At 72.2% G+C, this 57,671-nt stretch carries 48 protein-coding genes (2 of these 48 cut by a window edge); 27 read left to right on the top strand and 21 right to left on the bottom strand.

Features of this window, described 5'->3' with window-relative positions; genetic code table 11:
• Positions 1-184, top strand: the 3' portion of a protein-coding gene (locus ATL40_RS08225; protein WP_098469120.1) for a pyridoxine/pyridoxamine 5'-phosphate oxidase. The gene continues 461 nt to the left of window position 1, outside the view; only the last 184 of its 645 coding nucleotides appear in the window; the start codon falls outside the window, past its left edge; the stop codon is at positions 182-184.
• A 305-nt stretch (positions 185-489) separates the two neighbouring features.
• A complete protein-coding gene (locus ATL40_RS08220) occupies positions 490-1,596 on the top strand; it encodes an acyltransferase (RefSeq protein ID WP_098469119.1) in 1,107 nt (368 codons plus the stop codon).
• Between the two features lie 254 nt (positions 1,597-1,850).
• Here the strand turns inward: ATL40_RS08220 and ATL40_RS08215 are convergent, their stop codons facing one another.
• The 10 genes from ATL40_RS08215 to ATL40_RS08170 form a co-directional block, all read right to left on the bottom strand.
• Positions 1,851-2,471, bottom strand: coding sequence for a GyrI-like domain-containing protein (locus ATL40_RS08215; RefSeq protein WP_098469118.1), 621 nt, complete (start codon positions 2,469-2,471; stop codon positions 1,851-1,853).
• A gap of 17 nt (positions 2,472-2,488) precedes the next feature.
• On the bottom strand, positions 2,489-4,204 hold the full coding sequence (locus ATL40_RS08210; RefSeq protein WP_098469117.1) for a SulP family inorganic anion transporter: 1,716 nt from the start codon (positions 4,202-4,204) through the stop codon (positions 2,489-2,491).
• Positions 4,201-4,569: an ArsR/SmtB family transcription factor gene (locus tag ATL40_RS08205; protein WP_098469116.1), complete on the bottom strand. Its 369-nt coding sequence runs from the start codon at positions 4,567-4,569 to the stop codon at positions 4,201-4,203. The genes ATL40_RS08210 and ATL40_RS08205 overlap by 4 nt, the downstream gene beginning before the upstream one ends.
• 65 nt (positions 4,570-4,634) lie before the next feature.
• Positions 4,635-6,335: a choline/carnitine O-acyltransferase gene (locus ATL40_RS08200; protein WP_169925912.1), complete on the bottom strand. Its 1,701-nt coding sequence runs from the start codon at positions 6,333-6,335 to the stop codon at positions 4,635-4,637.
• Between the two features lie 52 nt (positions 6,336-6,387).
• Positions 6,388-7,041, bottom strand: coding sequence for a Pr6Pr family membrane protein (locus tag ATL40_RS08195; protein WP_098469114.1), 654 nt, complete (start codon positions 7,039-7,041; stop codon positions 6,388-6,390).
• Between the two features lie 138 nt (positions 7,042-7,179).
• Positions 7,180-7,500, bottom strand: coding sequence for a DMT family transporter (locus ATL40_RS08190; RefSeq protein ID WP_098469113.1), 321 nt, complete (start codon positions 7,498-7,500; stop codon positions 7,180-7,182).
• A complete protein-coding gene (locus ATL40_RS08185; protein ID WP_098469112.1) occupies positions 7,500-8,009 on the bottom strand; it encodes a DMT family transporter in 510 nt (169 codons plus the stop codon). Before ATL40_RS08185 ends, ATL40_RS08190 begins: the two co-directional genes overlap by 1 nt.
• A 293-nt stretch (positions 8,010-8,302) precedes the next feature.
• Positions 8,303-9,127: an SDR family NAD(P)-dependent oxidoreductase gene (locus ATL40_RS08180; protein ID WP_098469111.1), complete on the bottom strand. Its 825-nt coding sequence runs from the start codon at positions 9,125-9,127 to the stop codon at positions 8,303-8,305.
• Entirely contained in the window at positions 9,124-9,849 is a 726-nt protein-coding gene (locus ATL40_RS08175) for an acetoacetate decarboxylase family protein (RefSeq protein WP_098469110.1), read from the bottom strand. The genes ATL40_RS08180 and ATL40_RS08175 overlap by 4 nt, the downstream gene beginning before the upstream one ends.
• Positions 9,850-9,882: 33 nt before the next feature.
• The gene (locus ATL40_RS08170) at positions 9,883-10,884 is read right to left on the bottom strand and encodes a Gfo/Idh/MocA family protein (RefSeq protein WP_098469109.1); all 1,002 of its coding nucleotides are present in this window, start codon (positions 10,882-10,884) and stop codon (positions 9,883-9,885) included.
• A 45-nt stretch (positions 10,885-10,929) separates the two neighbouring features.
• Here ATL40_RS08170 and ATL40_RS08165 point away from each other — a divergent pair, with 45 nt between their 5' ends.
• The 4 genes from ATL40_RS08165 to ATL40_RS08150 all read left to right on the top strand — a co-directional run bounded on the left by ATL40_RS08165 (position 10,930) and on the right by ATL40_RS08150 (position 14,087).
• Positions 10,930-11,385, top strand: a complete 456-nt coding sequence (locus ATL40_RS08165; RefSeq protein ID WP_098469108.1) for a hypothetical protein — start codon at positions 10,930-10,932, stop codon at positions 11,383-11,385.
• A gap of 28 nt (positions 11,386-11,413) precedes the next feature.
• Positions 11,414-12,013, top strand: coding sequence for a histidine phosphatase family protein (locus ATL40_RS08160; RefSeq protein ID WP_169925911.1), 600 nt, complete (start codon positions 11,414-11,416; stop codon positions 12,011-12,013).
• Between the two features lie 87 nt (positions 12,014-12,100).
• The gene (locus ATL40_RS08155; protein WP_211283085.1) at positions 12,101-13,186 is read left to right on the top strand and encodes a zinc-binding dehydrogenase; all 1,086 of its coding nucleotides are present in this window, start codon (positions 12,101-12,103) and stop codon (positions 13,184-13,186) included.
• 208 nt (positions 13,187-13,394) lie between these two features.
• A complete protein-coding gene (locus ATL40_RS08150) occupies positions 13,395-14,087 on the top strand; it encodes a hypothetical protein (protein WP_098469106.1) in 693 nt (230 codons plus the stop codon).
• 15 nt (positions 14,088-14,102) lie between these two features.
• Here the strand turns inward: ATL40_RS08150 and ATL40_RS08145 are convergent, their stop codons facing one another.
• The 5 genes from ATL40_RS08145 to ATL40_RS08125 all read right to left on the bottom strand — a co-directional run bounded on the left by ATL40_RS08145 (position 14,103) and on the right by ATL40_RS08125 (position 19,151).
• Positions 14,103-15,143 (bottom strand): NAD(P)-dependent alcohol dehydrogenase, encoded by a 1,041-nt coding sequence (locus ATL40_RS08145; protein ID WP_098469105.1) that lies wholly within the window; start codon positions 15,141-15,143, stop codon positions 14,103-14,105.
• A 142-nt stretch (positions 15,144-15,285) separates the two neighbouring features.
• Positions 15,286-16,104 (bottom strand): siderophore-interacting protein, encoded by an 819-nt coding sequence (locus tag ATL40_RS08140; RefSeq protein ID WP_098469104.1) that lies wholly within the window; start codon positions 16,102-16,104, stop codon positions 15,286-15,288.
• A gap of 50 nt (positions 16,105-16,154) precedes the next feature.
• The gene (locus ATL40_RS08135; protein WP_098469103.1) at positions 16,155-17,165 is read right to left on the bottom strand and encodes an NADP-dependent oxidoreductase; all 1,011 of its coding nucleotides are present in this window, start codon (positions 17,163-17,165) and stop codon (positions 16,155-16,157) included.
• 49 nt (positions 17,166-17,214) lie between these two features.
• Positions 17,215-17,889 (bottom strand): CE1759 family FMN reductase, encoded by a 675-nt coding sequence (locus ATL40_RS08130; protein WP_098469102.1) that lies wholly within the window; start codon positions 17,887-17,889, stop codon positions 17,215-17,217.
• Between the two features lie 80 nt (positions 17,890-17,969).
• Positions 17,970-19,151: a CE1758 family FMN-dependent luciferase-like monooxygenase gene (locus ATL40_RS08125; protein WP_098470372.1), complete on the bottom strand. Its 1,182-nt coding sequence runs from the start codon at positions 19,149-19,151 to the stop codon at positions 17,970-17,972.
• A gap of 190 nt (positions 19,152-19,341) precedes the next feature.
• On the opposite strand from ATL40_RS08125, the gene ATL40_RS08120 reads away from it, so the two are divergent.
• From ATL40_RS08120 to ATL40_RS08080, 9 genes are all read left to right on the top strand, one after another.
• Positions 19,342-21,471 carry a glycoside hydrolase family 10-like protein gene (locus tag ATL40_RS08120; protein WP_143556903.1) on the top strand — a complete coding sequence of 710 codons (2,130 nt, stop codon included), beginning with the start codon at positions 19,342-19,344 and terminating at the stop codon, positions 21,469-21,471.
• A 54-nt stretch (positions 21,472-21,525) separates the two neighbouring features.
• A complete protein-coding gene (locus tag ATL40_RS08115) occupies positions 21,526-22,800 on the top strand; it encodes a sugar ABC transporter substrate-binding protein (RefSeq protein WP_098469100.1) in 1,275 nt (424 codons plus the stop codon).
• A gap of 116 nt (positions 22,801-22,916) precedes the next feature.
• On the top strand, positions 22,917-23,801 hold the full coding sequence (locus ATL40_RS08110) for a carbohydrate ABC transporter permease (RefSeq protein WP_245866899.1): 885 nt from the start codon (positions 22,917-22,919) through the stop codon (positions 23,799-23,801).
• Positions 23,802-23,815: 14 nt separating this feature from the next.
• Positions 23,816-24,631 (top strand): carbohydrate ABC transporter permease, encoded by an 816-nt coding sequence (locus ATL40_RS08105; RefSeq protein WP_098469099.1) that lies wholly within the window; start codon positions 23,816-23,818, stop codon positions 24,629-24,631.
• A gap of 1 nt (position 24,632) precedes the next feature.
• Entirely contained in the window at positions 24,633-26,096 is a 1,464-nt protein-coding gene (locus ATL40_RS08100) for a glycoside hydrolase family 3 protein (RefSeq protein WP_098469098.1), read from the top strand.
• Positions 26,093-27,376 (top strand): anhydro-N-acetylmuramic acid kinase, encoded by a 1,284-nt coding sequence (locus ATL40_RS08095; protein WP_098469097.1) that lies wholly within the window; start codon positions 26,093-26,095, stop codon positions 27,374-27,376. The genes ATL40_RS08100 and ATL40_RS08095 overlap by 4 nt, the downstream gene beginning before the upstream one ends.
• Positions 27,377-27,384: 8 nt before the next feature.
• A complete protein-coding gene (locus ATL40_RS08090) occupies positions 27,385-28,245 on the top strand; it encodes a MurR/RpiR family transcriptional regulator (protein ID WP_098469096.1) in 861 nt (286 codons plus the stop codon).
• An 83-nt stretch (positions 28,246-28,328) separates the two neighbouring features.
• Entirely contained in the window at positions 28,329-29,306 is a 978-nt protein-coding gene (locus ATL40_RS08085) for an N-acetylmuramic acid 6-phosphate etherase (RefSeq protein ID WP_245866895.1), read from the top strand.
• Positions 29,303-30,340, top strand: a complete 1,038-nt coding sequence (locus tag ATL40_RS08080; protein WP_098469095.1) for a BadF/BadG/BcrA/BcrD ATPase family protein — start codon at positions 29,303-29,305, stop codon at positions 30,338-30,340. Before ATL40_RS08085 ends, ATL40_RS08080 begins: the two co-directional genes overlap by 4 nt.
• On the opposite strand, the gene putP is transcribed toward ATL40_RS08080, so the two are convergent.
• Positions 30,330-31,829: a sodium/proline symporter PutP gene (putP, locus tag ATL40_RS08075; RefSeq protein ID WP_098469094.1), complete on the bottom strand. Its 1,500-nt coding sequence runs from the start codon at positions 31,827-31,829 to the stop codon at positions 30,330-30,332. The two genes, ATL40_RS08080 and putP, sit on opposite strands and share 11 nt — an antisense overlap.
• A 154-nt stretch (positions 31,830-31,983) precedes the next feature.
• Positions 31,984-35,340: an alpha/beta hydrolase gene (locus ATL40_RS15415; protein WP_245866893.1), complete on the bottom strand. Its 3,357-nt coding sequence runs from the start codon at positions 35,338-35,340 to the stop codon at positions 31,984-31,986.
• 245 nt (positions 35,341-35,585) lie between these two features.
• Between ATL40_RS15415 and ATL40_RS08065 the strand changes: the two genes are divergently transcribed.
• The 5 genes from ATL40_RS08065 (at position 35,586) to ATL40_RS08045 (ending at position 43,105) form a co-directional block, all read left to right on the top strand.
• Complete coding sequence (locus ATL40_RS08065; RefSeq protein WP_169925909.1) at positions 35,586-37,046, top strand: YihY/virulence factor BrkB family protein; 1,461 nt, start codon at positions 35,586-35,588, stop codon at positions 37,044-37,046.
• 118 nt (positions 37,047-37,164) lie between these two features.
• On the top strand, positions 37,165-38,727 hold the full coding sequence (locus ATL40_RS08060; RefSeq protein WP_098470368.1) for a Re/Si-specific NAD(P)(+) transhydrogenase subunit alpha: 1,563 nt from the start codon (positions 37,165-37,167) through the stop codon (positions 38,725-38,727).
• A gap of 1 nt (position 38,728) precedes the next feature.
• Positions 38,729-40,144 (top strand): Re/Si-specific NAD(P)(+) transhydrogenase subunit beta, encoded by a 1,416-nt coding sequence (gene pntB, locus ATL40_RS08055; protein ID WP_098469092.1) that lies wholly within the window; start codon positions 38,729-38,731, stop codon positions 40,142-40,144.
• Positions 40,145-40,195: 51 nt separating this feature from the next.
• Positions 40,196-40,972 (top strand): HAD-IIB family hydrolase, encoded by a 777-nt coding sequence (locus ATL40_RS08050; protein WP_098470367.1) that lies wholly within the window; start codon positions 40,196-40,198, stop codon positions 40,970-40,972.
• Positions 40,973-41,017: 45 nt separating this feature from the next.
• Complete coding sequence (locus tag ATL40_RS08045) at positions 41,018-43,105, top strand: hypothetical protein (protein WP_098469091.1); 2,088 nt, start codon at positions 41,018-41,020, stop codon at positions 43,103-43,105.
• Positions 43,106-43,115: 10 nt separating this feature from the next.
• On the opposite strand, the gene ATL40_RS08040 is transcribed toward ATL40_RS08045, so the two are convergent.
• Together ATL40_RS08040 and ATL40_RS08035 are read right to left on the bottom strand one after the other, a co-directional pair.
• A complete protein-coding gene (locus tag ATL40_RS08040) occupies positions 43,116-44,177 on the bottom strand; it encodes a hemolysin family protein (RefSeq protein ID WP_098469090.1) in 1,062 nt (353 codons plus the stop codon).
• Entirely contained in the window at positions 44,174-45,619 is a 1,446-nt protein-coding gene (locus ATL40_RS08035; protein WP_245866891.1) for a hemolysin family protein, read from the bottom strand. Before ATL40_RS08035 ends, ATL40_RS08040 begins: the two co-directional genes overlap by 4 nt.
• Before the next feature lie 177 nt (positions 45,620-45,796).
• Here ATL40_RS08035 and ATL40_RS08030 point away from each other — a divergent pair, with 177 nt between their 5' ends.
• Positions 45,797-47,470 carry a metallophosphoesterase gene (locus ATL40_RS08030; RefSeq protein WP_098469089.1) on the top strand — a complete coding sequence of 558 codons (1,674 nt, stop codon included), beginning with the start codon at positions 45,797-45,799 and terminating at the stop codon, positions 47,468-47,470.
• A 240-nt stretch (positions 47,471-47,710) separates the two neighbouring features.
• Here ATL40_RS08030 and ATL40_RS08025 read toward each other — a convergent pair whose 3' ends face one another.
• Positions 47,711-48,154, bottom strand: a complete 444-nt coding sequence (locus ATL40_RS08025; RefSeq protein WP_098469088.1) for a Dps family protein — start codon at positions 48,152-48,154, stop codon at positions 47,711-47,713.
• Between the two features lie 117 nt (positions 48,155-48,271).
• Here ATL40_RS08025 and ATL40_RS08020 point away from each other — a divergent pair, with 117 nt between their 5' ends.
• The 6 genes from ATL40_RS08020 (at position 48,272) to ATL40_RS07990 (ending at position 57,310) form a co-directional block, all read left to right on the top strand.
• Entirely contained in the window at positions 48,272-48,721 is a 450-nt protein-coding gene (locus ATL40_RS08020) for a MarR family winged helix-turn-helix transcriptional regulator (protein WP_098469087.1), read from the top strand.
• A gap of 198 nt (positions 48,722-48,919) precedes the next feature.
• Positions 48,920-51,850, top strand: coding sequence for a leucine--tRNA ligase (gene leuS, locus ATL40_RS08015; RefSeq protein WP_098469086.1), 2,931 nt, complete (start codon positions 48,920-48,922; stop codon positions 51,848-51,850).
• Between the two features lie 4 nt (positions 51,851-51,854).
• Positions 51,855-52,757, top strand: a complete 903-nt coding sequence (locus tag ATL40_RS08010; RefSeq protein ID WP_098469085.1) for an AlbA family DNA-binding domain-containing protein — start codon at positions 51,855-51,857, stop codon at positions 52,755-52,757.
• A gap of 120 nt (positions 52,758-52,877) precedes the next feature.
• Positions 52,878-53,834, top strand: a complete 957-nt coding sequence (locus ATL40_RS15410; RefSeq protein WP_143556902.1) for a helix-hairpin-helix domain-containing protein — start codon at positions 52,878-52,880, stop codon at positions 53,832-53,834.
• On the top strand, positions 53,831-56,551 hold the full coding sequence (locus ATL40_RS07995) for a ComEC/Rec2 family competence protein (RefSeq protein ID WP_143556901.1): 2,721 nt from the start codon (positions 53,831-53,833) through the stop codon (positions 56,549-56,551). The genes ATL40_RS15410 and ATL40_RS07995 overlap by 4 nt, the downstream gene beginning before the upstream one ends.
• A gap of 84 nt (positions 56,552-56,635) precedes the next feature.
• Positions 56,636-57,310: a VOC family protein gene (locus ATL40_RS07990; protein WP_098469081.1), complete on the top strand. Its 675-nt coding sequence runs from the start codon at positions 56,636-56,638 to the stop codon at positions 57,308-57,310.
• A gap of 6 nt (positions 57,311-57,316) precedes the next feature.
• On the opposite strand, the gene ATL40_RS07985 is transcribed toward ATL40_RS07990, so the two are convergent.
• Positions 57,317-57,671: the 3' end of a linear amide C-N hydrolase gene (locus tag ATL40_RS07985; RefSeq protein WP_098469080.1), read on the bottom strand. 689 nt of this gene lie beyond the right edge of the window; the window shows 355 of its 1,044 coding nt (coding positions 690-1,044); its start codon lies beyond the right edge, outside the window; its stop codon occupies positions 57,317-57,319.

Below are 57,671 nucleotides of genomic sequence, written 5' to 3'. Positions count from 1 at the left end.
GGCGCTCGCCGACGCCACGGACAGGTTCGCCGGCGGCCCGGTGCCCGCGCCGGCCACCTGGGGCGGTTACCGCATCACGGTCAGCGAGATCGAGTTCTGGCAGGGCCGCACCGACCGCCTGCACGACCGCGTGCGCTACCGCCGCGCAGGGGCGGGCTGGGAGCGAGAGCGGCTCGCGCCGTAGGGCGTGGCACCCGCTTGTGCCTGGGAGCGGGAGCGGGAGCGGCTCGCGCCGGCGTCCGTTCCCTCGCTACGGGCGGTGCGCCCCTCGCTACGGGCGGTCACGTGGTGCCGGAGGCCCGCGACGTCGTCGAAGCGTACGTACTTGACCTGCAGCGATGCGCTGGAGCGTTTCACCACGCCGCAGATCGACCGCCCGTAGCGAGGGGCGCACCGCCCTCAGCGAGGCCACTACGCCGAGCCGCGCCGACGCGAATGGGTATTGCGGCGAATCCCCACAGGGCCGCACTGCCGACCTAGCCTGACGGGATGGCCTCATCCCTCCCCACCGCGCCCAGCAGACCCGCCCGGGCCGGCCGCGACCGGTACTGGGACGCGGTGCGCGGGGTGTGCATCCTCGCGGTGATCTGGATCCACACCCGCAACGGCATTGCCTACGACGGCGGAGCTCACGACTGGGCGTTCGACTACTGGCTGGTGGTGCGTCAGGCGATGAACTTCGCCGTCGCCGTGTTCATCTTCCTCGCCGCCTACTTCGTCACCCCCACCAAGGTCGGCCCCGGGTGGCTGCGCACCCGCGCGGCGCGCCTCGGGATCCCGTTCCTGCTGTGGTCCGTGGGCTACACGCTGCTGATCGCCTGGGTTGAGAGCGCCTCGAACGACAGCGGAGGAGAAGCCGACGCCAGCGCCTGGAACCTCCGCCTCCTCCTGCGGGACGTCGTTCTCGGCTCCTCCGTGGCGCACCTGTACTTCATCGTGGTGCTGCTGCAGCTCGTGGTGCTCACCCCGCTGGTGCTGCGGCTCCTGGAGACCCGGTGGCGCTGGGCCCTGTGGCTGATCACCCCCGCCTATCTGGCCTCCGTGTACGCGAGGGCCCTGACCGAGGGGGCGGCGCCGTCGTTCGCGAACACCTGGTTCGCTGGCTGGTTCGCGTTCTACCTCGCCGGGCTGTGGGTGCGGCGCCACGGCGCCCCGCGCCTGGGGGTCGGCGGCGCGGTGGCGGCCGTGGCCGTGACGTTCGCGGCGAGCGTGGGGGAGGCGTACCTGCTGCTGCAACTGGGTGTGGAGCCCGGCTTCGCCGCCGACCAGCTCACCGTCTCCTCGGTGGCGTACTCCTTCGCCGTCATCGCCCTGCTGCTCGCGATCCATCGCCGCCGCGAGCAACGCGCGGGGGAGCGCTGGCTGGGTCTGGACCGCCTGGGCCGGGACTCCTACGGGATCTACTACGTGCACATGGTCTGGATCGTGCTCGCGTGGCAGGTGATCGGCCTCCCGATCGCCGACGGCGAGTTCCCCTTCCTCCCCGGCCTGCAGATCGCGGAACTCGCCGTGGTGGTGGCGCTCAGCCTGCTGACCATCGCGGCCGTGCGGCGCCTGCTCGGCGCGCGTGCGGCCAGCCGCCTCCTCGGCTTCTGACCACGGCACGCGAGGGATCCAGCACGGATCTAGCATGGACGCAGACCGGGCTCACCCGCCGCGCCTTCGCTGGCGGCGGATAGCCTTCGCGCACGGCGGCTGCGCGAAGGGCCGCGGTGAACCGCGAGCCTGTGACCTGCGGCGATGCATGGCGACGCTGCCGCGGGTGCTCAGAGAACCGCCGACAGCGAAAGCGATCCGCCCGCAGCGAAGCGGCGTGGCTCGGCGGCGCCGGGCACGGCCACCCTCCGCCGTCAGGCCGGCGCCACCGGCTGGCGCAGGATCGTGCGCAACTTCTCCGGCGCGGTGCGGCGCGGATCGCCGAGGTAGATCTCGTGGTGCTTTCCCGCGAAGCGCAGCCCGTGCGCCGGCATGAAGGAGTGGTGCATCTCCTGCAGGAGCGGCCCCTCGTCGTCGTAGGGCCCGAGGTGCAGCGTCTGCACGCACCTGCCCTCGGTGAGCGTCTCGATCCGCACCGCGCCAAGCCGCGCCGGCGGGTTCTTCGACCCGACGACGGCGATCGCCGCCTCCACGAGGTCGGCACCCACCCACGCGGGCAGCATGAGCATGAGCGTCCAGTCCCACTGCGACTTGTCGCGCGCGGTGGTGAAGGAGTCCATGTCCTGCGCCCACCACAGGCCCTCCAGCGGCGGCACCACGTAGTCGCGCTCGAGTTGGGTCTTGGAGGCGAACTTCGTCTTGTACGCCACCGGGTAGAGGGCCTCCAGCGCCTGGACGTAGGCGGGGGAGGTGCCGGGGGTGCCGTGACCGTCGATCATCAGGTAGGCGAACTCGGGCACGTCGATCACCTCGAAGCGTCCGCGAGTGGCGCGGAAACCGGGGAGGGTCTTCTTCAGGTCAACCTTCTCGGCCATGGCACCAGTTCACCAGGTCAACCGGCGGTGCGCTCGGATCGCGCCACGTGCGAGCGCGCATGGGCGATCGCGGCGTCGAGGTCGTCGAAGAGGTGGTTGGTGTGGCGCAGCGCGGCGAGCACGCCGACCTCCCGCAGCAGCGAGTCGTGCACGGGCTGCACGCCCTTGATGAGCACCGTGATCCCGCGCCGTTCCAGTGCCTGCACGATGTCGCTGAGGATATGGGCCCCGGTGGCGTCCAGGTGCTCCAGGGTGGACAGCCGCAGGATGACCACCTCCACGCCCTCCACGCGGGTGACCTCCTCGAACACCCGGTCGGCGGAGGCGAACATCAGGGGCCCGGCGAAGGCGATGATCGCGATCCGGTCGTCACCGGCCTCCCGGGGCGGGGAGACCTCCTGCCGGTGCACCATCGCGGTGCGCGAGAGGCTGCGGATCGCGGCGATGCCGGCGATCACGATCCCGATCCCGACGGCGACGATGAGGTCGAAGGAGACCGTCACCAGGGCGGTGATCACGAAGGTGATCGCATCCCCCCGGGTGGAGCGCAGGATCGAGCGGACGGTGGCACGGTGCACCATGTTCCAGGCCGTCACCATGAGCACACCGGCGAGCCCGGCGAGCGGGATCAGCCCCACCGGCCGGGCGAGGGCCAGCACGATCAGCAGCAGCACGACGGCGTGGGTCACCGCCGCGATCCGGGTGCGGCCACCGGAGCGCACGTTGACCGCGGTGCGGGCGATGGCGCCGGTGGCGGGCATCCCGCCGAACAGGCCCGATCCCACCGAGGCCAGTCCCTGCCCGAGCAGTTCCCGGTCGGGGTTGTACGGGCCGGTGTCGGCGAGCGAGGCGGCCACCCGGGCCGAGAGCAGTGACTCGATCGCGGCGAGGGCCGCCACGGTCGCCGCCGCCGGGGCGAGGTCCAGCAGCAGGTCGGGGCTGAAGGGCGGGATCGTCGGGGCGGGGAGCGTGCTGGGCAGCGCCCCGATCACCTCCAACGGGGTGGGCACGAGCGCCGTCAGCACCGTGACGCACACGACCCCGAGCAGGGACCCGGGCAGCGCCGGATGGATCCGGGGCGCGAGCACCATGCACGCCACCACCACTGCCACGGCGCCGATGGCCCACAGCAGGTAGCGAGGGTCGGCGCCGAGCAGCGACTGCACGGCCGCCACCAGCGCGTTGGAACTGAGCTCCGCGGTGTCGTCGGCTCCTGTGAGGGAGGGGATCTGCTGCAGGAAGATGATGGCCGCGATCCCGAGGGTGAAACCCTCGATGACCGGCCACGGGATGAAACTCACCGCGCGACCCAGCCGCAGGATGCCGGCGAGCAGCACCAACACGCCCGCCATCACGCTTACCAGGGCCACCGCCCCGGCACCGTGGGTGGCCACGATCGGGACCAGCACCACCACCATGGCGCCGGTGGGGCCGGAGACCTGCACGTGGGAGCCGCCGAAGACCGCGGCGATGAGCCCCGCCACGATCGCCGTGATCAGGCCGGCGGCGGGGGAGAGCCCCGAGCTGACGCCGAACCCGAGCGCCAGGGGGAGGGCGACGATGCCGACCGTGACGCCCGCCACCAGGTCGCGGCGCCAGGTGCGGCGGGCACCGGCGTAGTCGGCGGCGCTGGGCAGCAGGTCCACCAGGTGGCGTGCGGTCGCGCGCAGTGCGCCACCTGCCCGGCGCCGACCGCGCGCCGGGGTGGGGGAGGAGACCTGCGGGGCGGTCATGCCCGGTCCCCGGTGAGCGGCGGAAGGTCCCGGACACCGCTGAGGTGCGCGGCGTCGTCGTCCAGCAGGTGCAGGAGCAGGCGCCGGGCAACAGCCAGCATCTCCGCGGTCTCGGGGTGGGTGAGGCGGTAGAAGACGTGGCTGCCGCGGCGCTCGGAGAGCACCAACTGGTAGCGCCGCAGCACTGCGAGGTGCTGGGAGAGGTGCGAGGGCTCCAGGGCGGTCTCGCTCAGCAGGTCGGCCACGCTGACCTCCGAGGCTGCGGAGAGCAACTCCAGGATCCGGATGCGCAGCGGGTGGGACAGGCCCTTGAACAGGTTGGCCTTGAGTTCGTAGATCGGACGATCCGCGTGACTGAATGGCATGATGAATCCATCATATCGCGGCGGAGTGGTGCGCTACGCGACCCGTGCTCTACGCGCCCCGTGTTCTACGCGCGCAGGGCTGCGGCGATCGCCGCCGTGCCCTCCTGGATCGCCTCGGCGAAGCGCGCCACCTGCTGGGCCTCGCCGTCGCGGTGGATCAGGCAGAACTCCACCTGCCTCCCGCCGTCCGCGTGCGGGGTGTAGTTCACCCCGATGCCGCCCGGGCTCGTGGGTGCGAAGACGAACCGCACGATGGGGTCCTCGCGTCCTAGCGAGGTCGTGGACAGGAAGTCGGTGGTCAGCGCCGCGTAACTCGGGTCGCTGAACAGCGCGGGGGTCAGGCCGAGCTCGTCGGCCGCCCAGCGCAACCCGAGCAGGTGACGTTCGAAGGACTGTCCCCGCTTGCACGCGATCACCCGCTGCTTGTGCGCCTCCAGCGTCGCCGTCAGCAGGTGCTCGGGGGCCTCCTGCTCCAGCAGACCCCGCGCGAGCGCGACCGCCTCGGTGGTCACCGGGCGCAGGCACTCGGTGCGGCCCGCGAGGTACTCGCGCATGTCGACCGCCTCGTAGGCGCTGCGCACCCGCCCGTAGGTGGCGAGTTGGGCGTAGGTCAGCGTGGCCTGGGCCACGGCGTCGCCGCTGATCCGGGCGTCCGCAGGGATCGGATTCGGCGCACGCAGCACCTGCACGCGCATGGTCGCCGCCTCGGCGCGATAGGCCTGCACCTGCGCCGCCAACCGCTCGCGCTGCTCCGGCGGGGTCACCCACTCCAGCAGGTCGGCGCCCACGGCTCCTGCGGTGCGCACCCCGCGCTCGTCGTCCCCGCCCACGGTCTGCATCTGCGCCACCAGCGCGTGCAGCGTGCCGCCGTCGACCAGGCTGTGCTCCACGTGCACGCTCACGTGGTCATCGGCGAGTCCCACCTGGTAGGTCAGCGGCTTGTACGCCCACGCCTGGTCGAGCTCGAAGGCGACACTGCGCAGCGCCTGCGCGGGCTCCGCGGCCTCCGGTCGCAGGTTGACCAGGAACAGGGCGTCCCGCAATCGGCGATAGGTCGCCGCGTTCCGGGCGTCCTGGAGCAGTGCGCTCAGGTGTTGCGACGCGGCCTCGCTGCCGAGGTAGCTCAGGTGCGTGAAGGTGCCCGACTGCACCGGCGCCTCCTGCATCGCGCGAACCAGGCTGCGCTCGACCGCAGCCGCCGGGAACGGGTGACCTGCGCCGTCGGCGATCGGGATCATCACCAGGTGCCCGCGCCACAGCACCCCGACCTCCCGGTCGGCCACACCCGGGCGGCCGGCCTGCGTCTCGTCCCGCCCGGGGCGGGGGTGGCGCAGACCTCCGGCGAGCACCGCCCGCTGTCGGGGGTCGACGGCGTCGCCACGGCCCGTCACCTCACCCGCCAGTTCGCCCCGCAGGTGGGCGAGGTGCACCGCCGCGATCCGCCGGATGATCGCGGCGGCGCGCGCCACGCCCGCACCCGGGGCGGACAGTGCGAGGTGGAAGGCCACATTGCTGCTCAGCGGCAGCGACTCCCGCGTGGCGAGATAGCCCTCCAGCCAGCCGACCGAGAGCCAGCTCTCGCCGCGGGAGGTCTCACTCGCGGCGCGCCGCTCCAACGCGGCCTGGCAGGCGGGGCCGTCGGTGGCGGCGAACTCCGCCACCACCGCCTCGGTGTGCCGGACCTGCGCCTCGGTCACCAGGGGCCGCACGGCGGCCAGGTAGCGGTCCAGGCTCTGCCGCAGCGGCGGCACGGGCAGCGGCGTCATACCGACCATCGTGCCGCAGCCCGGCCCGCGGTGGGCCGAGCGGAATGGCAGCTCAGGGGGCGTGGTGGATGAGGCGCACCGCGATCAGGCGGTCGAGCCACCACAGCAGCAGCGCGAGCGCGTAGGCGCCGGCGGCGAGGCCGAGGACCGCCAGCGCCACTGCCGCCCAGCCTCCCGCCGAGGGGTCGAACATGGGCACGGGGTAGCGCGCCCACACGTGCGGGAGGGCGATGGAGCGCACCGTGATGACCACGCCGTACCCGATCAGGTACGTGGGCCACAGCAGCGCCCGGCGCAGCGAGCACGCGCCGTGCGGCCGCAGGAACAGCCAGTCCAGGAGCATCATCGCCGGCACCACGTAGTGGATGAGGAACGCGGACTGATTCGCGATCGCGGCCGCAGGGTCGGGATCGGTCAGACCAGGGAGGGGGTTGACGGCGTCGTCGTAGGTCCAGTGCGAGATCAGCCCCACGAACACGATCGTCACCGTGACCAGGCCCCGCAGGGTCGGGGCGGGGGCGTCCGGGGTGCGGCGCCGCACCATCCAGTACAGGCAGCACGCGAGGTAGCCGGCGACCAGGAGGTTGGATTGCGGGGAGAGGAACGGCGTGCCCCATCCGTCGGTGAGGAGTCCGAGCACGCACAGCAGGAGCGTCGCGGAGCGCCACCCGAGCGCGACGCCGAGACCCGCCCCGGTCCCTGGCATGGGACCCAGGATAGCGATCGAGGTAACGCGGCGGGAGGGGGTCGGAGGGGGAGGCGTCGGTCATCGCGGGTGGCGCGTCCGGCGCGGAATGGGGTCACGCGCCCCAGGTGGCTCCGGACGACATGGCGGGTGAGGCGCTCAGTGCGAGACGCCGGTCTCCACGAACACCACGCCGCCGATCACCAGGGCGATCCCGATCGTCATCAGCAGCGTGAGCGGCTCCTTGAAGATGAACTTCGACAGGATGGCGGTCAGCGCGATGCCCGTCGCCGACCACACCCCGTAGGCGACCCCGAGCGGGATCCCCGCGGCGAGCGCGAGGGAGAGCATGGTGAAGGAGACCAGGTAGCCGGAGCCCACCAGGATGTACCAGGCGCGCGTGCCGTGCACCGCGGCGCGCAGCGCCATCGTCGCCGCGACCTCGAACACGATCGCGCCGGCCACGAACAGCCACCCCATCAGCGCACCCGCCCCTCGTCGTCGGTCATCGCGGGCTCGGTCACCGCGGGCTCGCTCACCACGGGCAGTTCCCCGGTGCTCGTCCCGGCGTGGCGACCCGCCGCACCGGCGGGGATCTCCCCGGGCAGCGCGCTCGCTCCCGGCTCCTCGGACACGCCCGCGCCCGCCGCCGCGGCCTCCCGGTCCCGGGCGCGCTGCGATCCGAGCTCGATGAGCAAGACGCCGCCGATGATGAGCACGAGACCGATCACCATCGTGCCGGTGAGTGCCTCGCCGAACACGAGGTGGCTGAGGATCGCGGTCAGTGCCACACCGAGGGAGGCCCACACGCCGTAGGCGACCCCGAGCGCGAGCCCGGCTCGCATCGCGAGGGTCAGCAGGGTGAAGGCTCCGATGTACCCGACCACCACGAGCACGTACCAGAGCGGCTGGTCCAGGGCGGCGCGCAGCGCCAGGGTCGCGGAGACCTCCGAGACCACGGCGCCGATCAGCGCGAGCCAGCGGTTCATCGTCCGCTCCCTCTGACGGGCGCTGGGTGCGCGGGGGAGGGCGTGGCGGCATGCGCGCGGGCCGCGGATCTGCTGGTGGGGGACGTCAGCACGCCAGCCAGTGTGTCACGACGCCGCCGAGACCTCATGGTGAGCCAGCGGGCGGCAGCCACCTCGCTGGGGACGGACAATCCGCGGGGCCTGACCGCGCGACCGTGGCTCGAGGGTGCTTGACCTGCACCGATGCCCCATGGCGGGATCGGGGTGTGCGGATTCTCCGTCCTGGGCGAGGTCCGAGCCTCGCTGTTCGCCGTTCAGGGCCGCTCGGACTCCCCGAGCGCCTCGCGGCGATAAGCGCCGCGCACCTCGGGGTCCCCGCCCAGGCCGATGCCGTCCGTCCCCAGGAAGTCATCGATCCGATCGGCCAGCCCCTGCGGCAGGGCGTCCAGGAACCACGGCCCCCAGCGCAGGATGCCCGGCACGTACTGGATGCCCCGCCGGTGCCGGATCGCGCGCATCACCCCGGCGCTGACCTCGCTCGGCGTGACCTGCCGGAAGAAACGCTGCGCCGGGAGTGAGGCTCCGAGCGCGGTGTCGGCGAGGTAGGGCAGCACGGCCGCCACGTGCACCCCGGTGCCGCGCAGTTCCCGCCGCAGCGCGCGGCTGAAGGAGAGCACCGCACCCTTGGACCCGGAGTAGACCGCCAGCCCCGCGATCGGCTTGGTGGCGGTGGCCGAGGCGATCTGCACGATCGTGCCCCGACCGCGCGCCACCATCCCCGGCAGCACGGCGCGGGTGCAGGTCAGGACGCCGCCGAGGTTCACCGCGAGGATCGCCTCGGCCTCCGCGGCCTCCTGCTGCAGGAACGGCCCGGTGGGCATGATCCCGGCGTTGTTCACCCACACCGCGATCGGCCCGTGCTCACTCTCCACCCGCTCCACGAAGGCCGCCACCGCGGCGGCGTCGGTCACATCGAGCGCATAGCCGTGTGCGCCGATCTCGGCGGCGGTGGCCTCGGCGGCCGCGGCGTCGCGGTCGCTGACGATCACGGTGTAGCCGGCGGCGGTCAGGTCGCGGGCGACCTGCGCCCCGATGCCGCGGGCCGAGCCGGTGACGACGGCGATCCGTCCGATGTTCATGCATCCTCCTGGGTGATGTGAGGGCTGACGTGGCGCGCGACGTTGCGGCCGAAGGTGATGGCAGCCTCATCCAGCATGAGGCTGAACGCGGGCCGGCGCCCGTCGAGGAAGGCGAGCGGCCCCGCGAACCGCCACCGGGTGCGCAGCGGCCGCAGGCGCGCGGTGACCCGGTTGGTGGCGGCGACCCGCACGCCGTCGAGCACCTGGATGGTGGGCAGCGGGAGGGTCCACGTGCCGGGCAGCCGCCGCCGGGCGGGGCGGGCGGCCAGGGAGGCCAGGCGCACGCCGTCGCGCCACACCCGCACCCGCATGCTGCCCGAGGGCGCCGCCTCCCGGGTGATGTCCGCCAGCTCCTTCGGGATCGACCAGAGGTGACGACCGCCGTCGCGCGCCGGGGTGGTGGTCACCCAGATCTGCGGGATCGTGATCCGCAGCCGCGCGCCGCGGCGCACGGGCAGGGCCACGAGCAGCTCTTCGTAGGCGAGCACCCCGCCGGGGGCGTAGTGCGCCACCACGGCCCCGACGACGGCGAAGCGCCCCAGGCGAAGCAGTCGCCATCCCGGGGGTACCTCGCGCACCTGGGGTGGCAGGTCCGCGACCGGCACCAGCCAGGTGGACAGTCGCAGGTCCCCGCCGAGGAACCACGGCTCGGGCGGGATGCCCCCGCGCGGGTCGGGGCCTGGGTCATGTGCCGCGCTGATGCCGGGGGTCGGGGTGCCCATCGTCGTCGGTGCTCGTTTGACTCAGAGCCAAGCTCAGAGTTCGGTGCCCGCCGCCCGCGCCTGCTCGTGCCAGTCCTCCAGCAGCGCGGTGATCACGCGGGACTCCCGCCACGGCATCTCCGGGGCCTCCAGGCGCCCGGCCGCCAGCGCCAGGGAGACGGCCTCGGCCTCGGCGCCCATCGGGTTCACGCTGGGCACCTCCAGGGTGCGCACCCCGGTGCCGGTGCGGATCTCCGCGTGGGTGGTGCTGGTGGCGCGGCCGCCCCAGCCGTCCGGCAGCAGGATCGAGCCGTCCGTGCCGGTGATCTCCACCGCGGTGCTGCGCTCGGCCACGATGGCGGTGCGCACCCGCGCGGTGTAGTCGCCGAGGGTCAGGGTCGCATCGGCCGTGGCGTCCACCCCGAGGGTGAGCTGGGCGCTCACGTCGCTCACGCGGGCGGTGCCGAGCGGTGCCCCGCCCGCCGCCGCCACGCCGACCGCGAAGGAAACCGGGTAGCAGCCGACGTCCCAGATCGCGCCGCCGGCCACCGCGGGATCGAAGAGCCGGCCGGTGCGCGAGGGCGCGGGGAACCCGAACGAGCCGGTGAAGCCGGTGACCTGGCCGATCTCCCCGCCGCCGATCACGTCCCGCAGCGCGCGGAACATCGGGGTGAAGCGGTACTTGTACGCCTCGACGAACGGGCGTGCCTCCTCCGCGGCCACCGCGAGCACCGACTCGGTGCCACCGGCGGTCACGGCCATGGGCTTCTCGCACAGCACCGCCTTCCCGGCGCGCAGCGCGCGGGTGGCCACGTCCGTGTGGGTGGTGTGGACGGTCGCCACGTACACGGCGTCCACGTCCGCGCGGTCGAGGACCTCCTCGTAGGTGCCGGCGTGCGGCGCACCGTACTCCGCGGCGAAGGCCGCCGCGCGAGCCCGGTCGGAGGAGCCGACGGCGTGCAGCACCCCGTGCGTGCCCGATTCCAGTCCCACCATGAAGTCGCGGGCGATCATGCCCGGTCCGAGGATGGCCCACCGTGTCGCGTCGCTACTCATGCCCCCATCGTGCCGTGTCGCGGCGGTTCTGCCACACTCGGGCGCATGAGGACACCCCCCGCACCCCTCGCTCGTCTCACCGCCCCGCTCGCCGTGGTCTCGGTCCTCCTGCTCGCGGGCTGCTCCGGTTCCACGGAGAGCAACGTGGGCACCGAGTCCGCTGAGAGCACCGAATCCGCTGAGAGCACCGAGTCCGCTGAGAACGCCGAGTCCGGGACTAGCGTGATCGCCCCGGTCGTCATGGCCGCCACCGATCTGCCGGGGCAGACGGTGGATCTCGTGCCGGGCCAGGTCCTGGACATCACCACCGGGGATGACCCGGTGGACACCTATGACGGCCAGGTGGCCGAACCCTCGGTCGCCGAGTTCACCCCGGGACGTCTGGACGGCAACGCCGCCTTCAACCCCGGCGTCACCGCGCTGGAGGTGGGCCGCACCGACGTCACGCTGACCGGGGGCGCCGAGGACATCACGTTCACGGTCCAGGTGGTGGCGGACTGAGCCCAGCGGCGCTCGTAGGCTGGCAGACGTGCCTGTGATCCTCGTGCGCCACGCGCGCACCCCGCACAACCTCGAGGGGCGGCTGCAGGGCCGCCTGGACACCCCACTCGGGCCCGACGGCGTGGCGCAGGCCGCGCGCGTGGCCGGCGCCCTGGTCTCGCGCTACCAGCCCGATGCGGTGCTCACCTCCCCGCTGCAGCGCGCCCGGGACACGGCGACGGCGATCGCTCGTGCGGCCGAGGTCCCGCTGCGCGTGGACGATGCCCTCACGCAGCGCGACTACGGGCCGTGGCAGGGCCTCACGTGGGAGGAGGTCCGCGAGCGCTGGCCCGAGCAGTACGCGGTGCGCCGGGCCGGTGGTGACCCCGACGTCCCCGGCTGGGAGAGCAGCGCGGACCTCGGTGCCCGGGTGGCCCCGGCGCTGCGCGACGCGGCGAGCGCGGGGGAGCGGGTGGTCGTGGTGAGCCACGGCGGCGCGCTCATGTACGGACTGCTGGCCCTGCTCGGGCTCGGCACCCAGCGCGTGCTGGGCAACCTGCCGCACGGGGCGTGGAACGAGGTGACGCAGGCCGCCGACGGCGGGTGGCGGCTGACCGGGTACGGCCTGGGCCGCGAGGTGGGCCGCTGAGGGCTGAGGTGGCGCGAGGTGTGCGTCGCCGGGCGGTCTACCGTGGTCGGGTACACCGATCGGTGTGATCCGGGCAGGAGGACGACCATGACATCCACGCCCACGGCACCCACCCCCGAGCCGGTTCCCGCCACGATGCGCGCCGTGCTCCTGACCCGCCACGGCGGCCCCGAGGTGCTCGAGCACGCCGAGGTCCCCACCCCGCGGCCGGCGGCGGGTGAGGTGCTGGTGCGGGTGAGCGCTGCGGCGCTGAACAACACCGACGTGTGGACCCGGCAGGGCGCCTACGGCACCGCGCAGGACCCCGAGGCGCTCGCGGGATGGCTCGGCGAGATGGACCTGCCGCGCATCCAGGGCGGCGATGTGGCCGGTGTGGTGGTCGCCGTCGGCGAGGGCGTGGACGCAGGCATGGTGGGCCGCCGCGTGGTGCTGGACCCCGCCACCTACCACCCCGACCGGGTCGAGTCCCCGCCGATCGCGATCATGGGAAGCGAGAGCGACGGCGGGTACGCCCAGTACGTGCGGGTGCCCGCCGAGCGCGCCCACGACGTCACCGGTTCCCCGCTCACCGACGACCAGCTCGCGGCCCTGCCGATCGCCTACGGCACGGCTCTGGGCATGCTGGAGCGCGGGCGGCAGCGCGAGGGCGAGACCGTGCTGGTCTCCGGCGCCTCCGGCGGTGTGGGGCTGGCGTTGGTGCAGCTCGCTCGGGCGCGCGGCGCCCGCGTGATCGCCCTGGCGAGCCCGGGCAAGGCCGAGGCGGTGTGCGCGGCCGGGGCCCACGCCGTCGTGCCCCGCTCCGACTCCCTCGACATCGCCGAGGCGGTGGCGGCCCGCGCGCCCGACGGGATCGACGTGGTGCTGGACGTGGTGGCCGGGGACCTGCTCTCGGGTGGCCTGCCGATGCTGGCGCCCGGCGCCCGCTGGGTGGTGGCCGGGGCGCTCGGCGGGTACGCGATCAGCCTGGACGTGCGCCGGCTCTACCTGACCAACGCGAGCATCGTCGGCTCCACGATGCATACCCGGGAGCACTTCGCGCTGCTGATGGAGATGGCGCGCCGCGGGCAGGTCGCCCCGGTCATCGCCGGCACCTACCCGCTCGCCGAGGCCGCGCGGGCGCAGGCCGACCTTGAGCGGCGCGCGCACGTCGGCAAGCTCGTGCTGCACCCCTGAGGTCTGCAGAACCGCCTCGGGGTGCCTGCGGAACCGCCTCGGGGTGCCTGCAGAACTACCTCGAGGTGCCTGCAGAACCACCTCGGGGTGCCTGCAGAACTACCTCGCGGATGAGGGGCGCACCTAGGGGCATCCCCCGAGGGGTGGACACGCGAATCCCACCCGCAGGCGGATGTCACGCGGGCACGGCCCGGGCAGGCTGGATGCCATGACCACGCTGACCGACCCGCCCGCGCCGGTGCGCGATGAGGTGCTCGCCCTGACCGTGCTGCTGCGCCGCAAGGGGCTCATTGCCGGGGACCGCGCACTGCTCGCGATCGCGAGCCCCTCGCTGCGATCGGACGTGGCGCGGGCGTGCTGGCAGATCGGCGTGACCGTGATCGCGATCGACCCCCGCCTCGACCCCGAGGCGGCTGCCGCCGCGCGCCTCGCCCTGCACCCGGACGTGGTGCTGGGCGACGCGGCCGGACTGCGCACCACCCGCACCCTCGCCGGCCCGCGCCGCCGCCTCCTGGTGGGCCTGCCCTCGCCGGTGGCGCTGCGGCTGCTCGCCGCCGGCGTGCGCCGCTGGGCGCGACGGCGCGGCGCCCCTGCCGAACCTGCGGCACCCGAGGCCGATCTCGCCCCGGGCCCGGACCTGGAGGCGGCCGCGATCATCGCCTGCCCGGACCCGCTCGAGGCCGGCAAGGAGCCCGGAGGGTTCGTGGGCGTCTGGTACTCCGGGGCCGACCTGGTGCGTGCCGTGCACGAGATGCGTCACCTGGTGCGCTGGCGGCAGGACACCTCCGGCGCCTGGGACGTGGTCGTGGGGCGGGTGCCCCGGGCCGGCACCGCCCAGCTCGCGGCGGAACTGCTCCAGCCCGGGGCCTCCCGCCTGACCCCGGGCTGGAACACGCCGTGACGCGGGGGACTGCGCCTACGGGATGACGACCGCCCGGCCGCGCAGCTCGCCGTCGTGCAGTTTGCGGTAGGCCTCGGCGCCGTCGTCAAGGCTGAAGTGCTCCGTCTCCACGGCCAGGTCGCCGGAGCGGGCCAGGTCCAGCACCTCCATCAGTTCCGGGCGCGAGCCCCAGTAGGGCGCGCGGATCCGGGAGCCGAACGGCTGCCCGAGCAGGCCGACCGTGCGGGTCGGGGCGCCCGCACCCACCACCACGAAATCGGTGCACGGCCCCGCGATCTCGCTCGCCATCGCCATGACGGCGTCGTTCGCGACGAAGTCGAAGATCGCGGTCACCGGGCCGCCCGCCACCTCGCGGATCTTCTCGGCCACCCCCGCGCCGGAGACGAAGGCGTGGTGGGCGCCGTTCTCCACCGCGAACGCGGCCTTCTCCTCGGTCACGTCGATGCCGATGATCGTGGCGCCGGTAAGGGCCTTGAGCACCTGGATCGCCATGTGCCCGAGCCCGCCGACGCCCACGACGACCGCGGTGCTGCCCGGGACCAGCAGATCGAGGGAGCCCTTGATCGCGTGGTACGGCGTGAGCCCGGCATCGGTGAGCGCCACGCTCGCGGCCGGGTCGAGGTCGCCGAGCGGCACCAGCAGGCGGGGATCGCTGACGATCATGTACTCCGCCATCGCGCCGTCGTGGCCCAGCCCGGGCGGGGTCAGGCCCAGGCCGGCGGCGTGCTGGCAGTAGTTCTCCATGCCCTGGGCGCAGGAGTGGCACCGACCGCAGCCGCGCGGTCCGTAGACCGCGACCGCCTCACCGATCTCCACCCCGGTGGTGCCCTCGCCCAGGGCGTCCACGATCCCGACGCCCTCGTGACCCAGGGTCATCGGGAGCGGGTAACCGAATGCCGCGTACTCCTCGGCCGACAGTCCCATGACGAAACTGTCGGAGTGGCAGGCGCCGGCCGCGGTGACCTTCAGTCGTACCTCCCCCGGGCCGGGTTGCGGGATGGGGATCTCCTGCACCTGCGGGGGCTGACCGACCTCGACGTAGCGCAGTGCCTTCATGGTTGACTCACAATCCGGTGCTCGAGCACCGAGCCTCGCTGCGCGATGTCCGACCACCTCATCGGGTCACCCCATCCTCGCATCGACGCTTCTCGATCAACCGGCGCGGGCGCCTGGTGAGACGGGGCGTCCCGGTGGCTGATCAGTCCTCGTCGTCGTCCAACGGCGCGTGGTGGTCCAGGTTCGCGGTGCCCTGCTTCCAGTAGCCGTCCACGTCCACCTGGGCGCGGTCCAGGCCCACGTGTCGCAGCAGGTAGCGGCGCAGGTTCTTCAGCTGGGTGGCCTCCCCGGCCACGAACACGAAGGTGTCGGCGTCCAGGCGGGTCTCGGTGATCGCGTCGGCCAGCGTCTCCTGCTCGCTGCGGTAGACCCAGCGGACCCAGGCGGCATCGCAGGCGGGGAGCGCCTGGCGGGCGGAGGCATCGGCGACCTCGAGGACCACCTCGGCCTGTGCGCCGTCGGGCAGCTCCTCCAACCAGCGGGAGATCGCCGGCAGGGCGGTCTCGTCGCCGCCGAGCACGTACCGCGGGTAGGTGGCGGGGAAGTGGATCGAGCCGCGCGGCCCGATCGAGGCGAGCCGGTCACCCACGCGCGCCGCCCGCGCCCAGCGCCCCGCGGGGCCGTGCTCGTGCAGCACGAACTCGATCACCACGCTGCCCGGCGCCGCCGCGCGCACCGTGTAGTCGCGCAGGATCGGCGGCTCGCCCGCGGGCCGGACCGGGCGATCGTCCTCCACCCGCGGCGCGCGCAGCTCGCCCGCCGCGTCGGGGAAGGCGAGCTTGATGTGGTCGGCCGGCGCCATCGCCGGGGCCGGCACGTCGGCGTCGCCCTCGTCGAGGGTGAAGGTGATGCGCCGCATCACGGGGGAGAGGTCGACGACGTCGCTCACCGTGAGGCCGCGCGCGTGCAGCGGGTGCAGCTCGCGGGTGACGGGGGCGTGCGGTGCGGCAAGGATCGACATGACACCAGCGTAGGTGAGCCTTACCTCACCGCGCCACCCCCCGTCTCGCGTCAGATGCGCACGAGCATCTTGCCGGTGTTCTGCCCGCGCATCATGCCGAGGAAGGCCTCCACGGTGTTCTCGATGCCGTCCACGACCGTCTCGTCGTAGGCGATCCGGCCCTCGGCGAACCACGGGGTCACCCGCTCGCGGAACTCCCCGGCCAGGTGCAGGTAGTGGCCCAGGGTGAAGCCCTCCAGGCGCAACCCGCGGGTGATGAGGTTGGTCAGGTTGCGCGGTCCGGCGGGTGCCTCGGTGGCGTTGTAGGCGGAGATCGCCCCGCACAGCGCGGCGCGGCCGCCGTCGTTGAACGCCGCGAGGGCCGCCTCGAGGTGGTCCCCACCCACGTTGTCGAAGAAGACGTCGATGCCCTCGGGGGCCGCCGCGGCGAGCTGCCCGGCCACGTCGCCGTCCTTGTAGTCGAACGCGGCGTCGTAGCCGTACTTCTGCGTCAGCAGCGCCACCTTCTCGGGGCTGCCCGCCGAGCCGATGACCCGCCCGGCGCCGAGCAGCTTCGCGAGCTGGCCGGTGGCGGTGCCCACGGCACCCGCGGCTCCGGAGACGAACACCGTCTCGCCCTCGCGCAGCTGCGCGATCGCGGTGAGCCCCACGTAGGCGGTCATCCCGGTCATCCCGAGGATGTGCAGGTGCAGCGAGCTGGGCACCCCGGGCACCTCCGGCAGGGCGCTGAAGGTGGCGGCGGGCGCCTGGATCGTGTCGCTCCAGCCGTGCTGGTGCAGCACCAGCGTGCCCTCGGCCAGCGTGCCGTCCGCGGAGGCGATCACGCGCCCGACGGCGCCGCCGGTGATGCGCTCACCCAGCGCGTACGGGGCCACGTAGGAGCGGGAGTCGTTCATCCGGCCGCGCATGTAGGGATCCACGGAGACGAACTCGTTGCGCACCCGGACCTCGCCGGGGGCGAGCTCGGCGAGCTCGGTCGTGGTGGTGGTGAAGTTCTCGGGGGAGGGCCACCCGGTGGGGCGGGAGGCGAGCAGGATCTGCGTGCTGGTTGCGGTACTCATCGCTCCTCACGCTACGCCCGCGCCCCCGCGGTCCCCGTGCGAGCGGGTGTCAGTTCGCTCTGGGCGTGTAGCGGCCGCCGGTGGCCAGCCGCATCAGGTCGGTGTCCACGCTCACCTCGCCGGTGTCACCCGCGGAGCCGAACTCGTGCTGGTAGGCGCCCCAGGTCTCCTCCCGCACGGCGCGGGCGAACCCGGAGCGCATGAGCAGCACCAGTTCGCGGGCCGCGCGCTCGATGCGACCCTCCAGCGCGCCGTCGCCCCAGTCCTCGCTCGCCGCGAACAGGCTCGTGGGCACCGGCAGCGCCCGCAGGTAGGCGAACATCGAGCGCATCTCCCCGTCCACCACCAGGGCGTGCCGCGCGGTGCCGGCCGTGGCGGCCAGCAGCACCGGCTTGCCGATGAGCAGATCGGTGTCCAGCACCTGGAAGAAGGAGGTGAACAGGCCGCTGGGTCCGGCGGCGTACACGGGGCCGGCCGCGATCACGCCGTCGGCCTGGGCGAGCAGGTCCACCGCGCGCGTGAACTGTTCACCCAGGTGCCGCGAGGCCAGCGCCCCGGGCAGTTCCGGCAGGAGCTGACGCAGGTCGACGACGTCGATCCGCACCTCCTCCCCGACCTCACCCGCGGCGCGGGTCACCCGGGCGGCGGCCCGGTCGGCGAGCATCCGGGTGGCCGAGGGGTCGGAGGTGCCGGCGTTCACGACGACGAGGCGATGGGCGGTCACGGTGCTCTCCTTGCGGCGGGTGTTGCTGGGCGGCTGGCGGGTGGCGGCTGTCGGGCGGCTGGGTGGGTGGCAGGCGGGCGCTACAGGGTCGGGTAGGTGGCCACGAACTCGGAGTCCTCGTACGGGGACCCGCCGGTCACGTTGTCGCCGCGGTTGGCGAGCGGACGCACCTGGCGGCCCACGCCGTCGGGGAACTGTGTCGCGACCCGCGCGGCGTGCGTGGGGGCGTCCGGGGTCCCCGGGGCGCGGCGCGCCTGCGTCTCGGCCCTCAGGGTGGGCAGCACCTCACTGCCGAGCATCTCCAGCTGCTCCATCACCAGGGACTCCGGCAGCCCGGCGTGGTCCATGAGGAAGAGCTGACGCTGGTAGTCCCCGGCGTACTCCCGGAACCCCAGGGTCTTGTCGATGACCTCGGCCGGGCTGCCCACGCTGAGTGGCGTCTGGGTGCTGAAGGACTCCAGGGTCGGGCCGTTGCCGTAGACCGGGGCGGCGTTGAAGTAGGGGCGGAACCGCTCGCGCGCCTCCTGGGAGGTCCGGCCCAGGAAGAGCTGCCCGCCCAGGCCCACGATCGCCTCACCGGCCGTGCCGTGCCCGTAGTGCTCGAAGCGCTGCCGGTAGAAGTCGACCATGCGCTTGGTGTGCTCCGGCGGCCAGAAGATGTGGTTGGCGAAGAACCCGTTGCCGTAGTACGCGGCCTGTTCGGCGATCTCCGGCGTGCGGATGGAACCGTGCCACACGAAGGGGGCCACGCCGTCCAGCGGGCGGGGGGTGGCGGTGAAGCCCTGCAGCGGGGTGCGGAAGTGGCCCTCGAAGTCCACCACGTCCTCGCGCCAGAGCCGGTGCAGCAGGTTGTAGTTCTCCAGCGCCAGGGGGAGGCCCTGGCGGATGTCCTGCCCGAACCAGGGGTAGACGGGGGCGGTGTTGCCGCGCCCGAGCATGAGGTCCATCCGGCCGCCCACCAGGTGCTGCAGCATCGCGTACTCCTCGGCGATGCGCACCGGGTCGTTCGTGGTGATCAGCGTGGTGGAGGTGGTCAGCACCAGGCGCTCGGTCAGCGCGCCGATGTGGGCGAGCAGGGTGGTGGGGGCGGAGGAGAAGAACGGCGGGTTGTGGTGCTCGCCGATCGCGAAGACGTCCAGGCCCACCTCCTCGGCCTTGCGCGCGATCCGCACGATCGAGGCGATCCGCTCGGCCTCGCTGGGCGTGGTGCCGCTGACGGGGTCGCGGGTGATGTCGCTGACGGACATGATGCCGAACTGCACGATGGCCTCCGGGGTCTCGCGGGATGGTGCATTCACTTGCATGTAACCACGGGCCACCCGAGGATGTTCCCGCGTATCTGAGTAGAAGTTTCATTGACAGGGGCCCTGCTGAACGTTACTTTCATGACCGTGCTCCATGGCGGCGCACGGGTCCGGCGAAGTCGGCGGACCATCGTAGATGGGATGAGACGTGCAGAGGTCGTATGTCTTCAGCGGCGTGGCGGTGGTGCTCGCGGCGCTCATGGGTACCGCGGCGGTCGGCGAGCCGCACCAGGTCCTTCACCCGTTCGTCACGCTGAGCGACGGGAGTCTCGGGTACGACACCACCCGCGAGGTCCCGCTGTACCCGGGATCAGCGCAGAGCGTGCAACTCGCCGCTCACCCCGCCGAGCAGGAGCGCGCATTCGCGAGTGCCTGGGTGGCGACGGTCTCCAACCTCAACTTCCCCCGCGTCGACTCCGCCGAGCAGTATGCGCAGGAGTACGACCGCGTGCTGGGGGACTTCGTGGACTGGAACATGAACGCGGTGATCTTCCAGGTACGGCCCCAGGCCGATGCCTTCTACCGCTCGGCGATCAACCCGTGGTCGACCTTCCTCACCGGCCGTCAGGGGCAGGACCCAGGATTCGACCCGCTCGACCTGATGGTGGCGCGCACGCACGAGGAGGGGATGGAGTTCCACGCGTGGCTCAACCCCTACCGCGTGACCGTCTCGCGCGACTCCGACCCTGCCGTGCTGACCGGCCTCGGATTGAGCGCCGAGGAGGTGCACGCGCTCAGCGTCACCGACTACATCGCCGCGCTCGTGGAGGCCGACCTCCTGGCACCCACGGGGTATGCAGCACTCCATCCCGAGGAGGTGCTGCGCTTCGACGGCAAGCTCTTCCTGGATCCCGGCCTTCCGGCGGTGCGTCAGCACGTGGCCGACACCGTCGCAGAACTCGTCTCCGGCTATGACATCGACGCGATCCACTTCGATGACTACTTCTACCCGTACCGCATCACGGTGGACGGCGAGACCGTGCTCTTCGGGGAGGCTGGGGAGGACCGGGCGACCTTCGAGGCACACGGCATCACCGCGGGGTACCCCGACACCGCGGCCGGCGTCGAGCAGTGGCGCCGTGACAACGTCTCTGCGCTCATCACCCAGGTGGGTGAGGTGATCCGCGAGCACAACGCCTCCCGCGGCAGCGCGGTCCAACTCGGGGTCAGCCCGTTCGGGATCTGGGAACACCAGGAACTGCACCCCGCGGGTTCCCACACACCCGTGAGCTCCTCACAGACCTACTCCGGCAGCGTGTTCGCCGACACCCGCCGCTGGGTCGAGGAGGAACTGGTCGACTACCTGGTACCGCAGATCTACTGGAGCTTCGACCAGGCAGCGGCTCCCTACGGAGAGCTCGCGCAGTGGTGGAGCACCCAGGCCGAGCACAGTCGCGTCCAGATCTACACCGGCCACGCCCTGTACAAGCACGTGACGAACGGTGGCTGGGAGACGGCGTGGCTGAACCCGCACGAGGTCGCCAACCAGATGCGGTTCAATGCCCTTCTCCCGGGGATCCACGGCAGCGTGCTGTTCAGTTACAACGATATGATCCCCAGCGATACCGCCGCGCTGCCCGGCGCACAGGTCGCGCGGCACGAGGCGAAGAACGCGGCGATCACCCACCTGCGCAGCGAGGCGTTCGCGGATCCGCACCTGGTGCCGGAGAAGAGCTGGCTGGGTGACGGCGCGCCCCAGGCGCCGCTGGAGGTCACCCTCTCCGAGGGACGTCTGGACTGGGACGCGGCCGATCCGGCCGCCACCCGGTGGTACGCGGTGCGTGCGCAGCACGCCGAGACCGGGACCGGCGAGTGGTCCGAACTCGTGGATGTGGTGTGGGGCGGCGGTGCCGGCGCGTTGGGATGGGACCTTCCCGCGGACAGCGCGCAGTCCACCCGCTGGAGTGTCTCGGCCGTGAACGCCGCAGGTCAGGAGAGTCAGGCCGTGGTCGCCGTCGAGGGTCACGTCCCCACCCCGACCCCTACCCCGACCGCAGAGCCCTCAGCCACGGGCTCGCCGTCGCCCACCGGTTCACCCACCACCTCGCCCACCTCGACTGCGACGTCCACCCCGACGCACACGCCCGCCCCGACCCCGGGGGAGGTCGGTTCCTCCCTTGCTCCAGAGCCTCCCGCCCCCTCCTCGCCGCCGAACGCGACTCCCGCCACCGGGGCGCTGGCCGCCACCGGCATCGCGGGGTACTCGGTGCCGGCGGCACTGGGCCTGCTGTGCATCGGCGGCGGCCTGCTGGTGCGCCGCCATCTCGCGCGCCGCTGACCGCCTCGCCGGCGAACTCTCTTCCGTCCCACCCCGTCCATCTCTAGGAGAACCATGCCTCGCTATGCCCTGCCCGCAACCCTGCTCGCGGCCGCCGCACTCGTCCTGTCCGGCTGCTCGGCCGCGCCACAGGAGGACTCCACGCCGGAGTCGATGACCGTCTGGATCATGAAGGGCACCAATCCGGACACCCAGAGCTACTACGACCGCGTGGGTGCGGCGTTCGAGGAGGAGACCGGCGTCCCGGTCGTCTTCGAGGAGGTGCAGTGGGCTGACGCCCACGACCGCTTCGTGACGGCGATCGCCGGTGGCACCACCCCGGATGTCGCGGAGACGGGCACCACGTGGACCGCGGAGTTCGCGGCGTCGGGGGCGCTGGCTCCCATCGATGAGATGGTGGCCGCGGCCGGGCTGGAGGGCGACCTCGTGCAGGGCCTGGTGGACTCGGGCACCTACGAGGGCGAGCTGTACGGCATGCCCTGGTACGCCGGGGTGCGCGCCGTGCTCTACCGCGCCGACGTCTTCGATGACCTGGGGCTGCAGGAACCGACGACGTGGGCCGAACTCGTGGACGCCGCCGAGGTCATCGCCGCCGAGCGGCCCGAGCTCATCCCGTTCCCCGTGCCCGGCGACGCCGAGCAACTGGTGTACCCGTTCGTCTGGGGCGCCGGTGGGCAGGTCGCCACCCAGACCGATGGCGCCTGGGTCAGCGGCCTGGACTCCGAGCAGTCCCAGGAGGGCATCGACTTCCTCACCTCGCTGGCCCTCGAGCACGACTTCTCCACCGCCGGGGCCACCACCTGGAAGGAGACCGACCTGCTGGACGCCTTCGCCAGTGGGGATGTCGCCATGGCCATCATGGGATCCTGGACCCCGAGCGCCATCCTCGAGAAGAACCCCGACCTCGAGGGCAAGATCGGCGCGATGCCGATCCCCGGTCGTGACGGGGGTATCGCACCCGCGGTGCTCGGCGGCTCGCACCTGAGCATCTTCGACACGGCGCAGGACCGCGACCTGGCCTTCGAACTGGTCAGGATGATGACCACGGGCGACTTCGCCGCCGAGTGGGTCGAGGGCACCGGATACTTCCCCGGGGAGCAGACGCTGATGGAGTCCGCCGTGGCCTCCGGAGACCCGCTGGTCACCCCGTTCGCCGTCCAGATGGTCGAGGGCGGCGCCGCGCTCCCGGTCACCCCCGCATTCGCCGCCGTGCAGGCGAAGAAGTCGGTGCCGACCATGATGCAGTCGATCCTGTCGGGGAAGTCCACCGTCTCCCAGGCCAGCCAGGCGGCGGCCTCGGAGATGACCGAGCTCCTCAACGGCGAGTAGGTCCGCGGGTGTTGAACCAGATGACCACTCGAGTGGGCAGGTCGAGGTCCCCGCGCCCAGCGGGGACCCCGGCCCGCGGGGCGTCCCGGGTGCGACGACCCCGAGGTGCACGTGCGATGACCGCGACGCGTCCCTGGCTGCTGCTGACCCCGGCACTGCTCGTCTTCGCGGGCCTGCTGCTGTGGCCCCTGCTGCGCGTGGTCCTGTTCTCGCTGCAGGACTACGGGCTGCGGGAGATCCGCACGGGGGAGAGCAACTACATCGGGGTGGCCAACTACCTGGAGGTGCTCCAGGATCCGCAACTGTGGCGGGTGGCCCTGGTCAACACCCTCGGGTTCGCCGTCGTCGTCGTCATCGCCACCGTCGTGCTGGGCACCCTCGTTGCCATCCTCATGTCGCGACTGAGCCCCACCTGGCGGGTCGTGGTGGGTACGGCCGTGATGGTGGCGTGGGCCATGCCGGCGGTCACCGGGACCTACGTGTGGGTGTGGATCTTCGACGCCGACGGCGGCGTGGTCAACCAGACGCTCATGGCGCTGGGCCTGATGGAGACGCCGGTCAACTGGTTCACCGGGCGGCTCACCTTCTACCTCATCGCCGGGCTGAACGTGGTGCACCACAGTTTCCCGTTCGTGGCGGTCACGGTGCTTGCGGGGCTGCTGGGGGTGCCCCAGGAGATGCTCGAAGCGGGTTCGCTGGACGGCGCCGGTCCGGTGCGCCGGTTCTTCTCGCTCGTCGTTCCCTCGATCCGGCAGGTCTTCGTGGTGGTGATCATCCTCTCGACGATCTGGGACTTCAAGGTGTTCGCGCAGGTCTACCTCATGCCCGGGGGCGCGGGCTCCAACCGCGAGGTGCTCAACCTCGGGGTGTGGTCCTACGTGGAGAGCTTCGGGCAGAACCGGTACGGATTCGGTGCGGCGATCGCCGTGCTGCTGACGGCCGTGCTCATGGCGATCACGGTCGTCTACATCCGCACACTCATGAAGGAGGATCAGCTGTGAGGACTGCCACGGGCATGCCCGCCCGGATACTCACGGGCATCGCCGCTGCCGCGGTGGTGGCCTTCTCGCTCTTCCCGGTGCTCTGGATGGTGCTGAGCGCCTTCGACGCCGGAGCGGGCCAGTCCCGCCGGCACCCGCTGGACATCACCTGGACGTGGTCGCACTTCTCCGGGGTCTTCACCGAGGGCGGCCTCGGGCTGTTCCTGCGCAACTCCGCCGTCATCGCGTTGGTGACGGTGGTCTGCTCGGGTGTGGTCGCGCTCCTGGCCGCGGTGGCCGTGGCCCGCTTCCGGTTCCGGCTGCGCACCACGGTCCTGCTCATGGTCCTTGCCGTGCAGATGGTCCCCCTGGAAGCACTGGTGATCCCGCTGTTCGTCCAGGTGCGGGACCTGGGCCTGCTGGGACAACTCGCCGGACTCGCCCTGGTGTACGTCGCGTTCTCGCTGCCGTTCGGCATCTGGATGTTGCGGGGATTCGTGGCGGCCATCCCGGTGGAACTGGAGGAGGCGGCGTTCATCGACGGTGCGAGTTGGGGCCGGATGTTCCGCTCGGTGCTTCTTCCCCTCACGGCACCCGGTCTGGCGGCCACCAGTGTGTTCGCCTTCATCACGGCATGGAACGAGTTCATCTTCGCCATGACACTGTTGGGCGGGAACACGCACAGCTACACCGTGGCCATCGGCCTGAAGCAGTTCTTCGGGGAGTACTCCAACGACTGGGGATCGGTGATGGCCGCCTCGACCGTGATGACGATCCCCGTGGTGATCTTCTTCGTCATCGTGCAGTCCCGTATCTCCGGCGGCCTCGTGGCCGGGGCGGTGAAGGGCTGAGATGGCCGACCTCACCTACCTGCGACGCGCCGCGACCGCCGTCCTGTGGCCGGGCTTCCTGGGCACCACCGTTCCGCCGTGGCTCGCGCGGGCGCTGGACGACGGACTGCCCGGGGTGGTCCTGTTCGGGCAGAACATCGACCCGCACGACCCGGAACGGGTGCGCGAGCTGACCCGGTCCCTGCACGCGTGGGGTCCCCACGTCATGGTCGCCTCGGACGAGGAGGGCGGGACGGTCACCCGCCTGGACCAGCGACTCGGCTCGCCCCTGCCCAGTCACGCCCAGCTCGGTCGCATCGACGACACCGCCCGGACCCGCGAGGTCGGCGTGGCGTTGGGGACACGGTGCACCGAGGTGGGGATCGACGTCGTGCTGGGGCCTGTGGCCGACGTCAACACGGACCCGCGCAACCCGGTGATCGGCGTTCGATCCTTCGGTGGGGACCCGGCCCTGGTGGCTCGTCATGTGACGGCGATGGTGCAGGGTCTGCACGCGGCGGGAGCACGGGCCTGCGCCAAGCACTTCCCCGGGCACGGCGACACCGTGGTGGACTCCCACGTCGGCTCCCCGGTCTTCCGCGGCAGCCTGCAGGACCTGCAGACGGTTCACCTCCCTCCGTTCCGCGCCGCCATCGCCGCCGGCGTCGATGCCCTCATGACCGCTCACCTCACAGTGCCTCCCCTGGGAGCGGGGCCGGCCACGCTCTCCGCGCGCGTGGCCGAACTGGCGCGCGAGGAGGGGTTCACCGGGGTCATCGTCACCGACGCACTCGATATGGCGGCCATCAGCGCCACCGTGGGCCCGGGGGAAGGGGCGGTGGCCGCCCTGCGCGCCGGAGCGGACCTGCTCTGCGTGGGCAACCCCGCGAACCCTGGGCGCGTGGCGGGCAGCGACGAAGAGGACTTCCTGCGCATGCGCGAGGCGATCACCGATGCGGTGCTCGCCGGGCGGCTGCCGCTGTCCCGGCTCCAGGAGGCCGGGGCACGCGTGGCCGCACTCGGTCACCGCTGCGGCGGCATCAGGGGGCGTGCCGGTCGGCACGACCGGGACTTCCGCCCGCTGGTGCGCGAGGTGCTCGCGCGCACGGCACAGGACGTGCAGCCGGTGGGAGGGGGGCCGGTCCGCGCCGTGCTGGACCTTCGGCCCCGGCCCACCATGGCCGTCGAGCATCGCCCCCCGCACCTGCTGGACGCGCTCGCGCGCGCCGGCCTGGAGCGGGTTGCGTTGATCCGATCGGCGGCGGACCTGCCGCGCGAGGGCGGGATCGTGCTGTGTGACGACCTCCACGAGGGTGGCGAGCAACGCGATGCCCTGAGGGGGGTCCTCGCGCACGCCCCCGGCAGCCTGGTGGTCAACCTCGGGCTCCCGGCCGTGCTTCCCGAGGGTGTCCTCGCGATCACCACCCTGGGTGACTCCCGGGTGACAGCCGACGTGGTAGCCGAACTCGTGGCCGGGTCGCGATGAGGATCGTCTCACTGCAGTCGGGGACCTCGGCGGACGGCATCGACGTCGCCCTGGTCGATATCCGGCCCCACCGCAGCGCGGACCGCACGGTGCTGCAGTTGCGTCCCCTCCTCCAGGAGACGATCGAGATGCCGGCGCGCCTCCGGGAGCAGGTGATCACGCTGGCTCACGGGCGCGCCACGACCGCAGCGGAGATGTGCGAGGTCGACACCCTGCTCGGACAGGCGTTCGGTGACGCCGCTGCCGTTCTTGGTCCGCGCTCGAGCCGGGAGCGTGTGGACCTGGTGGTCTCCCACGGCCAGACCGTGCACCACTGGGTGCAGGGCGGTGCCACCCGGGGATCCCTGCAACTCGGCGCCGCACCCTGGATCGCCGAGGCCTTCGGTGCTCCCGTGCTGTCCCAGTTGCGGCTGAGCGACATCGCCGCACGCGGGGCGGGTGCGCCGCTGATGGCCGTGCTGGACCGACTCCTGCTCGGCGATGTCGCACGAGCCCAGGGGCGGGCACAGGCAACGCTGAATCTCGGGGGCATCGCCAATCTGCAGGTCGTGGCACCGGATGGTGGCGTGCTCGCGTGGGACACCGGCCCCGGGTGCGCCCTCATCGACCATGTGGTGGTCGCGGCATCGTGTGGCCTGCAGCGCTACGACCGGGACGGGCGATACGCGGCGAGCGGCAGGATCGACGACGCGTTGCTGGCCAGGCTCCGCGCGCACCCCTACCTGGCGAGCGGGCAGCGCGGCACCACCGGTCGGGAGACGTTCGGTCCCCACTGGTTGGAGGAGTGTCTCGCCGGTTCCGGTGCGCCGAGACCCGCCACCCGGGACCTCGTCGCGACCCTGACCTCGCTCACGGTGAGCACCGTCGCCGAGGCGCTGAGGGGGCTGCCCGAGAGTCCAGCACGCCTGATCGTCTCCGGTGGTGGCGCACGCAACCCGACTCTCATGGCCTGGCTGCGGGCCGCGTGCAGGGAGCAGGGGATCCCGGTGGAGTCGAGCGACCGGTGGGGGATCGCGGCCGAGTTCAAGGAATCGGTGATGTTCGCCCTCATCGGGTACCTCAGCTGGTGCGGGGTCCCCATCCGGCTGCCCGGGTCCCCCCATCAGGGGCGGGTGTTGGGACAGTTCTCACCCGGCCCCGTCGCTCTCGTCCTGCCGCCGGTGCTGGGGCGGGTCGACGCCGTACGGGTGTCCCCCGCACGCCGCCGGGGCACGCGGCGGCGATACGATGCCGACGACGACGCACCGGTGCCGCACCCGGCGCTGCGACCACGAGAGTGAGGGTCCACATGCAGCAGGACGCACTGGAACTCGTCCGTCTCTCCCGGGACCGGTTGAGCGCTCAGGAGGGAAAGGTCGCAGCCGTCGTCCTGGAACGTCCCGAGGCCCTCCTGGATGCCACGGCGGGCGACCTCGCGATCCTGTGCGAGGTCTCGCCGGCCACGGTCGCGCGATTCTGCCAGTCGGTGGGGTTCTCGGGTTACCGAGAGTTCCGCATCGCCATGGCGGCCACCGTCAGCCGCGGTCAGGCCGAGCTGGAACGGTTCGAACTCGACACCGACGAGATCGATCCGGCAGACGGCATCGAGGACGTGATCGCCAAGGTGCGGTTCCACGAGGTCAGCGCGATCGAGCAGACCCTGCGATCACTGGATCGCGACAGCCTCGAGCGCGCGGTGGCCTCGGTGGTCGCGGCGCGCCGGATCGAGATCGTCGGATTCGGCGCCAGCGGACTCACCGCTCAGGACCTGCACCAGAAACTGCGCCGCATCGGCCACTCGTGCGCCTACAGCCCCGACGTTCATCTCGCCCTGCCCTCCGCCGCGGTCCTCGCCCCCGGCGACTGTGTCCTCGCCGTCTCGCACTCCGGGCGGACGGGTGAGGTGCTGAGCGTGCTCGATGTGGCGCTGGAAGCAGGCGCTACGGCCATCGCGGTGACGAACGACCCGGATTCCCCGCTCGCCCACCGTGCGGACATCGTGCTCACCACCCGCGCCACCGAGAGGCGCTTCCGCTCGGGCGCGATGGCCAGCCGCAGCGCCCAGCATGCCGTGCTGGACGTGTTGTTCATCCGCACGGCTCAGGAGACCTTCGGGGAGTCGAGCGAACTCCTGCGCCGGACCTACGAGGCCGTGGCTCGCCGCCAGTGAACGCAACTTTCATGGACACCGTGCCGCCTGAGTGATACTTTCAGTCTGTTCGCGCGTGCGGACACGACGAGAGGCAAGGTCACGTGAACGTTCAGGCCGGAATCGAGGCCACCGACGAGGCGCAGCGGTGCGAACTCGCCGCGCTGCGCTCGCCCACCGAGGAGCGCAACCCGCGCACGATGGCGATCGATCTGATGTCCGCATCCGAGATCGTGGAGACGATTGCGACCGAGGATCACCGGGTAGCCGTCGCGGTGCATGCCGCGGCCGGCCGGATCGCGGCCCTGGTCGACGCCGCCGTGCAGGCCATCACCGGGGGCGGGAAGGTGCACTACCTCGGAGCCGGCACCTCCGGGCGCATCGGGGTGCTCGACGCGGTCGAACTGCTTCCGACCTACGGGGTGGGCACGGAGTGGTTCCGCGCACACCTCGCGGGTGGCGCTGCCGCCATGCTGGAGGCGGTGGAGGGCGCCGAGGACGACCCCGCGCTCGGCGCCGCTGACCTCGCAGGACTGCAGCGCCAGGACCTGGTGGTGGGCCTCGCGGCCTCCGGGCGGACCCCGTACGTGCGCGGTGCGCTGGAGTTCGCGCGCCGCATCGGTGCGACCACCGCCCTGGTCACGGCCAACCCCGAGGCTGAACTCCTCGCTCTGGCCGACATCGGTGTGGTCCTGGACACCGGCCCGGAGGTGATCACCGGGTCGACCCGCATGAAGGCGGCATCCGCACAGAAGATGGCGCTCAATATGTTCTCGACTGCCGCGATGGTGCGCCTCGGCAAGACCTACTCCAATCTCATGGTGGACGTCCGCCCGACGAACGAGAAGTTGCGCGCTCGCGCCTTGCGTCTGCTCGCCCAGGCCTGCGGAGCCAGCCCCCGGGAGTGCGCTCCCGCGCTGCAGGAGGCGCAGGGGGACCTGCCGCTCGCCCTCCTGCGGACGCTGCGGGACCATGCCGGCATCGAGCCCCAGGACCTCGCCGCGGATCGTGAGCTGCTGCGTGCGCACGGCGGCGTCGTCCGTCGGGCGCTGCGTGCCACGGGTGCGGAGCTGCGGCGATGAGGTCAATGGACCGCAGGTCGTGGCACCGTCTCGCGATCGACGTCGGTGGGTCGGGGAGCCGGGCGCGATGGCAGCGGTGGGGGTCCTCCTGCTCGCCCCGGCTCCAGGGGCCAGGGATGTCGATCTCGCAGGCGGGACTCGGTCTCGCGGGTGTCGTCTCGCGGGTCCTGGCCCTGGCGCTCGAGGCCGCAGGCCCCGTCGCCGGTGAGGACCTGCGTGAGGGGCCGACGCTCGTGGTGATCGGCGCAACCGGGATCGTCGGTCTGGGAGGCGACCTCGGCTCCGTGGCCGAACGGGTGCGGGCGGACCTCCCACGCAGCGAGGTCCTGATCGTCTCCGACGCCGTGACGGCCGCCGTCGGCGCCCTGGACGGACATCCCGGTGCGATGGTCGCGGCCGGGACCGGTTCGGTCGGCCTCGGCACCGACATGGCCACGTCCTGGCGGGTGGTCGACGGTTGGGGGCACCTGCTCGGTGACCTCGGCGGCGGGGCCTGGATCGGCCGCCAGGCGATGCGCGCCGTCGTGGAGGCTGTGGACGGCCGCCGCATGGACCCGGTGCGCCTGCGCGAGGCGCTCACGGCCGAGCTGGGGGAGGTGGATTCCTGGGCGGCGCAGCTCTACACCAGTGACGAACGCGCCGGGATCCTCGCGCGCGCCGCCCGCCCCGTGGCCCAGCTCGCGCTCGAGGGTGACGACCTCAGTGCGGCGATCTGTCGAGAGGCCGGCAGGGAACTGGCTCGCACGCTGTGTGCGGCGGCGTTCCCGGGAGCCTCGCGCCGCGTGACCTGGACGGGCGGTGTCGTCTCCGAGGGCGGCGTGACCGCGCAGGCGCTTCGCGCGGAAGTCCTGCGCCGATTGCCGGGCGCGGAGGTCACGCGGGCCGTGGGCGACCCGCTCGACGGGGCGTTCTGCCTCGCCGAGCGGATCGGCCCCCGAGCCCTGCAGTCACTTCAGGAGCGGCGACTGGGTGCGTGGTTCCCCATGCCCACTGCCGCCCCCGAGCCGCGGGGGCTCGACTCGGTCAGCCTGTGACCTCCTCGACCATCTCGTCGAACTCCTGCTCCACGCCCGGGTTCTCCGGTGCGGTCATCCGGCTGACCACCACGGCCACCAGCAGGTTGAGCAGGAACCCGGGCACGATCTCGTACATCGCGCCGGTCAGCGCGGGCACGTTGCCCCACACGCCCACCACGATCGCACCGGTCACCAGACCGGCCATCGCGCCCTCGGCGGTCAGCTTCTTCCAGTACAGCGACAGCAACACGATCGGTCCGAACGCGGCACCGAAGCCGGCCCACGCGAACGCCACCAGGTCCAGCACCGCGGCGTTCTGGTCCAGGGCGAGCAGGGCGGCCACGACCGCCACCGCGAGCACACCCACGCGGCCCAGGATCAGCTGGGCGCGGTCGGAGGAGCGCTTGCCGACCATGTTGTACAGGTCCTCCACGAGCGCGGAGGAGCACACCACGAGCTGGGAGGACATCGTCGACATGATCGCCGCCAGCACCGCGGCCAGGACCAGGCCGGCCACGAACGGGTGGAAGAACACCTGGCTCAGCACCAGGAACACCGTCTCCGGATCGGCCAGGCTGGCGTCCGGGTTCTGCGCGAAGTAGCCGATGCCGATCAATGCGGTGGCGATCGCGCCGGCGGCGGTCAGCGCCATCCAGCTGATGGCGATCCGCTTGCCCACCTTGGCCTCCGCCGGGGTGCGCAGCGCCATGAAGCGCACGATGATGTGCGGCTGACCGAAGTAGCCCAGGCCCCACGCGGCGGTGGAGATCAGACCGATCGTCCACAGCAGGGCGCCGTCCTCGCTGATCCCCGCGAACAGGTTGAACGCCTCCGGGTTCACCGCGGTGATGGCGTTCGCCGTCTCGGTGATGCCGCCCATCTGGACCACGGCCACGATCGGCACCGCGATCAGCGCCGCGAACATCAACAGGCCCTGCGCCACATCGGTCAGGGTGGCGCCGAGGAACCCGCCGAAGAGGGTGTAGGCGAGCGTGATGACCGCCACCAGCCCCATCCCGGCCAGGTAGTTCCACCCGAAGGAACTGACGAAGAACTTCCCGGCCGCCACCATCCCGGAGGAGACGTAGAAGGTGAAGAACGCGAGGATCACGATCGCGGCGGAGATCCGCAGCGGCCGCACATTCCCCTTGATGCGCTTGGCGAAGAAGCTCGGGATCGTGATGGCGTTGTCGGAGATCTCGGAGTAGGCCCGCAACCTGGGCGCCACGTACGTCCAGTTGAGCCACGCGCCGATGATCAGGCCGATGGCGATCCATGCCTCGATCAGGCCGGCGGCGTAGATGGCGCCCGGGAGGCCGAGCAGCAGCCACCCGGACATGTCGGAGGCGCTGGCGGAGAGGGCGGCGACGCTCGGCCGCAGCCCCCGGCTGCCGAGCATGTAGCCGCCGAGGTCACTGGCGGTCTTGCGGTAGGCGTAGTAGCCGATGCCGAGCATCAGCGCGAAGTAGACCACTACGGCGGCGATCTGGAACCCCTGGTCGGACATCACTGTCCTTTCCGGTCGTCGTACATGTGTCCCGAGCACGTTACGGCACGGGTCAAACCGGGCCCGGTGGTGGCGGAGGGCTCGGGCAGCACAGGGCGGGCCCCGGGAGCGTGTGCTCCCGGGGCCCGCGCTGGTGTGGGGGTGGTGGTGGGGGTCAGTCCTCCAGGTGGTCGTAGCGGTAGAGGAAGGCGGCCATGGCGTCGCGGGCGACGTCGGTCAGGGGCCGGTAGAGGCTGGTGCCGTTGTTGCCCTCCCAGCCGGTGGAGATGCCGGTGGTCTGCATCCAGGCGATCTCGGTGTAGAACTGGTTGCCCGTGGCCACATCGGCGAAGGGTGAGGTGGTGGGGGGTGTGTAGTCCTCCACCTCGGCCATCCGGTACAGGAAGGCGGCCATGGCGTCACGGGCGATGGGCTGCAGGGGTCGGTACTCCTGGCCCTGCGGGGTGCTCCAGCCGGTGGAGATGCCCTGCTCGGCCAGCCAGGCGATCTCGGTGTAGAACTGGTTGCTCGTGGCCACGTCGGCGAAGGGTGAGGTGGTGGGGGGTGTGTAGTCCTCCACCTCGGCCATCCGGTACAGGAAGGCGGCCATGGCGTCACGGGCGATGGGCTGCAGGGGTCGGTACTCCTGGCCCTGCGGGGTGCTCCAGCCGGTGGAGATGCCCTGCTCGGCCAGCCAGGCGATCTCGGTGAAGAACATGTTCTCCACCGACACATCCACGAACGGCGAACCGACGGTGACCTCACCCGCGGCGCTGTAGCCCGAGCCGGCACCGGTGGCCAGCAGCGCGTGCGCCCCGTAGGAGGCGTCCTCGGCGAGGATCACCTCGGCCTCGACGGACCCGTCGGCGCTCACGACCGTGGCGACCTCCACGCCGTCGAGCGTGATCGTCACCGCCTCGCCGGTGCGGAAGCCCGACGCCGTCACGGTGACCGGGGAGCCCGGGGTGGTGGTGGCCGGGTGGGCCGTGAGCTCACCCGTGGTCGCCATCGCCTCGGCGCAGGCGTCACCCTGCACGCCGACCGGATCGGCCAGCGTCAGCTCCTCCTCGCCGCTGACCACGGCGTCGTCCTCCCGCACGATGATCGCGCCGAAGGAGTCGCCGATCGTGACACCGGTCTGGGTGTTGGAGGCGTTCGTGACGAACGTGGCCGTCGTGGCCGAACTGGTGGTCGTGTTGCCCACCAGCGGCACCTCGACCGCGACGCACTGCTCACCCGGGGCGAAGGTCACCTTCTCCATGAGGTTGCCGACCGAACCGGTCGCCGATCCGAGCACCGTGAGGTAGGCCTCGGAGGTCTCCTCGGCGGGGGCGGAGAGCACCAGCGGCACCTCCACGCTCCCGACGCCGGAACCCTCCTCGACCCGCACCTCCGGCACCGTCACCAGCGGGCGCGCGGAGATCTCGGGGGTGCCCACCGTGGCGGGCGCGAGCGCCGCCAGGTCCGAGAGCAGCACGCCCCCGGACTCCTGCGGGGCGTTGAAGCGCACCTGACGCACGTCCGTCAGGTCGACGCCCTCGAACTCGGTCAGCGGGATCGTCAGCTGCTGCAGCAGGACCTTGCGCAGCGGGTACTCCAGGCCCGGCAGGACCTCCAGCGCCGCGCCGAACTCCTCGGCGGAGACCTCGGCCGAACCGCCGGCGCCGTCCAGCAGCTCCACGTCCAGCTCGGTGCTCCCGACGACGAACTCATCGGGGCTGACCCGGAAGGACAGCGACTCGTAGTCGCTCAGGTCGGTGCCACCGGTGAGCGTGACGGCCAGCTCGGCGGCGACCTCACGCGATCCCGGCTCCTCGTAGGTGAAGTGCAGCGCGGGGGTGGAGGGCACGGAGCCCGCCTTGCCGTTGCCGCCCAGGGTGCTCCAGTCCGGGGCCTGCGCGAAGTTCAGGGTCTCGACGCAGTACGGCTTGGAGCTCGGGACGTCCACCGGGGAGAGGTTCTCGCAGAACGCGAAGGTGCCGGCGCCGCTGACCTGTACGCGGTCGGTGGTGGTGGCGAAGGTCGCCAGGTCCAGGCGGGTGGAGGCGGGCTGGGTGGCGCTGACGTCCACGACCACGTCGCCGGCGGAGGCCGGGACGGCGTCGGAGCCGTCGAACATCGGCAGGAACTCCTCGTCCCCGCCCAGGGTCAGGCGGAAGAACCCGGCCATGTAGGCGGTACCGAAGGAGTACTGGGTGGCCGCGTCCACCCGCGTCTCGGCGTTCTCGCCGCAGATCGGGGAGGTCTGCTGGCGGTCCATGAAGCGCCAGTCGTCGCTGGTGGCGATGTCGTACAGCCCCGGGGTCCAGTAGGTGTTGAAGAAGTTGTGGTTCATCCCCATCACCAGCACCGAGGAACGCAGCACGTCGTCGTCGTAGGCGTAGCGGGAGTCGTTGATGAACTTCTGCCCCATCTGGTCCTCGACGTCGCCGTCGCAGTAGGGCAGGATCACCGCGGTCGGGATCCCGGGCACCGTGATGCGCGTGTAGTCGGTCGGGGCCAGCGGCAGCACGCCGTTGATCCCGAACGGCTCCTCGAGCTCGGCGTTCATCACCGCGGCGCGCATGATGCCCTCGCCGCCGCGGGAGTGGCCCATCAGGCCCACGTTGCTCAGGTCGAGACGACCCGTGAGGGACTCGCTGATCCCCTCGGGGGCGCTACCCGCATTCGCCTCGCGCAGCAGCTCCAGGTGGTCCAGCACGAGCTGGCCACGGGCGGCGGCTCCGGTGTCGTCGGCGAGCGAACCGTCCAGGGAGTTGATGGCGTTCGCCGAGATGGACACGACGGCGTAGCCCTGGGAGGCCAGCACCTCGGCGGCCTCGTTGTAGCCCAGGTAGGAGGGGATGTCGGTCTGGTCGTCGTTGCACGGCCACGCCAGCGGGTTGCGGGTGCCGCCCGAGCAGGCGGTGTGCCGGCCGTGCAGGAACAGCACCACCGGCAGTTCACCGGTCGCGCTCGCATCGGGCATGAACACCGCGGCGCGCGCCTCGCCCAGGCGGTCGAAGGTGCGCAGCTCGAAGTACTCGTCCCCCAGGTCGTAGTCGTAGCGCTCGACGGCGTAGGGGCCGACCTCGGACGGGTCGGCGTCCAGTTCGGTCATCGTGCCCTCGGCCAAGTCGACCAACTCGGCCGGGAGCGCGGAGGGGGCCTCGCCGTCGGGCACCTCACCCACCCACCCGGCCTCCACCGAGGAGGCCTCGAGCACGCTCGGGTCCGTGGTGAGAACGGTCAGGGTGGTGCCGTCGAGCGACTCGGTGGCGGCGCCGATCTCCTCGCCGTCCACGGTCAGGCTGGGCAGGGAGGCACGAACCTCCACCGGGGCGTCCAGTTCCAGGGTGACCTCGTAGCCGCCGGGAACGGTGGTGACGGTCCAGTCCTCCCCGTCCGTGGTGCCCGTGGCGGAGGCGGGGGCGGCGGGGGCGGCGAGCGCCGGCGCCGTCAAGGCCGGCGCGGCCAGGGCCGCCAGCGCGGCGGCGGCCGCGACGGCGCGGGGAGCGCGATGGGAGTGGAGCAAAGCGTGCGGGGGTTTCACGGTTCTCCTCGGGAGTCGACATCTGCACATGACGCCACCCCGAGACAAGGAGCCGCAGGGTGCCCTTCGACCCTAGGAAGGTCATCGTTTCGCCCAGGTTTCCTTCAGGGATCTTTCTGGTTCCCTTCCCGTGGTGCCCTGCGGGCGTCCGGCCCCGGGCTGCGTCTGACAGGATGGGTGCGCGCGGGTGCCTGCGCCCGACCGCCGTTCCTCCTGCCCGACCGACCGCCGACCCTGGGAGAGCCGTGCTCGTCACCGTGGTGATCGTCGGGCTGGTGATGGCCGTGGTCGCCCGCCGCATCCCGTGGGTGAGTCACCGCCTGTCGGCCGCCTCCTCGACCCTGCTGACGTGGGCGGTCGCGATCCTCACCGCCGTGTTCCTGGAGGCGTGGAGCGCCGGGGCGCTGCGAGCCGTAGCCGCGGCGGGCATCGCGATCGCCGGTGCGCTCGTGGCGGTGGTGGTGGGTGCCTGGGTCTCCGAACACATTGCGCACCCGTTGATGGCCAGAGCCCGTCGGCGGCGGGAGGGCCCCGGGTTCAAGGAGCATCTGCTCGCCTTCGCCGATCGGCACCCGATGCGCATCGGTGGCATCAATACCCTTGCTCTTCTCCTGCGCTCGTCCTTCCGCATCGGCGAGGTCCGCGTCACCGGGCTCGCCGCCGAGATGTCCTACTACGGCCTGATCTCCCTGGTGCCGCTGGCCACCGCGCTCGGCGCGAGCCTCGGGTTCCTGCGCCCGGTGCTCGGGGACGAGGTGGTGGACCAGATCCGGGAGTCGGTGGTGAACGGGCTCTCGGCCGTCTTCGCCGAGCAGGTCGCCGTGGAGATCCTCGAGCCGCTGGTCGATGGCCTGCTCGCCGAACAGCGCACGAGCTTCGCCGTCGGCTCGCTGCTCGTCACGCTCTACCTCGCCAGCCGCGTGTTCCGCGCCGCCGTGCGCGCGTTGGACGACGCCTACCGCGTGAGCGATCGGCGCGGCCTGGTCTCGCAGTACGCGCTCGGACTGGTGTTCAGTCTGGGTCTGATCGTCACGGTGGTCGCGGTGCTCCTGCTGGTGGTGATCGGCCCGCTCCTGGGTGGCGGCTCCGAGATCGCGGACTGGTTCGGCTGGGGCGAGGGATTCAAGACCGCATGGCAGGTGCTGCGCTGGCCGGTGGTCATCGCGGTACTGGGTGCCTTCCTCACCCTGCTCTACCGGTACGCGCCGAACGTGGACAACGTCTGGACGCAGTGCCTGCCTGGGGCGATCGTCGGGACACTCGGGGTCCTCCTGGTCTCCAGCGGTTTCACGCTGTACATGCGGTTCGCGGTGCCGGACACGATGGGGACCTCCTCCGCGGACAGCGAGATGGTGCAGGCGGCCGCGCAGATGCTCGGCCTCGTGCTCGCCGGCGTGCTGTGGCTGTGGCTGTGTTCCATCGCGATCCTCGTGGGCGGCGTGCTGGACGCGGAACTCGACGCGCAGCGCAGCGGGCTGTACACCTCATCGGCGCACGAGGAGCCGCTCCCCGCACGCACCGGGGAACTGTGGCTGCCCGCTGCGCGTGAGTCGGGGCCGCGGCGGCTGTGGCGACCGCGTGCGGGCTCCGCCGCGCCCGTCGAGGGCGTGGCGGCTGCCGCTGAGGAGGCGGCGGAGCCGGGGATGGTGCCGGGGGAGTCCGCGGGCGTCGACTCCGACCCCGGCGTGGCTTCCCGTCCACGCTGAGCACCGGCTCCTCGCGCCGGGGGCGGGACCAGGGTCCCCTCGTCAGGAATGCACCTTCTCTAGGCTGGGACCAGCGACTCATCCGGCGACCGCCCCCACACCAGGAAAGATGGTGCCCATGAACATCGGCGTCCCCCGGCAACCCGACGGTGCCGGCCCCACCGTCTCAGCCACCCCCACGACCGTGATCGCCCTGATCAAGTTGGGCTATGAGGTGCTCGTGGAATCCGGCGCGGGGCAGCGCGCCACCTTCCCCGATGCCGCCTATGAGGCCGCGGGCGCCACGATCGGCACCGCCGAGCAGGCGTGGGGCGCGGACATCGTGGCACTCGTGCACACCCCCGGCGTCGAGGAGATCGCCCGCCTGAGCCCGGGCGCCACCCTGATCGCCCCGCTCGCCCCCGCGCAGCGCGGCGACCTCCTGGAGGCGCTCGCCCAGCGGCGCATCACGGCGCTCGCACTGGACGCCGTGCCCCGGATCTCCCGCGCGCAGGCCCTGGACATCCTCTCCACCCAGTCCAACATCGCCGGGTACCGTGCCGTCATCGAGGCCGCGGAGGCCTACGGCGGCATGTTCGCCGGGCAGGTCACCGCCGCCGGCAAGACCGCGCCGGCCACCGTGTTCGTGATCGGGGCCGGGGTCGCGGGCCTGGCGGCCATCGGTGCGGCAGCCAGCCTCGGTGCCACCGTGCGGGCCTTCGACGTGCGGCCCGAGGCCGCCGAGCAGATCGCCTCCATGGGGGGCGAACCCGTCATCGCCCCGCAGGCGCAGCAGGAGATCGCCGCCGACGGGTACGCCAAGCCGCTCACCGCCCAGCAGCAGGCGGCCGCGATGGACGTCTACGCCGTCGAGACCGCGGCGGCGGACGTGGTCATCACCACCGCCCTGGTGCGCGGCACCGCGCCCACCACGATCACCGAGGCGATGGTCCAGGCGATGCGCCCCGGCTCGGTGGTGGTCGACCTCGCGGCCTCCGGCGGCGGGAACTGCGAGGCCACCGTGCCGGGGGAACGGATCACCACACCCGGCGGCGTGGTCGTGATCGGCGAGAGGGACCTCACGGCCGCCATGCCCCGGCACACCTCCCAGCTGCTGGGCACCAACATCGTCAACCTCCTCAAGCTCGCCACCCCCGGCAAGGACGGGGCGCTCGTGCTGGACATGGAGGATGTGGTGCTGCGCGGCATGAGCGTCACCGGACCCGACGGCGTGATGTGGCCACCACCCCCGGTCCAGGTCTCCGCGGCCCCGGCCGCACCCGCTGCGCCCCCACCGCCGAGCGAGGCGGAACTGGCCGCCCAGCGCGCTGCCGCCGAGCAGGCGGCGAGCGCCAAGGCCAAGCGCCGCACCATCACCTACGCGCTCCTGGCGGTGCTGCTCGGTCTCGGGTTGACGTTCGCCCCCGCCTCCTTCCTGCCGCACATCACGGTGTTCGTGCTCGCGGTGGTGGTCGGGTACTACGTGATCTCCCAGGTCAGCCACTCCCTGCACACCCCGTTGATGGCGCAGACCAACGCGATCTCCGGGATCATCCTGGTCGGCGCGCTGCTGCAGTTGGGCAACGCGGACACCTGGGTCACCGTGCTGGCGTTCATCGCCGCCGCCGTGGCCTCCATCAACATCTTCGGCGGGTTCCTCGTCACCTACCGCATGCTCGGCATGTTCCAGAAGGGAGCCTGAGATGACCGACTCATTGCTGACCCAGGCCGCTCAGGTCACCTACATCGCGGCCGCGCTGCTGTTCATCCTGTCGCTGGCGGGGCTCTCGAAGCAGACCACGGCGCGCCGCGGCAACATCCTGGGCATGGTGGGCATGGGACTGGCCCTGGCCGCCACGATCGCGCTGGCACTGGAGCGCTCCGAGCGCCCCGTACTGGTGACGGCGCTGCTCATCGCCCTGGCGCTGATCGTGGGACTCACGGTGGGCACCTGGCGTGCCCGCAGCGTGGAGATGACCCAGATGCCCGAGCTCATCGCCATGCTCCACAGCTTCGTGGGCCTGGCGGCGGTGCTGGTGGGATTCAACTCCTTCCTGACCGAGGAGCCCGACGCCCTGCACCTCGTGGAGGTCTACCTGGGCGTGCTGATCGGCGCTGTCACCTTCACCGGCTCGATCGTCGCCTACCTGAAGCTGTCGGCGAAGATCCCCTCCGCGGCGCTCACCCTGCCGGGCAAGCACCTCATCAACGCCGGCATCGGCGTGGCCAGCATCGCGCTCGGCGGCTGGTTCCTCGCCAGCCACTCGATCCTCCCGCTGCTGCTCATGACGGTGCTGGCCCTCGCGCTCGGCTGGCACCTGGTGGCCTCGATCGGCGGCGGCGACATGCCCGTGGTCGTCTCGATGCTGAACTCCTACTCCGGGTGGGCGGCCGCCGCGGCCGGGTTCATGCTCAGCAACGACCTGCTCATCGTCACCGGCGCCCTGGTCGGCTCCTCCGGTGCGATCCTCAGCTACATCATGTGCAAGGCCATGAACCGCTCCTTCATCTCGGTGATCCTCGGCGGGTTCGGTGAGGGCTCCGGCCCGGCCGCCCCCTCCGAGGGTCCACAGGGCACGCACACCGAGACCAGCGCCGAGGACGTCGCAGCCGAACTGCTCGGCGCCTCCAGCGTGGTGATCACCCCCGGCTACGGGATGGCGGTCGCCAAGGCGCAGTACCCCGTGGCCGACCTCGTGGCGACGCTGCGGGAGCGGGGCGTGAGCGTCCGGTTCGGCGTCCACCCCGTCGCGGGGCGCCTGCCCGGACACATGAACGTGCTGCTGGCCGAGGCCAAGGTGCCCTACGACGTCGTCCTGGAGATGGACGAGATCAACGACGACCTGGCCGACACCGACGTGGTCCTGGTGATCGGCGCGAACGACACGGTGAACCCGGCCGCGATGGACGATCCCACCTCGCCGATCGCCGGCATGCCGGTGCTGCGGGTGTGGGAGTCCGGGCACGTGGTGGTCTTCAAGCGCTCGATGGCCACCGGCTACGCCGGGGTGCAGAACCCGCTGTTCTTCAAGGAGAACACCTCGATGCTGTTCGGGGACGCCAAGGACCAGGTCGAGGCCATCTCCCGGGCGGTCGCGCAGGCCTCGGTCCCGGCATGAGCGACGGCCGAGGTTCCGCTCGGGCCGGGTGCCGCTAGGGTTGTCAGCGTGCTGACTGACGCTCCCATCGACCTCGTCGCCTTCGACCTCGACGACACCCTCGCACCCTCGAAGTCACCCCTGCCGCCGCAGGTGGCGCAGTTGCTGACCGCGCTGCTGGAGCGCACCCAGGTGTGCGTGATCTCCGGGGGGCAGTACCAGCAGTTCCGTGACCAGGTGCTGGAGCGCCTGGACCTGGACGACGACGCCGCGCGCCGTCTGCACCTCATGCCCACCTGCGGCACCCAGTACTTCACGTGGGACGGGGAGACGTTCACCACGGTCTACGCCCGCACCCTCACGGCCGACGAGCGCGATCGCGCCATGCGCGCGCTGGAGGAGCAGGCCAAGGCGCTGGGCCTGTGGGAGACCGAGACCTGGGGGCCGGTGCTGGAGGACCGCGGCTCGCAGATCACCTTCTCCGCCCTCGGCCAGGCCGCACCCGTGGACGCCAAGGCGGCGTGGGACCCGACCGGTGAGCGCAAGGGCCGGCTGCGTGACGCCGTCGCCGCCCTCCTGCCCGACCTCGAGGTCCGCTCCGGCGGATCCACGTCCGTGGACATCACCCGGCGCGGCGTGGACAAGGCCTACGGCATGAAGGCCCTGGAGGAGCAGACCGGCGTGCCGCTGGCGAACATGGTCTTCGTGGGGGACCGCCTGGACGAGGGCGGCAACGACCGCCCCGTGCTGGACCTCGGGGTGCGTTGCCACGCCGTGGGCGGCTGGGAGGACACCGCCGACTACCTCGCCGAGACCCTCATCCCCTACCTGGACTCCGCCCGCTCCTGACCCCGGTGCCCGGGCGTTCCCAGGAGGCGATGGGATGATGGGGCGGTGAGCCACACCACAGCCCGCACCGCGCGCGCGGGCCGCGCTGTGATCAGCCGCGCAGTGCGCCGGTTCGCCGTGCGCCCCTCCGGGGCGCGGTGGGTCGCGGCGCTCACCGCCTCGGCCACCCTGGTCACCGCGTGCAGCGGGTACGAGGAACTGCCAGCCGATCCCGCTGCGGAGCTCAGCGCGGGAGCCGCGGTGAGCCTGCCCGACAGCGCCGTGGTGTTCGACTCCACCGACCCCGTGACACTGGCGATCGACGCCTCCACAGCGCTGTTCGTCGAGGCCGGGATCGTGGTGCTGGTGGACGAGGGCGGCGATCAGCTGCGCGCGGCCTCCATCGCGATGGTGCTCGGGGTGCCTGCACTGGTCACCTCCGAGAGCCGCTCGGCGCAGGTGGCCGCGGAACTGGAGCGGTTGGGCACCCACACGGTCCTCGTGCTGGAGGAGGCCGTCGTGCCGGAGTTGTCCGAGGGCACCCAGTTGCTGCGGGCGGTCGCGGCACCGCAGAACGTGGCAGGCCTGCAGGTGGTGCTCGGGCAGGAACTGTCCGGTTCGCTGCAGGTGGATCCCGCGAACGCCCTCACGATGCTCGCCTCGGCGCAGCAGCCGTACGAGTGGATCTACGAGACCGACCCCGAGGCGGTGCCGGTCGAGGAGTCCGAGGCCGAGGAGCCCGGCGACGACGCACCCTCCGACCCCGAGGACGTCACCGACCAGGGGGAGGCCTCGGGCGGCGCCAGCGCCCTGGACCCCGGCTCACGTGCCGCCGGGTCGGTGCTGGCGGCGGGGTCCGGGAACGACACCGGCACGGACACCGACTCCGATGCCGACACCGGCACGGACACCGACTCCGATGCGGACACGGAGGATCCCAGCCCGTCCGCGACCGAACCCGCCGACCCCGCGTCCCAGGACTCCACCGCGGAGCCGAGCGACGGCGGGATCGAGACCCCGAGCCCCAGCGAGTCGGCCACCGAGGACCTCACCACCCTGCCGGGTCTGCCCCCGGTGCTCGCCACCGAACGAACCGAGGAGCTCATCGTCGTCTCCGACGGCGGACCCGGTCAGGTGGCCGCGCTCGGCACGGCACGTGCCGCCGGCGCGGACGCCGTCATCGTGCCCGGCGGTGACATCAGCATGGATCCCCTGGCGATCGCCACCATCTACGGCAACGACCCGACGCTCGCGATGGGCCTGGGGGAGGGCCTGCCCGACGCCGGCACGCTGGCCTACCAGGTGGCCGTGGCCACCACGGGCGACGCCCTGCCCGGCGGTGGCCAGTGGGTGCTGCCGGCCAAGACGTACGTGGGACTGCGCGGCACCCCCGGTGCGCCCGAACTCGGCCCGTTGGGGGAGGGCACGGCGCAGGAAGGGATCACCGCGGTGCGCGAGTACGCCGCCGGTGTGCCCGGGGCGATCCCGACGGCGGAGCTCCTCACCACGATCGCCTCCGACACCCCCGGCAGTGACGGCACCTACTCCCGGCTGCGCAGCGGCGAGGACCTGATCGAGACGCTGGACCTCGCGGCGCAGGAGGGTGTGATGACCCTGCTGTCCTTCCAACCCGGCCGGGCCCGGTTCATCCAGCAGCTCGAGCAGTACCCCGAGAGCCTGGCCAGGCCGGCGGTGGGCGTGGTGCTCGATGCGACCTGGCGCCTCAGTGACACCGGCACCCCCACCCGGCCCGGCGGCCCACCCACGGATCTCGCGGAGGAACTCACCGAGACCCTCGAGTGGCTCGCCGAGCAGGTGCTGCAGGAGTCCCTGCCACCGAAACTGGTGGTGCTGCGGCTACCCACCGGGTTCGACGTCGAGAGCCTGGAGATCCCGACCGCGGCGCAGGTCTCGGTGGTGCTGGAGGTGGACGGCGCAGCCGTGCTCCCGGCGCCCACCGAGGAGCCCGCTCCGCAGCCGTCGGCGACCGGGACGGACGAGGTCGCCGAGGACGAGGTGACCCTCGCGGAGGCCTGGGACTCCGCCGTCGACCCCGCCTACCCCTACTGGGGGTGGCTGCAGGGCCCCGACCCGGTGGAACTCGACGGGCTCCTCGCGCTCGATCCGGCGCCGGTGCTGATCGTGCAGAACTGAGCGGCAGCCCTCAGCGCTGGGTGGCCAGGCGCCGGGAGTCGTCCCGGATCTCACCGACCAGTTCCTCCAGGACATCCTCCAGGGTGACCACGCCGAGCGGGATGGTGCCGATCGGGCTCGCAGGCTCCTGCACCACCGCGAGGTGACTGCTCATGCGCTGCATGCTCGCCATCACCTCACGCAGGCTCGCCGTGGGCGCCACCTGCGGCAGGGGGCGGACCGCGGCGCCGGGAACCGGCTCGTCCCGGTGGGAGGGGTCGATACCGATGATGTCCTTGATGTGGATGTACCCGGTCAGGGTGCCGTTCGAACTGGCCACCGGGAAGCGGGAGTAGCCCTGTGCGGAGGCAGCCTCCGCCTGCGCCGGCGTCACGCCCTCGGGCAGGGTGCGGACCTGCTCGATGGGCAGCAGCACGCTGCGGATGTCCCGCTCGGCGAACTGCAGGGCACCGAGCAGCAGCCGCTCATCGTTCAGCTCCAGCAGGCCGCCCTCGTGGGCCTCCGCGACCAGACCGGCCACCTCATCACGCGTGAAGGCACTGGTCACCTCGTCCTTCGGGGTGACCCGGATGATCCGCAGCGAGATGTTCGCGATGCCGTTCAGCAGCCACAGCACCGGGTAGAGCAGGGTGCAGAAGGCCAGCAGGATCGGGGAGAGGACCATCGCCATCCGGTCGGGGCCGGCCAGTGCGATGTTCTTGGGCACCATCTCGCCGAACACCACGTGCAGGTAGGTCACCAGGGACAGCGCGATCACCAGCGCGATCGGGTGCTGCCAACCGGCCGGGATGCCGAGGTCGTCCATCGGCGCCTCGAGCAGGTGCGCGATCGCGGGTTCGGAGATGGATCCCAGGGCCAGGGAGCACACCGTGATCCCGAGCTGGGCACCCGCCATCATGAGCGAGACGTGCTCCATCGCGAACAGGGTCATCTTCGCGACCGGGTTGCCCTCCTCCGCGCGTGGCTCGATCTTGGTGCGTCGAGCGGAGATCAGGGCGAACTCGGCGCCCACGAAGAACGCGTTCGCCAGGAGCAGCACGGCGGTGAGGCCGAGTCCCTGCAGATCGCTCATCGGTCGCTCGCCCTCTCGCCCTCGGCCTCATCGGCGTGCCGGTCATCGTGGTCCTCGCGCTCGCCCGGCTTGCGCTGCAGCGAGCGTGGGTCGTCCTCGGCGAGGATCTCCACCCGGACGAGGTCCACGCGGCGGCCGTCGAGTTCCACGACCTCCATCCGCAGGGTGCGCTCGTCCTCACCCGGCACGTGGTCGGTGGCCACCAGGACCTCCTCACCCACCTGCGGGAAGTGCTCCAGGGTCGCGGTGACCAGGCCGCCGAGGGTCTCCCAGGCCTCGTCCTCCGGGACGGCGACCTCCAGGACCTCCGCGGCCTCGTCGGTGCGCATCAGACCCGGCAGGGTCCAACTGCCGTCGGTCCCGGCCAGGGGGGCGTGTTCGTCGGCGTCGTGCTCGTCACGCACCTCACCCACGATCTCCTCCACCAGGTCCTCGAGCGTGACCAGGCCGGCGATCGAGTCGAACTCGTCGATCAGCACCGCCATCTGCAACCCACCGGCGCGCAGGTCGTCCATGAGGTCGTCCAGGGGGACGCTGTCCGGGCGCAGGATCGCAGGCTTGAGCAGATCCTGCAGGGTGGTGGTGCCGCGCTGCTCGAAGGGCACCGCCAGGGCACGGCGGACGTGGGCGATCCCGGCGACCTCCTCCTCGGTGTGGCCCTCCTCGTCCTCGTGGGCGTGCAGCACGGGGAAGCGCGAGTGACCGGAGGAGGAGGCGCGTGCGATCAGCTCGGCGACCGTGTCCTCCGGCTCCAGCGCGATCATCCGGCTGCGCGGGGTCATCGCGTCGCGGGCGCGTCGGTCGCCGAAGGCGAGCGAGCGCTCCACGAGCTCGGCGGTGTCCACCGCGAGCGTGCCCTGCTTCGCGGAGTGCCGCACCAGGGCGCTGAGCTCCTCCGCGGAGCGGGCGGAGGCCAGTTCCTCCTGCGGTTCGATGCCCACGGCGCGCAGCAGCCGGTTCGCGGTGCCGTTGAAGAACCGGATCGGCCAGGCCATGGACTTGGTGAAGCCGCGCTGGAACCCGGCCACGGTCTTCGCGGTGCCCAGCGGCCGGGCGATCGCGAGATTCTTCGGGACCAGTTCGCCGAAGACCATCGTCACGATGGTGGCGACCAGCAGGCCGATCGTCACCGAGGTGGCGGTGATGCTCGCCGCAGGCATCCCGAGGTCCTGCAGCAGCGGCCGCACCAGGTCCGCGATCGCGGGCTGGGCGAGGTAGCCGATCGCCAGGTTGGTGATGGTGATGCCGACCTGGGCCCCGGAGAGTTGGGTGGACAGGGTGCGCAGCGCCCGCTGGACGCCGGGCGCGCGGCGGTCACCGGCGGCGACCGCCTCGTCCACCTGGGCGCGGCCCACGGTGATGAAGGAGAACTCCGCGGCCACGAACGCGCCGCACACGACGACGAGGATCATCGCCAGGAGGAGGAGAAGGATCTCGGTCACGCAGCCTCACCCCGATCGGGGAGAGGCCTCGGACTATCGCCCTCCGGTTCGTCGTCCGGCAGGGCGTCCAGGAGATGCGGGGTGGGGGAATGGTCGCCGGCGCTACAGGCGCTCATCGTCTCCGTCCGAAGGTCTGTCAGGGCAGGGATCGCCCCGAGATTTCCCTAGGATAGGGCAATGCGGCGCGTGCAGGTGATCGAGAGGGTTCAGCCCCTGGTTCGCCGGTGGATCCCCCGCCTCACGCGCGCGGCGGGGATCGTGCTCTCCCTGGGCGTGGTGGCCCTGATCGCCTCGATCGCGACGACCACCGCGCGCGCCTCGCTGGGGCCGCACGTGGTGGACCTGCACCTGAGCGCGGACCACGCGATCACCGTGGATCTGGGGCCGCTGGGTCGCCTCGTGCTGGACTCCCCGGCGCCCTGGCCGTTGGGAGTCTGGGCGGACGTGGGCGAGATCCCGGCGGGCCTGTCCGCCGTGGACTCCCCGCTGGCCGGCCTGGACGCGGACGTGGCCGCCTACGCCGCGTTCTTCTCCCAACCGGGCGCCACCCTGGAGCGCGCCGCCTGGGCGCTCGGCACGGCACTGACGGCACGCACCGTGCTGATCTGGTCCCTCCTGCTGGCGGCGGCCGCGCTCTGGCTGTTCCTGACCCGCAGGCGTTCGACGGCGCTGCCCACCCCTCGGCGCCCAGCCGAGGGCCGGCTCGCGGTGGCCACGGCGAGCCTCGCCGTCGTCAGCCTCGCCCTGGTCCCGGCCGTGGGGCTAACGCAGCGCCAGGCCGACCAGGGGACGCCGTCGGCGGTCCTCGCCTCGATCGCGCCCGAGCTCTCCTCAGTGCGCCTGACCGGGCGGCTGGCGGGCCTGGTGGAGAACTACGGCGGACTCGCGCAGGAGGCGATCGAGGACAACGAGACCTTCTACGCCGACCTGCGCGACGCCGTCGTGACCGCGTTCCAGCAGGACACCGCCCTGGCGCCGAGCCGGCCGAGCGCGCCGCCCGGGGTGTTCCCGCGGCCCACCCTGTCCCAGGTGCCGGATGTGGCCACGGTGCTGCTGATCTCCGACAACCACTGCAACATCGGGATGGGACCGGTGTACGCGGCGATGGCGCGCGAATCGGGCGCCGAGGTGGTGCTCAACCTGGGCGACACCACGATGGGTGGCTCGTCCGTGGAGGCGGTCTGCGTGGACGCGCTCGCCGACCACCTCACCGAGGTGCCGGTGGTGGTGGCGGACGGGAACCACGACTCCACCACCACCGGTGAGCAGGAGGCCGCGCGGGGGTGGCAGGTGCTGGACGGCGGGGTGATCGAGGTGGCGGGCCTGCGCATCCTCGGGGACCGCGACCCGCGCCTGACGTCGGTGACCCTCGGGTATCGGGACTACACCACGCGGGAGGAGCTCGCCCAGGGGCTGGAGGGCGCCGCGTGTGCCGGCGTGGCGGAGCCCGGGACGCCCTGGGCGCTGTCCGCGGACCGGGAGGGCTGGGTGGACATCCTCGCGATCCACGACCCGTTCGTGGGGGCGCGGGTGATGCCCTCGGGATGCGTGGTGCTGGAACTCACCGGGCACCTGCACCGTCGGGTGGGACCGGTGCAGGAGGGGCTGGGCCTGCTGTACGTGACACCGTCCAGCGGGGGTGCGGCCGCCGGGATCATCCCGATCGGGCCGCTGCAGGCGGACGCGACGGCGACGGTGCTGCGCTACGACCGCGCGAACAAGCGCCCGGTGGCGCTGCGCGAGGTGCGCATGACGCCCGACGGCGCCGCCGCGCTGGGGGAGTGGGAGACGTTCCCCGCGATGCCGACGCAGCCCGTGGTGGCTGACCTCTCCGCCCGCGCCAGCGACTGACCCTCCGCGAGGCATTTCTGCAGGTACCGCGAGGCATTTCTGCAGGTGCCGCGAGGTGGTTCTGCAGGTGCCGCGAGGTGGTTCTGCAGGTACCGCGAGGTGGTTCTGCAGGTACCGCGAGGTGGTTCTGCAGGTACCGCACGAGGGTTCTGCGGCCCAGCGCATGCCTCCCGAGCGCGAGGGGCGGGCGACGCACACGCGTCACCCGCCCCTCGGCGTCGGACCCTCAGCGGCCGGATCTCAGTGGGAGGCGCGGAACATCCACGCCTGCTTCTCCAAGCCGAAGGCCACGGAGGTGAGCAGGTCCTGGCTCGGCATGTCGGCCTCGAGCTCGGGCAACTCGCCGCGGATCCGGTCGGCGGTCGCCGACAAGCGCGACTCGAGCTGCATGATCACCTTGTCGGAGGAGACCGGGCCGGACTCGTACTGCTCCACCGCGGAGTCGGCGAGCACGGTGGCGGCGCGGCCGTCCGGCTGTCCGCCCACGGCGACCAGCCGCTCGGCGACGTCGTCGGAGAAGGCGCGGACCATGTCCGTCACCTCGTCCAGCTGCAGGTGGACGGAACGGAACTGGGGGCCGTACACGTTCCAGTGCGCCTGCTTGGCCTGCAGGGACAGGTCGATGAGGTCCACGAGTGCCTGCTGCAGACTGGCCTTGACGATCTCGGGGGCTTCGTTCGCCATGATCACTCCTTGGTCGTGGTCGGGTGGGGACACTACGTCCAACCACTGTGGCACGCTGGGTGTTCCACGCACCATGCATCTGCATGAGTTCGGCGCGGATGGTCCGGGAGGTCGCCCATGGTGAGTCTGCGCGCCAGCACGCAGGCATGGCGGGAGGTGCTGCGCACATCCTCGGCACTGATGCACGCGTTCGAGGCGGCCGGTGACTTCGGCGACCTCTCGCCGCGCGAGTACGACGTGCTGCGCGCGCTCGCCGAGGGACCGCACACCGGATGCCGGCTCGGGGCGCTGGCCGAGGAGACGTACCTGCCGCAGCCGAGCATGTCCCGGTTGGTGGAGCGTCTGGAGCGCCGGGGGCTGGTGCAGCGCGGGCCCAGCGCCACCGACGGGCGTGCGGTGATGGTGACCCTGACCGGCGAGGGACAGGCGTTGCAACGGGAGATCGGACGGCGGCACGTGCGCTCGATCCATCGGGTCATGTCAGCGGACCTGTCCGAGGCCGAACTGCGGGTGTTGCGCTCGCTATTGGCCCGGGTGCGCGCGGCGGGTCCGCGCCGCGAGGGCTGATCGAGCGCCGGGGCCGCGCAGGTCCCCGCTCGTTGGGGGGAGTAGGCTGACGCCATGAGCCACCAGGAGTTGCTTACCGGGCCGCGCTGACATCAGCGGGCCCGTGCGGCCTGTCGGCGCGGCAGACCTCCCCGGCGGGAGGTCTTTTTCATGTCCGAGCCGACGACGACCTAGCAACTCACGTGAAGGAAAGTCAGGATGACCGAGACCACGACCGCCACCACGCCCGCCGACGTGCCGCCGCACCGCTACACGCCCGCGCTGGCGAACACGATCGAACTGGCCTGGCAGGAGCGGTGGGCCGAGCTCGGCACGTTCCGCGCCCCCAACCCCGACCTGACCAGCGACGCCGCGGCCGGCGGCGAGGTGGAGGGCACCGACACGGAGCACGCGCCTGACTCTTACTTTGTGATGGACATGTTCCCCTACCCCTCCGGCAAGGGGCTGCACGTGGGGCACCCGCTGGGGTACATCGCCACCGACGTGATGGGCCGCTTCGAGCGGATGCGCGGCAAGAACGTGCTGCACGCCCTGGGGTATGACGCCTTCGGCCTGCCGGCGGAGCAGTACGCCGTGCAGACCGGGCAGCACCCGAAGATCACCACGGAGGAGAACATCGCGGTGATGCAGCGTCAGCTGCGCCGCCTGGGACTGGCGCACGACGACGCGCGATCCTTCGCCACCACGGACCCGGAGTTCGTGCGCTGGACGCAGTGGATCTTCCTGCAGATCTTCAACTCCTGGTTCGACCCGGAGGCCACCGCACCGGACGGCTCCACCGGCGCCGCCCGCCCCATCGACACGCTGATCGCGCAGTTCCAGGACGGTTCCCGCCCCGTTCCCGGCGGCGCGGCGTGGGCGGACCTGAGCCCGGCCGCCCGCGAGGACGTGCTGGCGGACTACCGCCTGGCGTTCGTGGCGGATGTGCCGGTGAACTGGTGTCCCGGACTCGGCACGGTGCTGGCCAACGAGGAGGTCACCGCCGAGGGCCGCTCCGAGCGCGGCAACTTCCCGGTCTACAAGCGCAACCTGCGCCAGTGGATGATGCGCATCACCGCCTACGCCGACCGCCTGGTGGCCGACCTGGACCGGGTGGACTGGCCGGAGAAGGTCCGCCAGATGCAGCGGCACTGGATCGGCCGCTCCGAGGGCGCCCACGTGCACTTCCGGGTGCCCACCGCCACGGGCCCGCAGGACCTGAGCGTCTTCACCACCCGCCCCGACACCCTGTTCGGCGCCACCTACGTGGTGCTGGCACCCGAGCACCCCCTGGTCGAGGAGATCCTGGCCACCGAGCCCACCTGGCCCCAGCAGGTGCCGGCCGCCTGGACCGGGGGTGAGGCCACGCCGTCGGAGGCGGTGCGTGCCTACGTGGCGGCCGCCAAGGCCAAGACCCCCGAGGAGCGCCAGGCGGACGCCGGCGCCAAGACGGGCGTGTTCACCGGTGGCTACGCCACCAACCCCGTCAACGGCGAGGCGCTGCCGGTGTTCGTGGCCGACTATGTGCTGATGGGCTACGGCACCGGCGCGATCATGGCCGTGCCCGGCCACGACGAGCGCGACCACGCCTTCGCGACCGCCTTCGAGCTGCCCATCCGGGAGGTCGTGTCCGGATCGGACGACGGCGTCGCCTCCCAGGCGTGGACCGGCGACGGCGTGGCGGTCAACTCGGGCAACGAGGAGATCAGCCTCGACGGGCTGGCCGTGGCCGAGGCCAAGCACGCCATCATCCAGTGGCTGGAGGCCAAGGGCTTCGGCACCGGCACCACCACCTACCGGCTGCGGGACTGGCTCTTCAGCCGCCAGCGCTACTGGGGCGAGCCGTTCCCGGTGGTCTACGACGCCGACGGCCGCGTGATCGCGCTGCCCGAGTCGATGCTGCCGGTGGACCTGCCCGAGGTCCCGGACTTCTCCCCGCGCACCTTCGCCGAGGACGACGCGGCATCCGAGCCGGAGTCGCCGCTCTCCCGCGCCGGGGACTGGGTGGAGGTCACCCTGGACCTAGGCGAGGGGCCCAAGACCTACCGCCGCGACACCAACACGATGCCGAACTGGGCCGGCTCCTGCTGGTACTACCTGCGCTACCTGGACCCGACCAACGACTCCGCCCCGGTGGACCCGGCGTTGGAGCAGTACTGGATGGGGCCGCGGATCGACGGCAGCCGCGGCACCACCGGTGGGGTGGACCTGTACGTGGGCGGGGTGGAGCACGCGGTGCTGCACCTGCTGTACTCCCGGTTCTGGCACAAGGTGCTGTTCGACCTGGGGCACGTCTCCAGCGCCGAGCCGTTCCGCACGCTGTTCAACCAGGGCTACATCCAGGCCTACGCCTACACCGACGCGCGCGGCGTGTACGTGCCCGCGGAGGAGGTCGTCGAGGAGGTGGTCGACGGCGAAGCCACCTACCGCTGGAACGGCGAGGTGGTGAAGCGCGAGTACGGGAAGATGGGCAAGTCGCTGAAGAACATGGTGACGCCCGATGACATGTACGCCTCCTACGGCGCGGACACCTTCCGGGTGTATGAGATGTCGATGGGGCCGCTGGACCAGTCCCGGCCGTGGGACACCCGCGCCGTGGTCGGCTCGCAGCGATTCCTGCAGCGGCTGTGGCGCCTGGTGGTGGACGAGGACTCCGGCGCGCTGGTGGTCTCCGAGGACCCCGCGGACAAGGAGACCCAGCGCCAGGTGGCGCGCGCCATCGCGGATGTGACCGCCGAGTACGACGGGATGCGCCCGAACACCGCGATCGCAAAGCTGATCGTGCTGGTCAACCACCTGACCGGGCTGAGTGCGGCCCCCCGCGAGGCGGTGGAGCCGCTGGTGCTGATGACGGCGCCCGTGGCCCCGCACATCGCGGAGGAACTGTGGTCGCGCCTGGGGCACACCGAGAGCCTGGCGCACGAGCCGTTCCCGGTGGTCACCGACGAGAGCCTGCTGGTGGACGACACCGTCACCTGCGTGGTGCAGGTCAAGGGCAAGGTCCGCGACCGGCTGCAGGTGGCGCCCTCGATCTCCGAGGCCGACCTGCAGGCCGCCGCTCTGGCGAGCGAGGCGGTGGCGAAGTTCCTGGACGGCGAGCCGCGCAAGGTGATCGTGCGCGCCCCCGGCCTCGTGAACATCGTGCCGTGACGCCATGATCGGTCAGGTCCCGCTGTGGGTGGTGGCGCTCGGGCCGCTGCTCGCCCTGGTGATGGGCTGGGTGTTCGCGACCATCGCGCGCCTGGTGTTGCGCCGCCGCGCCCGGTTGAACTTCTTCACCTCGATCGTGGTGGCGATGGTCGGCGCCAGCGTGGGGATGCTCCTGGCCGAGCTCACGCCCGCGCCGAACCTGGGCTCACCGCTGGTGTGGGTGCTCTCGCTGGGGATGTCCATCGCGTTCACCGCGGGCTACGGGTGGCTCGTGGCGCACCTGCAGCAGCCCGAACGCGCGAGCGTCGCGGAGCTCCTGCGGCGCGGGGAGTCCGATGGTGTGGAGTTCAAGTCCACCGCCCGGGTGAACCTGCACACCGGCAAGCGGGACGAGAAGATGGAGATGGTGATCGCCAAGACGATCGCCGCCTTCCTCAACGCGGGTGGCGGCACCCTGCTGATCGGGGTGGACGACGACGGTCGGGCGCTCGGTCTGGAGGCGGACCTGGCGCTGATGAAGCAGGCGGACCTGGACCGCTACGAGCTGTGGCTGCGCGATCACCTGGAGAAGACGCTGGGGCAGAACGCCACCGCGAGCGTGCGGGTGAGCTTCGAACAGGTGGCCGCGAGCGAGGCCGACACCGAGACAGGGGCCTCAGCGGGCCTCGAGGCGTCCGGGGAGGTGATGCACCCGGTGTGCCGGGTGGACATCGGCTCCTCCCCGCGCCCGGTGTACCTGCGCGCCAAGGGCGCACCCACGCAGCTGTGGGTGCGCACCGGGAACTCCACGCGCCAACTCAGTGTGGACGAGGCCACCGAGTATGTGATGGAGCGCTGGCCCATGGGGATGGGCGCCACCCTCGCGGCCCAGGTGCGTGCCGTGGGGCGCTTCTCCGGCGAGGGGTGAGCCGCCACATCGGCGGGATCTTGCCGTTTTGGGCTGTCCCCAGGAGGGCGCCGGGCGCCCACCCGGTGGTTGTGCACACCGGGTGGGCGGCGCCGTCGTGCGGCGCTCTAGGTTGCCGTCATGGCCCTGCTGCAGCGTGCGAAGCTCCTGGCGCTGACCCGCGCCGCCTACACCGCCAGCGAGGGTGTGGCGCCCTGGGACGCCGAGAGCGGGGACGAGCAGGCCTCACGCGTCACCGAGCCACCCGGCGGCCGGCGCCCTCGCCGGCGCGCGGCCAGGCGACGGCTCACGCCCCGGGCGATCCTCGCCGTCGTCCTCCTCCTGGTCACCGCCACGCTGGTGGTGGTCCTGCGCGCGGCGGTCGCGGCGGATGCCACCCAGAGTGCGGTGCGCACGGCCGAGGCAGACACGCTCGAGCGCGGTGACGGGGGTGAGCAGAGCGCCGGCGGCCACACCGAGGACTCCGGCGGCGCCGCGCCGCAACCCGAGGCCTCCTCCGCGGGCGCCGGGCCTGACCCAGAGTCGACCGGGCTCGACCGCGAGGCCGCCGCGGCAACCGAGGCGTCGACGGCCGCTGCCCCTGGGGGGACCGCGGCCGCGGACCCGCTCACACCGGGGACCGTGGTGGTGCACGTCGCGGGGCAGGTGAGTGCTCCCGGCGTGGTGGAACTGCCCGCCGGCTCCCGGGTGGCCGATGCCGTCGAGGCCGCCGGGGGTGCCACCGACCAGGCCGACCTCGGGGCCGTGAACCTGGCCCGGGTGGTGACCGACGGTGAACAGGTGAGGGTGCCGGCACCGGGGGAGGAGGTGGCACAGCCCGAGGCGCCGCCCGGCGCCGGCGGCGCGGGTGCAGGCTCGGAGCCAGGCGCCGGCGGCGAGGGGGTGACCGTGGACCTCAACACCGCCTCGCTCGCGCAACTCGACGCGCTCCCGGGGATCGGCCCCACGCTCTCCCAGCGCATCATCGACTGGCGCACCGAGCACGGCGGCTTCCAGGACGTGGCCGAACTCGAACTGGTCTCGGGCATCGGACCCGCCGTCATGGCCGACCTGGAGGGGATGGTGAGCGTGGGATGAGCCGCATTCGCGCTCCCGTGGGAGAGACGGACGAGGACCCCGGCGGTTCGATCCGGGCGGAAACGTCGGTGCCGCGGACCCAGGGGGTGGCGCTGCCGGGGCCTGTGGCGCCCGGGTCTGTGCAGCCGCGGGGACCGGCACCGCACCCGCAGGAGACGGCGCCCGACCTCCGGCTGCTCCCGGCGGCCGTCGCGGTGTGGGCGACCGCCGCGGTGGCGACCGCCATGGCTCCGCGGGAGCGTGCGGCGGTGGTGCTGTTCGCCGTGCTGGGTGCCCTGGTGGCCTACGGACGCGGCCGTCGCCGCGGGCACGGTCGGCACGGCGCGGCCTGGTCCGGGCCCGCGGGGGCGCTCCTCCTCGCCTGCTGCGCCACCGTCTGCCTGCTCGCCTCCCTCGCCGCGCAGAGCACCAGCCGCACGGCGGGCCTGGCGCAGGCGCTGACCGCCGAACGCGGCGAGATCCTCGTGCGCGCACTGTCAGCGCCGCGGGAGATCAGCAGGGGTTTCGACGGCGAGGCCCGGGTCGCATTCCAGGCCACCCTGCTCGGGGTGCACGGCGGAGCAGCTGCCGGCGACACGGTCGAGAACAGCGTGGTCGAGCGCGGTGTGGTCGGGGGCGGCGGGGTCAATCGCCTGTCCGCGGACCCGGATGCGGTGGCGGACCCGGCGAGTGGAGCCTCGAACGCGGGTCTGCGGATCCCGGTGCTCGTGATCGGCGGGTCCTCCTGGTCCGAGGTCACGCCGGGCGAGGTGGTCGCGACCCGCGGCAGCCTGCGCCCGGCGCAGCCGGGAGACGCCGTCGAGGCTCTCGCCTATGTCGACGCCGAGCACGAACGGCGCCAGCCGGCGCCGGCTTGGCGCGCCCTGGTGCAGCGCGCCCGGCTCGGGCTGCACGACGCCCTGGCGCCCCTGCCAGGCCACGCCCACGGACTGGTGCCTGGGATCGCGGTGGGTGATGACTCCGCGGTGCCCGAGGACCTGCGCGCGGCGATGCGGGCCAGTGCCCTCGGCCACCTGCTGGCCGTCTCCGGGGCGCACGTCGTCATCGTCCTCGGCCTCGCCACGGCCGTGCTGCCCTGGCGTGGCCGGGTAGGACGCACGGTGACCGGCGTCGCTGTGGTGATCGGCCTGCTCGGGATCGTGGGTCCCGAACCGAGCGTGTTGCGCGCCGTGGCGATGGGCGCCGTCGGGCTGCTCGCCGTGGCCCTCGGCCGCCGCGCCAGCGGGCTCCCGGCGCTGTGCGCGGCGGTGATCGGCCTGCTCGTGCTGGACCCCTGGACCGCGCGCGAGGCGGGCTTCGCCCTCTCGGCCGGGGCCACCGCGGGTCTCGTGCTGTTCTCCCGCGCCTGGAGCGAACGCCTCGCGCGCCACATGCCCGCTGTCCTCGCCGCGGCGATCGCCGTACCGCTCGCCGCGCAGGTCGGATGCCTGCCCGCGATCCTCCTGCTCGAGCCGGGCATCCCCACCTGGGGTGTGCCGGCCAACGCTCTCGTGGCGCCAGTGGTCGCGCCGCTGACGGTCCTCGCCCTCGGCGCGGCGCTCGCGGCTCCCTGGCAGCCGGGCCTCACCGCGGTGCTGGGCTGGTGTGCGCAGCCGTTCACGTGGTGGATCGAGGCCGTCGCGACCGTGAGCGCCGCACTCCCCGGCGGTCGGCTGCCGTGGCCGGGCGGGGTGGGGGGCGCCGTGGGCGCGCTGGCGGCGATCCTCGTGGTCGGTGCCCTGCAGCGTCGCTGGTCACGGACGGGTCGCCGCGCCCTCGATCTGCGGTTGGCGCTCCCGGTCCTCGTCTCGCTGGTGGCGGTTGCCACTCTGGCCGTGGCGGTGCCCGCGGGTCGCAGCGTGCTCGTGCAATGGGTACGGGGCAGCGCGCTCGTGGGGGACCCGTGGATCGCGCCGGGGTGGCGCCTCGCCCAGTGCGACGTGGGGCAGGGGTCGGCGCTGGTGATCAGTACCGCGCCCAACGGTGGCGTCAGCGACGACGGCGAGAGTTCTGCAGGTGAGCCCGGCGCGGTACTCGTGGACACCGGTCCGCCCGGCTCCGGGGTGGCGGACTGCCTCGCCGCGCTCGGGGTGCATCACCTCGCCGCCCTGGTGATCACGCACGGCGACCTCGACCACAGCGGGGAGGCCACCGCGCTCCTCGGCGCCGCGGACCGGGGAGGCATCGCCGTCGACCGGCTCGTGATCCCGGCCGTCGAGGAGGAACGACTCGCCACCCTCACCGGTGCCGCCGCCGAACGCGGCGTCGAGGTGCTGCCCATGGACACCACCTCGGCGCCGCTCTCCCTCGGCTCCGTGGATCTCCTGGCGTTGTGGCCCACGCCGCGCGCCGCCGCGACGCTGCCGAGCGAGGACGGGAACGCCCTCAGCCTCACCCTGTGGCTGCGGGCGCCCGAGCTCACCGCCCTGGTGCACGGCGACACCGGAGCCGACCAGCACACCGCCCTGCTCGCCACCTGGCCCGGTGAGCTACCCGCGAGACCCGATGTGATCGTCGTCGCCCATCACGGCTCAGGCGATCAGGATCCGACGGCGCTCGCGGACTGGGCGGGGCCGATCGCCCTGATCAGCGTCGGCGTGGACAACGACTACGGGCACCCGGCTTCCTGGGTGATCGACACGCTGACGGACGCCGGCTCCCTGATCGGTCGCACCGATCGATGCGGCCCCATGACCGTCGCCGCGAGGGACGGGCCGCTGACCCTCACCGGGTGCTGAGGTCGGTGCGCAGCAGGGATCTCGGCAGGTGGACACCCGGCCTGGCGGAACCAGCGGCCGCGGCGCGCAGCGCATCCTGGGGACATGACGACCCCGGACTCGCAGCCCTGGCCCCGCGACCTCGACCACGTGGTGGTGGCCGGCCCCGACCTGGCGCTCGCCGTCGAGCACGTGGCCGACCTCACCGGGGTACGCGCCGCACCCGGCGGGGCCCACCCGGTCGGGACCGCCAACCACCTCATCGGCTTCACCGTGCGCGGCGAGCGCGCCCCGCACTACCTCGAGGTGATCGGACCGGATCCGGCCCAGGGTGTCCCGGCCGCGCAGATCCCCACCTTCGGGATCGACCACCGCACCTCGCCGGGCCTCGCGACCTTCGCGACGCACCCGATCGAGTTCGAGGCCACCCATGCCAGCGCCCGCGTTGCCGGCATCGACCTCGGCGAGATCCGGCCGCTCTCCCGCCGCACACCCGCCGGGGACCTGCTCGAATGGCGCATCACCTCCGGCATGGGAGGATCGCGCGAGGGCGTGGTGCCCTTCCTCATCGACTGGGGCGACGTCACCCAGCCCGGCCTCACCGACCTGCCCACGCTGGACCTGCTCGCGCTCCGCGTGGCGCACCCGCAGCCCGAACGGATCCGGGAGATCTACGCCGTCCTCGGGGTCGAGGTGCACGTGACAGCCGCAGTGGACGACGACGCCCCGAGGCTCACCCTCGTGGTCGAGGGGCCGCGGGGCGTCGTCGAACTGACCTGATGCGCCTCAGGCGTGCGCTCCGGTGGCGCGCGCCTGCGCCGCGGCCTGCGCCATCTCCCGCTCGAGCTTGAGGGAGATGAAGGTCATCGGTTCGGAGGCCACGAAGTCCTTACTCACGTTCCCGGCGAGTCCGCCCTCCAGGGCGAGTTCGCTCACCAGGTCGAGCTTCTCCTGCGGCGCGCCCTCGCTGAAGTCGAGCTCGGCGAGGTCCACCCACACGATGTTGGGCTCCGTCGTCGAGCCGAACACGTAGCGCTTGTTCGTCAGGTCGGTCACGGTCTGCCACAGCGTCTGCGAGGCGTCCGGCTTGCCCGGGTCGGGCTCGCGGAAGGGCTGTGCGGCGTTGCGGATCACGCTGAAC

The sequence above is a fragment of the Serinibacter salmoneus genome, from assembly GCF_002563925.1.
GTDB lineage: Bacteria > Actinomycetota > Actinomycetes > Actinomycetales > Beutenbergiaceae > Serinibacter > Serinibacter salmoneus.
Note: the sequence above shows the minus strand (reverse complement) of the source record. Positions and strands in the feature narration are given on the sequence as shown.

Bases quoted from the DNA above. Each gene is read 5' to 3' on its own strand.
- ATL40_RS08155 (WP_211283085.1), top strand. From the start codon at position 12,101: ATGACATCCACGCCCACGGCACCCACCCCCGAGCCGGTTCCCGCCACG.
- ATL40_RS08095 (WP_098469097.1), top strand. From the start codon at position 26,093: ATGAGGATCGTCTCACTGCAGTCGGGGACCTCGGCGGACGGCATCGAC.
- ATL40_RS08010 (WP_098469085.1), top strand. From the start codon at position 51,855: ATGATCGGTCAGGTCCCGCTGTGGGTGGTGGCGCTCGGGCCGCTGCTC.
- ATL40_RS08220 (WP_098469119.1), top strand. From the start codon at position 490: ATGGCCTCATCCCTCCCCACCGCGCCCAGCAGACCCGCCCGGGCCGGC.
- leuS (WP_098469086.1), top strand. From the start codon at position 48,920: ATGACCGAGACCACGACCGCCACCACGCCCGCCGACGTGCCGCCGCAC.
- ATL40_RS08185 (WP_098469112.1), bottom strand. From the start codon at position 8,009: ATGAACCGCTGGCTCGCGCTGATCGGCGCCGTGGTCTCGGAGGTCTCC.
- ATL40_RS08115 (WP_098469100.1), top strand. From the start codon at position 21,526: ATGCCTCGCTATGCCCTGCCCGCAACCCTGCTCGCGGCCGCCGCACTC.
- pntB (WP_098469092.1), top strand. From the start codon at position 38,729: ATGACCGACTCATTGCTGACCCAGGCCGCTCAGGTCACCTACATCGCG.
- ATL40_RS08135 (WP_098469103.1), bottom strand. From the start codon at position 17,165: ATGAGTACCGCAACCAGCACGCAGATCCTGCTCGCCTCCCGCCCCACC.
- ATL40_RS08020 (WP_098469087.1), top strand. From the start codon at position 48,272: ATGGTGAGTCTGCGCGCCAGCACGCAGGCATGGCGGGAGGTGCTGCGC.
- ATL40_RS07995 (WP_143556901.1), top strand. From the start codon at position 53,831: ATGAGCCGCATTCGCGCTCCCGTGGGAGAGACGGACGAGGACCCCGGC.
- ATL40_RS08090 (WP_098469096.1), top strand. From the start codon at position 27,385: ATGCAGCAGGACGCACTGGAACTCGTCCGTCTCTCCCGGGACCGGTTG.
- ATL40_RS08180 (WP_098469111.1), bottom strand. From the start codon at position 9,127: ATGAACATCGGACGGATCGCCGTCGTCACCGGCTCGGCCCGCGGCATC.
- ATL40_RS08025 (WP_098469088.1), bottom strand. From the start codon at position 48,154: ATGGCGAACGAAGCCCCCGAGATCGTCAAGGCCAGTCTGCAGCAGGCA.
- ATL40_RS08030 (WP_098469089.1), top strand. From the start codon at position 45,797: ATGCGGCGCGTGCAGGTGATCGAGAGGGTTCAGCCCCTGGTTCGCCGG.
- ATL40_RS08165 (WP_098469108.1), top strand. From the start codon at position 10,930: ATGAGGACACCCCCCGCACCCCTCGCTCGTCTCACCGCCCCGCTCGCC.
- ATL40_RS08215 (WP_098469118.1), bottom strand. From the start codon at position 2,471: ATGGCCGAGAAGGTTGACCTGAAGAAGACCCTCCCCGGTTTCCGCGCC.
- ATL40_RS08060 (WP_098470368.1), top strand. From the start codon at position 37,165: ATGAACATCGGCGTCCCCCGGCAACCCGACGGTGCCGGCCCCACCGTC.
- putP (WP_098469094.1), bottom strand. From the start codon at position 31,829: ATGTCCGACCAGGGGTTCCAGATCGCCGCCGTAGTGGTCTACTTCGCG.
- ATL40_RS08140 (WP_098469104.1), bottom strand. From the start codon at position 16,104: ATGTCGATCCTTGCCGCACCGCACGCCCCCGTCACCCGCGAGCTGCAC.
- ATL40_RS08110 (WP_245866899.1), top strand. From the start codon at position 22,917: ATGACCGCGACGCGTCCCTGGCTGCTGCTGACCCCGGCACTGCTCGTC.
- ATL40_RS08145 (WP_098469105.1), bottom strand. From the start codon at position 15,143: ATGAAGGCACTGCGCTACGTCGAGGTCGGTCAGCCCCCGCAGGTGCAG.
- ATL40_RS15410 (WP_143556902.1), top strand. From the start codon at position 52,878: ATGGCCCTGCTGCAGCGTGCGAAGCTCCTGGCGCTGACCCGCGCCGCC.
- ATL40_RS08210 (WP_098469117.1), bottom strand. From the start codon at position 4,204: ATGACCGCCCCGCAGGTCTCCTCCCCCACCCCGGCGCGCGGTCGGCGC.
- ATL40_RS08100 (WP_098469098.1), top strand. From the start codon at position 24,633: ATGGCCGACCTCACCTACCTGCGACGCGCCGCGACCGCCGTCCTGTGG.
- ATL40_RS08170 (WP_098469109.1), bottom strand. From the start codon at position 10,884: ATGAGTAGCGACGCGACACGGTGGGCCATCCTCGGACCGGGCATGATC.
- ATL40_RS08150 (WP_098469106.1), top strand. From the start codon at position 13,395: ATGACCACGCTGACCGACCCGCCCGCGCCGGTGCGCGATGAGGTGCTC.
- ATL40_RS08105 (WP_098469099.1), top strand. From the start codon at position 23,816: ATGCCCGCCCGGATACTCACGGGCATCGCCGCTGCCGCGGTGGTGGCC.
- ATL40_RS08195 (WP_098469114.1), bottom strand. From the start codon at position 7,041: ATGCCAGGGACCGGGGCGGGTCTCGGCGTCGCGCTCGGGTGGCGCTCC.
- ATL40_RS08190 (WP_098469113.1), bottom strand. From the start codon at position 7,500: ATGGGGTGGCTGTTCGTGGCCGGCGCGATCGTGTTCGAGGTCGCGGCG.
- ATL40_RS08175 (WP_098469110.1), bottom strand. From the start codon at position 9,849: ATGGGCACCCCGACCCCCGGCATCAGCGCGGCACATGACCCAGGCCCC.
- ATL40_RS08040 (WP_098469090.1), bottom strand. From the start codon at position 44,177: ATGAGCGATCTGCAGGGACTCGGCCTCACCGCCGTGCTGCTCCTGGCG.
- ATL40_RS07990 (WP_098469081.1), top strand. From the start codon at position 56,636: ATGACGACCCCGGACTCGCAGCCCTGGCCCCGCGACCTCGACCACGTG.
- ATL40_RS08080 (WP_098469095.1), top strand. From the start codon at position 29,303: ATGAGGTCAATGGACCGCAGGTCGTGGCACCGTCTCGCGATCGACGTC.
- ATL40_RS08200 (WP_169925912.1), bottom strand. From the start codon at position 6,335: ATGACGCCGCTGCCCGTGCCGCCGCTGCGGCAGAGCCTGGACCGCTAC.
- ATL40_RS08205 (WP_098469116.1), bottom strand. From the start codon at position 4,569: ATGCCATTCAGTCACGCGGATCGTCCGATCTACGAACTCAAGGCCAAC.